Below are 50,744 nucleotides of genomic sequence, written 5' to 3' on the forward strand. Positions count from 1 at the left end.
ATCACGACCGGTTCCTTCACTTCGGGATACCAGGTCACGTGCTCCTCGCCCTCGAAGAAGCGGAACAGGGCACCACACGCTCCGTTGCACCAGGGGTGGCGGTTGGCGGATTGAGGACCGGATGAGATATCGGTCGCAGCGCCCATTACACTCAATAGTTGTCCATCCAGCCGCTTGACCGGTTCGGGTACCGCCAGTTTGTGTTCTTTCAGGTATGCCAGCAGGTCGAGCTCGTACCGGTAGGCCTCGGGATTGCGGACGTAGAATTCGTGGTCCGTGTAAATCCTGTAGACGTACCGCTGATCCTGCGAGGTAATGATAAAGTTCCGGTTGGCCCCGGGCTCCAGTTCGCGTACATCGACGGGTGGAGCCAGGCCATAGTGCTCCACCAGGTAAGCGGCGACGGCGGAACAGGACTGCTCCGAAGATCCAGCAGATGCGGAAGAATCGGAAGTATTGTTCATGATGGGTGCCAATATGAGTCTGCAAACTTGACCAGGGCAACAAGTTTAATTTCATTGCCTGAGCGACCCGATATCGTCGACCTGATGTCTGACCGGCAGCGGCTCGACACGATGAATTGCTTCAGGCTGAACGAGAAATGCCGGACACCGCATATCTATCTGAGGAATGTATGAATACTGCAGGATTCATGAATCGTGTGTTGATTTGCCTTCTCGGTGCAATGATAGTCGTTGCCGCGATTATAGCCTATCTGTTGTTTCGGCCGGATGTTGGGACGCGGATTTTCTTTGGAGTGGGCCCCTCATCGGTAGATATCAAGATTAAGAACGATTACGAGGTCCCCGCCGCGGACGAGAAAACCGAGGCCATCGTGGCGGCTGCAAGGTTATTTCTGGATTCACTGGACGAAAGTCAGAGACAAGCGGCGACATACCGGTTCACCGATAACGCGCAGCGCGCGAACTGGTCCAACCTGCCCGAGGGCATGGTTCCGCGTGGAGGTGTAATGCTTGGTGTGCTCACTGAAGCACAGCGGGCGAATCTGGATGGGCTTCTTAGCGAACTGCTGAGTGAAGCCGGTATGGAGAACATCACGCATCAACTGGCCGCGGAAGACCTGCTGGTCTCTGGAGACGTGCTCGGTGTCATGAAATACGGCAGCAGGTACTTCACCGCTGCATTTCTCGGTGAACCGTCCACTTCTGAGCCCTGGATGTTCCAGTTCGGCGGGCACCATCTCGCCATAAACGCCACGGTATTCGGACCGAACGTTTCCTTTTCACCTATGCTGACGGGCGGCCAACCGTTGCACCTGCACCTTGACGGTGACGATGTCTTCGTTACGCGAAGGGAAACTGCGGCGGCACAGGCGTTCTTGGAGAGCCTTTCGGACGAACAGAAGCGACAAGCTGTGCGTTCAGGCCGGCCCATCGACCTCCTGCTAGGCCCGGGAAAGTATGGCGTTACCATTGCGCCGGAAGGCATCAAGGGAAGCGATCTGACCACCATCCAGAAAACGTTGCTCCTGGATGTCATTGAGGCCCGTCTGGGTTTCATGAATAGTGACGATTATGCACAGAAAATGAAAGCCGTGGTGGCCGGTATCGAGGACACGTACTTTGGATGGTGGGGACGGCAGGATGTCCCGGGCGCCGTGTATTTCCGCGTAACCGGTCCGTCCATCGTACTCGAATATGCGGTTCAAAACGGCGAGGACACCGTAGATCACGTTCACAGCATGTATCGTGATATAGATAACGACTACGGTTCCGCTTGGATCGGGGCCGAGTGAATGTTGCTAGCGTGTTTAAACGTCTAGGCGTTCGAAGCGATCCGTCCGGTCTGCACGATCCATATCACTTACCTCGAAGGATCGATCCGTTCCCGAATCAATTCCAATAGTTCCTTAGCTTGCTCCAGCATGCCTTCAGTCATATTCTGTTTGACCAATTCCAGGTTGTGAACGGCGATACTGTCTCCACGCTCCGCTGCCAGACTGATCCAGGCATAGGCCTTGACGAGGTCCCTCATGGAACTGTCGCCATTGAAGTGGACGATTCCCATATTGGTCATGGCTTCAATCTTTCCCTGTACGGCGGCCATCATATACCACCTGACCGCCTCTCCGTCATCTTCCTGCACTCCTCTACCTTTGTCGTAGGAAAGCCCGAGATTGTACTGGGCCATTTCATGACCCTGGTCCGCAGCCAGGCGAAACCAACGTATTGCTTCAGTATGGTTTGTCGGCCTACCTTCACCGAAAGCGTACATTACTCCCAGATTGTACCGAGCGCTTGTATGGCCGGCCTCCGCAGCCATGCGATACCAACGATACGCTTCAATCCAATCCTGCTCCACGCCGTCTGCGAGATGGTACATGTATCCGAGTCTCTCCTGGGCATCATCGACACCCTGTTCGCCCGCCAGAGTGTACCACCGAACCGCCTCTTCATTGTCCTCGGGAACGCCGTCGCCGTGATCATACTTGTAGCCCAGGATGTACTGAGCCGATTTGTGACCTTGTTCACCGGCTTTGCGGTACCAGTGAACGGCTTCTTCGACGTCTCCAATAACGCTGACCTCATCATCATACAGAACGGCAAGGCTGAATTGTGCTTGCACGTGATCCTGCTCAGCCGCCTTGCGGTACCAAAGTGCTGCCTTAGTAGTGTCCTCCGGTACACCATCGCCACGGGCATACCGTGCAGCAAGATTGTACTGGGCTTCCACATAGCCTTGTTCGGCAGCTTTATAGTACCATTCAACCGCCTTGCCTGCATCCTTCGGTACACCATCACCCCGGGTATAACGTGCGGCCAGATAGAACTGGGCTTGTGCATTGCCCTGCTCGGCAGCTTTACGATACCAAAAGGCCGCCTGGGTGGCATCCTTTGTGACGCCCTCGCCCTGTGAATACATAATGCCCAGGTTAATCTGGGATGCGTCATGGTCCTGCTCGGCAGCCTTCCGGTACCAGTATACCGCTTTCTCATCATCTACAGGAACACCATCACCGGTATCGTAGATAAGACCGACGAAGTACTGCGCGGAATAATGTCCCAGTTCTGCAGCCTTGATGAACCAGATGAGTCCTTTTCCCGGGTCTGCCTCCACTCCGATCCCATACTTATACATGTATCCAAGTCTGACTTGAGCGTCCGCATCTTCCTGAACGGCGGCTTTTTGAAGCCAGCCAAATGCCTCGGAGGGATTCTCATCGACCCCGTCGCCATTCAGGTACATGGCGCCCAGTCTATACTGGGCTCTCACATGGTCCTGTTCCGCAGCACTTCGGTACCACTGCATGGCCCTGGCAACATCTTCTTCCACACCCCTGCCGCGGGCATACATAAACCCGAGCATGTACTGGGCTTTCGCGTGATCCTGCTCGGCAGCTTTCGAGTACCACTTGAACGCTTCCTCGTAATCCTGTTCCACATCCTTGCCGTCATAGTAGATCTCGCCCAGTTCATATTGCGCCTCGGCGTCACCAGCCACCGCCGCCTGGCGTGTTTCCTCCAGGCTGGCTTCGATTTGCCCCTGCACGTGCACCGGCACGAGAACCATAACCACGAGAGCGAGTATCATGGATCCTGCCAACAACCGAGTCCGAGTTAAGGTCTGCTCACCCATATCACAACTCCGATTTAGTCTTGATGTTTGACGCTCCGCTTGTTCGACGTTCAGTTTATTTGAAGCTACAGGTGTTCGATGCTCCGCCTGTTCAATCCGGGACGACTGTTAATCGTACCCGATATCAAGGCTGAGCATAGATTCGCTCTCGATACGTCTCGGCGAGCTTCTCCGCCTGCTCGATCTGGTTGGTGGACATGAACACCCTGAAAGCCTCGATGTTGCTATTGGCCAGACTGTCTCCCTTTGACGCGGCGACTCGAGTCCAGGCGTAGCCCAGGATTTCGTTCTCGGGTACTCCTTCTGCATAAAAATACATGTATCCCATGTTTATCTGGGCATTCACTATTCCCTGTTCGGCAGCCATTCTATACCACAGAAGCGCTTCCTCTTTATCTTTTTGAACGCCCTCACCGTTGTCATACATAACCCCGAGACTGTACTGAGCATCTCCATTGCCTTGTTCAGCAGCCTTGCGAAACCATGAAACCGCCTTTTCGTCGTTTTCCGGTACGCCTGTACCGGTATCGTACATCATACCTAGATTGTACTGAGAGCTCGAATGCCCCTGCCCTGCCGCTCTTGCGTACCAACGTGCGGCTTCAGTGTAATCCTGAGGAACGCCCATCCCGTTCTCATACATGTATCCGAGATTGTTCTGGGCGTACGGTTCGTCCTGGTCGGCAGCCTGCCGATACCACCTAACGGCTTCATTCAAATCTATGTTAACTCCATATCCATAATGATAAATGATCCCCAGGCCGAACTGCGCATCTGCATCGCCCTGGTCGGCAGCCTTGCCGAACCAGACCGCCGCCGTGGAATCGCTCTTTGCAACACCTTCACCAAACCTGTACATCACGGCAAGTTCGTACTGGGCGGACACGTAGTCCTGTTCTGCAGCACGTTGAATCCACTGTGCGGCCATCGATTTGTCCAATTCAACACCCTGTCCGTTCTGGTACAGAAGCCCCAGATTGTACTGTGACAGCGCGTTCTCCTGTTCCGCGGCCCTCCTGTACCATCTTGCCGCTTCGGCTAAGTCCTTTGGAACCCCCTCGCCGTTTTTGTACATCACGCCCAAATCATTCTGAGCATCCGCGTCCCCCTGCTCGGCGGCTTTGCGATACCAGTAAACGGCCTCATCTTTTTGTTCCGGAACCCCCTCCCCATAATCGTACATGACGCCGAGGCTGTATTGCGCATCGGCGTTTCCCTGCTCAGCGGATTTCCGATACCATTTCACTGCTTTCTCGTCGTCTACTGAAACACCGCGCCCTGTGTCATACATGGCGCCGATGGTGTACTGAGCGTCTGAGTCTTCCTGTTCGGCAGCGAGCCGATACCACTTAAACGCTTCGGATTCGTCCTTTGGAATCCCAGCACCACCGCGCTCATACATCAGTCCCAGATTGTACTGTGCGTTCAGGTTTCCTTGCTCGGCCGCACTCCGGTACCACTTGACGGCCTCGGCATCATTTTCCGCTACACCTGACCCTTCATCGTACATGAGACCCAGGTTATTCTGCGCGAGTTTATGTCCCTGTCCAGCGGCTTTGAGATACCATTCGACGGCAAGTGATTCATCCTGCTCAACATGCTGGCCATTCGCATAGAAGACACCCAGAGCGTACTGTGCATCAGCATTGTCCTGCACGGCAGCCATATGAATCCACCGGATACTCTCGGACGGATCCTCCTGAATGCCTTTACCATACAGGTACATGAGGCCCAGGTCGTACTGGGCGTCCGGATAGTCCTGACTTGCGGCCTTTGTATACCATTCCACTGCCTTCGCATCGTCTGTGGTTACACCTTCGCCAACATCGTACATGACACCAATCCTGTGCTGGGCTTTCGGGTGGCCCTGGTCCGCTGCTTTTCGATACCACTCCAGTGCCTTCGCATGATCTTCTGCCACGCCACTTCCGTGATAGTACATATCACCGAGGGAAGTTTGCGCCTCGGCATCGCCCTGATCGGCTTTCTGCAGGATTTCTTCGAAATCCGGAGATTCCTGGGCGGATATGTCGACAGTGCAGGTAACGCAGGCGGCACAGGTAATCAGCATCGAAAGTGCAAGGTAGAATTGCCATTTAATCATGTAGCGAACTCCGTAAATGACGAATTCCGTGCATTACGTTCTGGGCAGCGGGATGTTCAGGAAACTCGGAATGTTAATAGGTTTACCTGGTAATAAGTGGGGTGCTCTACGTTTCGGCAACTCGAATAGTACCGCATGCTGGATTTTCATTCGTGATTGGCGGGTTTATGAGGCAGGACTTTGCAAACAATCCGCCCGTTGGTGTATCTCAGTCACCGAAGCACCGAAGGAAATCACGACCGGTTTATGAGGGAGTATCCTTGACCGTGACAACAGGTTAAAGTTCATTGCTTGAACTGCATTAATATGGAACACTGTGTGTTACGCAGCATAACCACCGCCGCAGAGAGGAGTACCCATTGCCCAAGCGACCCAATATCGTCGTCCTGATGTCCGACCAGCAGCGGCTCGACACGGTGAGTTGCTACGGGCTGAACGAAGTGTGCCGGACGCCGCACATCGACGCCCTGGCCGCGCGGGGCGTGCGTTTCGACTGGGCGTTCACGCCGACGGCGATCTGCTCGCCGGCCCGCGCCTCCTTCTACACGGGCCTCTATCCGCACAATCATGGGGTGACGGCCAACGGCCTGTGCCTGAACGAGGGCGTACGCGGTATCAACCACTACCTGTCGGATGCAGGTTACCGCTGCGGGTACGCCGGCAAGTGGCACGTGGACCAGGAAACCGGTCCCACGGGCTACGGGTTCACCGGCAAGGATTTCATGGGCTACGGCTTCCCCGGTGGGAATCTGCTGCCCGGCCTGCAGTTCGGCGGCAGCCTGAGCAGCCACAATTATTACGCCGACTATCTCAAGGAGAAGGGTTTCGACCCGCCGCCCACGGTCTCGCACCGTTACGTCGGCACGAATCCCTCGAACCAGCGCCAGGAGATGTTCGCCCTGCACGAAGGGCCAGTCGAGTCGTGCATCGAGTACTTCGTCGCGGAGGAAGCCATCCGCGTGCTCGACGAGGTGGCCGGCGGCGAGGAACCCTTCTTCCTGTGGGCCAATTTCTGGGGTCCGCACAGCCCTTCGCTGGTCCCGGAGCCGTACTTCTCCATGTACGACCCGAAGTCCATTCCCGAGCATCCGGGGTACGCCGAGACCTTCGAGAAGAAGCCCTATCGCCAGAAGCTCATCGAAAACCTCTGGGGGCTGGGCGACTACGGCTGGGAAGGATTCCAGGAAATCGGCGCACGCTATTTCGGGCACTGCACACTCCTCGACGACATGGTGGGACGCGTCGTGGCGCACCTGGAGAAACTGGGCGAACTCGACAACACCATCATCGTATACACCGCCGACCACGGCGACTGCCTCGGCGCGCACAAGCTGATCGAGAAGGGCGAATTCATGTACGACGAGATCTACCGCATCCCCCTCGTCATTGCCCATCCCGGCTGTCATGCGCCCGGCACGGCCTGCGAGGAGTTCGTCTACCTCCACGAAATCATGCTCTCGTCCCTCGACGCTGCGGGTGTCGAAGTGCCCGCCGATCTCGATGGCCAATCCTTTCTCCCGGCCATCGAAGGACGCCCCTTTGCGAATGGACGCGAGGAAGTCTACTGCGTCTTCGACCGCCACTTCACCGTCGCCAATCAGCGCATGGTCCGCACCCGAACCCACCAGTTCACCTTTAATTCGGCCGATCCCGGCGAGCTGTACGATCTGCTGCGCGACCCCTACCAGCTCGACAACGTGTACGGGGAACCGGAATATGAAACTGTAAGACAGGATTTAATGGGTCGGATGGATCGCTACATGGAGAAAATGGGTGATCCACTGCACGGATGGTTCGGGCGAATCAAGGGGGCGTATTAGCCGGGGCCATGCATATTAACCCGGGCTATTTGGGAAGCGGGAACTGGAAACTAACCTTCGGCGATTCGCTCCGCCCACTCGCGGAGCGGTACGTCGTCCTTGTCTTCCGACATCCAATGCCGTGACGCGGGGTGGTAGTCCGGGTCCGGTCCCATCGGATCGCCCTTTGGTGAAAGGGCGCCCAGCAGCTGCCGCCGGACGGGCGAGCTTCTTTCGATGAGTCCGGGATCCTGCTCGTTGTAATCGGTCGGCCGAAGCCAGCGGTAGTGGTATCCCACGTGCATGATCTTGCGCGTCTTCCGCGAGAGGTTGGGGCCGACGCAGTGCCACACCGCGGTGCGCCACAACACGGCCGAGCCGATGGGCAGTTTGAGCTCGACCGCCCCATCCGGATCCGTCCCGTTATCGCGATTCCGTAGTTCGTCCATCCTGAGCCGGTGACTGCCCGGCACCAGCCACAGGTTGCCGCAGTTGGATTCGGTCATGTCGTAGAGCACGTAGAAGACCTTGATCTCCATGAACGGCAGGCGCCCATCGAGGGAAGGCCCCAGGAACAGGTCGTCGCTCGCCAGGTCGGGATGCCAGCCGACGTTGCGGTATCCCGCCTGGTGGTCTTCGCCCTTGCCGACGCCCGAAATGCGGTCCTTCAGGTCCTCGGGATAGGGCGGACGGTAGTCCAGGTGCGTAGTACGGATCTGGATGTTACAGCCGATTGCGTCCACCACCAGGGGCAGCATGCGCGGGTGGTCGATGAGATCGAGAAAGGCCTCGTGATGGGCTAAGGCGTTGCGCACGGCATAGGGGTCATCGGGGCCCAGGTCCTTCTCTGATCTTATCCGGTCGCCCACCTCGTCGATGGCCGCAAGCAACCGGTCGAGTTCGGTCTGGTCGAAGAATTCCTCGAGAACTATAAAGCCCTTCTCGTCAAAGTCTTGGGCCTGCTGGGGCGTCATTGCAAGGGGCATTTAGGTTTCCTCACCGGGACGGTGGCCGGTCGTGCGATGGAGTGTCTCCTCACCGCGCCAACCACGTGCTGATGGACGGCCTAGCTCACCGCGCCAGCCACGTGCTGAAACGCTCGTTCATCTCTTCGCCGTTGTCGCTCCACCATTCCCAGTCGTTGTGCAGGGCGCGCGCCACGTTCTCCAGGGCCGTGGGCATGTGCGGCCTCATGTCCACGCCCGTCTCGGCGTGGGTCGAGATCAGGGGCATGGCGGAACGGCGCGTCGGGCTGTAGGCGATGTACCGGGCGAGGCTGGCCATGGACTCCGCCCGGCTGGAGAATTCGAGAAACCGGCGCGCGGCATCGAGGTTGCGCGTGCCTTCGACAATGCCGTACCCGCTCGTATACAGAATCTGGCTGTCCCAGAGTATGATGAAGGGTTGTCCCTCAAGCTCCTGGGCGTTGAAAATACGTCCGTTGGCTGCCGTGGTCATCGTAACCTCGCCGTCGGCCAGCATCTGCGGGGGATGGGCAGCCGTCTCCCACCATACGATCTGTTCCTTGATCGTGTCCAGTTTGCGGAACGCACGGCGTACCCCTTCCTCGGTGTCCAGCGTGGTATACACATCCTCCCGCGGAACGCCGTCAGCCATTAGGGCAAACTCGAGATTGGCCACGGGCGAACGTTTCATTCCCCGTCTGCCCGGAAACTTTTCCAGATCGAAGAAGTCGGCTATTATGGTGGGTTTCAGGTCGCCAATTCGCGCGTCGTTGTACGCGATCATCCTCGAAAAAAACAACTTGGTTACGCCGCATTCGGTGATCGTACCCTCGACGAAATCATCCGCTGCGGACGCGCCGTCGGCGCCCTCGGGCAGGTCGTCGATACTGACAGGAACGAGCAGCCCTTCGTCGCAACCCCGGACGAGTTCGGGCATATTCAGATCGACTACATCCCAAAACACGTTGCCCATTTCCACCTGGGCACGGATCTGCGCCAATCCTCCGGTGTAGTCCTCCAGGTTGATGCCTATGCCTGTTTCCGCCTCGAACCGTTCGTGGTAGGCTATATCGCAGGCCCGGGCGTAAGAACCGCCGAAGCTGACGACGGTGATCGTCTGGTTTTGGGCGGATGCCTGGCCCGGTGGATATGCAGAGAGCCAGGCCAATACTACCAGGGCCGAAAGGACTATACGAATCATGGAGAAACTGCTCGGTATACGGTCTTCTCTCTTCACCTCGCCAGCCAGGTGCTGAAACGCTCGTTCATCTCTTCGCCGTTGTCGCTCCACCATTCCCAATCGTTGTGCAGGGCGCGCGCAGCGTTCTCTGGGGTCGTGGGCATGTGCGGTCTCATGTCCACACCCGTCTCGGCGTGGGTCGAGATCAGCGGCATGGCGGAACGGCGCGTCGGGCTGTAGGCGATGTACCGGGCGAGGCCGGCCATGGACTCCGCCGTGGCGGCGAAGTCGAAGAACCGGAGCGCGGCATCAAGGTTGCGCGTGCCTTCGACGATGCCGAACCCGCTCGTATCCAGGACCTGGCCGTCCCAGACGATGACGAATGGCTGATCCTCCAGCACCTGGGCGTTGAAGATGCGCCCGTTGTAGGCCGTGGTCATCACGACCTCGCCGTCGGCCAGCAACTGCGGCGGATGGGCCCCGGTCTCCCACCATATGATGTGTTTCTTGATGGTATCCAGCTTGCGGAAGGCCCGGGCGATGCCCTCCTCGGTGTCCAGCGTGGTGTACACCTTATCCAGCGGCACCCCGTCGGCCATCAGCGCGAATTCGAGATTGACCCGCGGAACCCGCCGCATGCCCCGGCGGCCCGGGAACTTTTCCAGGTCGAAGAAGTCGTCGACGGTCTTGGGCTTTACGTCTCCGATGCGTTTGTCGTTGTACGCGATAACCGTCGAAAAGAATAGGGTCGTCACGCCGCATTCCGAGATCGTACCCTCAACGAAGTCGTCCACGGCCTGCGTGCCATCAGCACCCGGAGAAAAATCGTCGATGTTGATTGGAACGAGCAGTCCTTCATCGCAACCCCTGACGATATCGGCCACATTCATGTCAACTACGTCCCAGTATACGTTTCCCACGTCCACCTGCGCGCGGATCTGCGCCAGCCCGCCGTTGTAATCCTCGAAAATGATCTTGATGCCCGTTTCCGCCTCGAACCGCTCATGGTAGCCCTTCTCACAGGCACGGGAGTAGGAGCCGCCGAAGCTGACGACGGTGATGGTTTGGTTTTGGGCTGATACAACTCCACTGTACCCCAAAATCAGTAAGAGCCCTGCTATCAATGAAGAAGACTTGACTATCATGACGTTTCGACCTGCATACTCCTATGTATCCTGTCGTTTTTAGTTAAAAACTAGTTGTTCAATAAACCAAGAATCTGCTCGAGTACGATATAGCACTTTGAATTGTGAGTTTGATGGATGAAAGCAAAAAACTATACTAGAAAGGTCTTCACATTTTACATCTTGATTGACATAATTCAAAAAAGGAATGATTACTGCAATCTAGATCATCTATAAACTGGAGTGTAAACTACAAGTAGGGTGCAATTACTTAAACCAATGTAGATCCGAATCAGAGACAACAATGAACTTGATTGTAAATATAGCCTGTGAAGATAACCTTCGTTTTATGAAAAAACTGCAGGACAGTTCCATCGATCTGATCGTAACTTCGCCTCCTTACAACATCAAGAAGGAATACGAAAAGCGCAGATCTCAAGACGTTTATATCGAAGAGCAGGCGGCATGTATATCTGAAGCAGTAAGATTACTTTCACCTACCGGCTCAATTTGTTGGCAAGTTGGTAATCACGTAGATTCCGCAGAGGTTTTCCCACTGGATATCTTATTGTATCCACTTTTTAAATCACACGGACTACAGTTGCGAAACAGGATAGTATGGACATTTGGTCATGGATTGCATTGCCAAAAGAGATTCTCAGGACGCCACGAATCGATATTATGGTTCACGAAGTCAGAACAATTTACATTCAATCTTGATGCTGTACGTATCCCCTCCAAATACCCGAACAAAAAACACTTCAAAGGACCGAATAAAGGGCAGTTATCCGGAAACCCTTTAGGAAAGAACCCCTCGGATGTTTGGGATATACCTAACGTTAAGTCCAATCATGTTGAAAAGACAGAACACCCTTGCCAGTTTCCAGTTGGTTTGGTTGAACGGTTGGTTCTTGCACTAACAAATCCAGGTGACAATGTACTTGATCCTTACCTTGGAGTTGGATCAACAGTGATTGCTGCATTAAAGCATGACAGACATGCCTTTGGCTGTGACAAAAATAAGCACTACTACAACATTGCCTGTGAACGTATTCGGATGTTTCGTGAAGGCGAATTACGCACTCGGCCAATGAATAAACCAGTTTACAGCCCGAAGGCGAAAGGCAAGTCATGAAACTTGCTTTCACTGATGAAACTCACCATAACGCTGGAATTGAATGGGAAAACCGCATGTTAATGGAATGGATCAAAGGGGTTTTCGAGTCGCCAATGATCAAAATCGAAAGACAGTGTTCGTCGAATATCCGACAGCATGTAGAAACTATATTCATCAACGACGGCTGGGCGCTTAATGTTGATGTAGCTCAGCACCACCGTTTGAAAGTGTTTGCGCAAAAGGATGATGTAGCGTTCCAATTACAAACTGGTAACATGAGTCGAGCACCATACGATCTACTCAAACTTCAGTACCTCTTTCAAAAAGAGAGAATCAAAGTTGCGGCAATAGGCCTACCGACACTAAACGCCTCAAAACTGATAGGCGACAATATAGCCAATGCAGATCGAATCGTAAGAGAGTTAAAGCTCTTTAACCAGGTTATAACAGTACCCATCCTTGTGTTAGCATTTGATTAAGTAGGAGGTACAAGGTGAGTTTCAGTATTGAGGTAAAACCACGATCTGAGCGCAAAGCACTTATTGAACAGCGTACCGAAAACTCGAGCGATTTAAGTGAGATTATTTACGACTTTAGAGGCGATTCAAAAACTCTTCCTGTGATCTCACTACCGATCGAAGTTCCAGTATATCGGATGGAGAACTGCCGAGCATTCAGTGCCCAACAGACAGAAATCGCAACAAAAAACTTGGAATCTGATTTTTTTGCCAAGGGTCAAGAACTGTCGGAGACTAATCAAATACAGCACCGCATACTTTTTAAGTTGGCTGATGAAGAAAGAGCTTCAGTTGCATCCATATTAAAAGTGTTGAAAAGTGAAGGGCAAAGAGAACCACTGCTAATCACAAATACCGGAGTAGTGGTCAATGGGAATCGTCGACTAGCAGCTATGCGAGAACTGTTCCGAGAAAACGATGGCTCAGTTGATGAGCGATTTCGTTATGTGAAGTGTTCAGTGTTACCGTCAGATACAACTGCCGATGAGATTGATGACATTGAAGCAGATCTCCAGGCGAGACCTCAAACTAAACTAGAATATGACTGGATTGGAGATGCTCGTCTTATTCGTCGTCAAATAAGCAAGGGAAGATCGTCCAAAGAAGTTGCAGACCGACTTCGTAGAAGTAAATCCGACATCGATAACACCCTACAGGCACTTGATGAGGCAGACCTCTATTTGAGTGAATGGATAGGGCGCCCTGGAAACTACGATCTTGTAAGTGCTGATGGTCAACAGATTTTCAGTGACATTCCCAAAAACATCAAGAATAAGAATACAGTGTTGCAGAATGCTAGTCGTGCAATAGCATGGTCACTTTTCGAAAACCGAGATAAAACTTCCGGTCGAGTATATAGGTTAAATGCCGCCTTTGGCAAGCTTGCTCCAAAAGTTCTAGACATGTTGGCAGAACAACTCGATCTCCAAAATGTGTCAGTAAATGGCGATATCAAAGGAGATGGGTTCGATATAGAAATAGATTCTGGCGAGCAAGATGATGATTACACGAATATCATTGAAGCATTGCGCAGTGAAGAAACAAAAAATGAAGCTGTCGAGACTCTCATAGAAGTGTGTGAGACTGCGATAGAGCTTGATAAAGAGCAAACCAATGAAAAAGCCGCGCTAAAAGCGTTGTCTCAGGCTAACGCAAAGTTGTCTGGAATCAACGTAGATTCAGCTGGAATAAACACATTGTCATCGATGCTCAGTCAGATTAAGACTATACGAAACGTAGTATCTAAAATCGAGGCTGGTATAAAGAAGAGACAAACTAGCGAAGCTGACACTGATGGTTCAATAACTGAAAGGTGAAGTAGTCTTCATGACAACACCAGTAGAAATCCATTACAGCCCAGAAAACACTGGGTGTTTTGTTGTGCCAATTGAGTACTTAAATTCGTCGATATGGGCCCGACTGAAACTAGCAATAAGGACGAAAAACCTTGAGCATAAGATAATAGGTGGACGCATAGTTTTATCGTGGTCCGACACATTAGGGGTCGTTAGGGAACTTGGTAGTCGCCAGATACAGAATACGCTGGATTTCAGATTCCATCCTCAAGGTGATGCAGTACCGAAGTTACAGGAATTTGTAATTCAATTAAAAAAAGAAAGAAAACAACGTAAAGAAATCACCCTAACTTTAACCGAAGATGAATTAGATAGTCGTCTAATGGAACTAGGATTCACAAAGCGTCGACTCAAACCCTTTCAACGCCGAGATCTCATACATTTGTTGTCATTGGAAAATGGAGCGAATTTCTCTGTACCGGGGGCAGGGAAGACAACAGTAACTTTTGCACTTCATATCCTTACGCGAAAACCAGGTCGACACCTACTCATTGTTGCCCCAAAAGCAGCAACACAAGTGTGGTTGGATATCGTCACAGATTGTATGGAAGAACATGCCCCGAATAATGGAAATGAATCTTTCACCGTTCTTGCCGGTACTGAAAGAGAAACATCCGAGACACTAAGGTCAGGTGCAACTCGCTTTATAATCTCCTATGATCTTATGGTTCGACAACAGGACGTGGTTACTTCGCATCTTTCTTCAACTCCTACGCATCTGATTCTAGATGAATCACATAGGATGAAAGCAGGTTGGCAATCACAAAGAGGATCGATTCTGCTTAACATTGCTTCGTTACCTGAGCGAAGAGACATCCTTACCGGTACACCTATGCCGCAGGACGCTCGAGACATCGAATCTCAACTTGATTTTCTTTGGCCAGGGCATGGTCTCGGACTAGAGATATTGCAGGGCAAGTCGCCTCGTGAAGTATTGGGTAATCTATATGTACGTACGACTAAATCGGAACTTGGTTTGCCATCAGTACGAAAACACTTCATCGACATTGACATGCAACCTGGTCAATTGGCACTATACTCGATTGTGCGTAACGAGTTTCTTCGGGACTATTCAAGAAAACTTAGTCAAGGATTTGCTAGTGCACAGTTCCTACGTGCACGTCGATCAGTTATGCGTTTGCTTCAGTTATCAGTTGATCCCATTCTCGCTCTTAATGCAATGGCAAGTGAAGACTTTGAAGTGGAATCTTCAATTGTGGATCAAGTTTTGGAAGAAGGAAATTCGGCTAAGATGATCGCAATAGCCGAGCATGTACGAAAACTTGCACTAAAGGGAGAGAAATCTGTAATCTGGACGATATTCACAAACACAATACATAATTTCGTAACTTCACTAGCGGATCTAAATCCTGTCTACATTCATGGTGGAGTTCCAGTAGGCGATGTAAATGATCTTGATTCTCGAGAAGCCCAGTTACGGAGATTTCATACCGATAGCGAGTGCTACGTATTGGTGGCAAACCCCGCAACAGCGGGTGAAGGAATAAGTCTTCACACTGTTTGTCATAATGCTCTCTATGCGGATAGAAGCTATGTGTCGACACACTATCTTCAATCAATAGATAGAATCCATCGGCTGGGATTAGAACCCGATCAGGACACTAATGTATATGTCTATCGATCAAAGGCTCCATCAGTAATCGGTAGTATTGATTTATCGGTTAGTAGACGTCTAATTGAGAAGATACATAACATGCAGCAGTTGCTGAACGACCCGGATTTACATGAGATTGCATTTGATGAAGAGCAAGCTGATGATCCCATCAGCTACGACGTCGAACTTAAAGATATCATTGACCTTATATCAGAACTTGAAGGCAGAGGTGGTGAGGTTCCTCCTGAGGAATAAATGAGTACAAGTATACCTACTGAACGCTTATTTAACTTATCATGCTTTGAAGGACTCCGTTTACTACGTAGTTATCATTCACAGTATCCTGAATGCAGTACGACGGAACTTATTCCAATTATCGAGAATATAGAAGCTGATGGCAGAAGTTTAGACTTGGATGCGTCAGCTTATCTCGGATCAATTGTTGGATCTAACTGTCCAAGCGATGGAATTCAATTCTATCAAGCATGTATTAAGGCAGTTATTGTAAGTCATCAACCGATCTGGTCAAAATCTATCAAACAAGGACGCACAAGGTTTATTGGATCTCTTAATCAAAATGAAAGAGACGTATTTGCAGCAGCTGGCTTGTTAAATGATCCTCCTTCTACAGAAGTGGTATTTTGGTGGGATGACTTATCTGGCCATGCACGATTAACCCAAAGTCAGGAAAAGATGGAACAAGCACGTGCAGCTGAGTTACTAACTCTAAATCTTGAAACAGATCGACTGATTAAACTTGGAATCGACAGGCAACCTGAATGGCCAGGCCTAGACAACAACTATGCAGGATATGATGTATTATCGTATGATTTGGTCAATCAACACGTGATAGTAAATCGTTTGATAGAAGTAAAATCCACAACTGTATCACCGCTTCGTTTTGTTGTTACAAGTAATGAATGGAGGCAAGCACAAAGGTCAGGTGATGCATACTGTTTTCATGTATGGGATATGGCAAGAGATACGCCATATCTGCATGTGCGATCAGTAAATGACGTTGCACAACATATACCAACTGACAACGGTAGAGGTAAATGGCGAGAGGCTGAAATCCCTGTAAGCACACCGGCGACGTGTTAATAGTTAAGCGCTCGGTGGTTTATTTGTATCATGTATTTTATGTGATTTGAGTCTGTAACATGTTTTGTGTAACTGGCAATAGCGTATATCTTGCTCACAAGGAAGAAGTGCTATGGCCAGAGACAAAAAACCGGCAAGCAAGATCGACCGTCTCCTCGACGAGTTGATGGAAGACGGGGGTGGACGCTGACGATCTGTTCGGCGAAGACGGCCTGCACAAGCGCATGAAGAAGCGCATGGCCGAGCGGATCCTGGAAAACGAGCTCACCGATCATCTCGGTTACGAGAAGTATGCCCCCGACTGCAGGAACCACGGCAACAGCCGCAACGGCAAGACCACCAAGACGCACAAGGACGAGACAGCGGCAGCATCCGGAACAAGGCGGTCTACCTGGCCTTGGGCGTCAACCTCAAGGGCGACAAGGAGTTCCTGGGCCTCTGGATCGAGCAGAACGAAGGGGCAAAGTTCTGGCTCAACGTCCTGACCGAACTGAAGAACCGCGGCGTTGCCGACATCTTCATCGCCTGCTGCGACGGCCTATCCGGCTTTCCGCAGGCCATAGTGACGGTCTATCCCAGGACCCAGGTGAAGCTGTGCATCGTCCACATGGTGAGAAGCAGCCTTACCTACGTCTCCTGGAAGGAGCGCAGGCAGGTGGCAAAGGACCTGAGGACGATCTTCCAGGCCGCTACGCTGGAGCAGGCCGAGACCGCGCTGGATCGCTTCGCCGAGCGCTGTGACAAGCAGTATCCCACGATCAGCCGGCAGTGGCGCAGGAACTGGGACCACGTGAGCCCGTTCTTCGCCTTCCCCCAGGAGACCAAAAGGTCATCTACACCACCAACGCCATCGTATCCATGAACCGGGGACTGCGCAAGATCATCAAGACCAGGGGTGCCTTCCCCACCAACGAAGCGGCCAAGAAACTGCTCTACCTGGCCCTGCTCAATCTGTCCCGCAGGTGGACACGGCCCCTTACCAACTGGACGGCCGCCATCAACCAGTTCATCATCATGTACGAGGACAGAGTGCCCATGCCATGAGAAAGTCAGTTACACAAAAACCGTGACAGACCCTAAAAAGGTAACTCATCGTCCTGTTCATCGTCGTTTGTATCTGTCAATTTATCGGTTTCACCTTCTTCTCTCGATTTTTCCTCCATGTTGTAGTCCTGAGTTCCTTCCTGCCAATCTTCTGCAATTTCGTCCCAGTTTATCTCCCGTTTTTCTCTACCCGTCCATATACTCCAAAACTCTGGATCGTCGGAACGCGGTTGTTGGTTCTTGGGCAGGTCGTTCATTTTCACTAGAACAGGTAATTCCGATGCCCAACCGAGTAGTACCGCATTCTGAGAGGGCAGAGAGGGTAACTCGCGAAGAAGCCCTCTCAGGTTGTCTGGGACAAGCCGGTGTACAATCTCTTGGTCACGATCGTTGTTTATTCGGTGGAGAAGAAAGGTATTGCACTGAGACAGCACAGTTGATGAAAGCTCCGACGGCCGCTGCGACGATAGAACCAATCCCAGTCCAAATTTCCTTCCTTCGCGTGCAATACGTTCGAAAACCTGACAGCAGACGGCTGCCACTTCCGTATTGTCAACATCATCCTTGTAACGTTTGATAAATGTATGTGCTTCCTCCATCACCAACACTGTAGGTAGTGCGACACTTTTCAATTTGACATATCGCTGATGTGCTTCGAAAACCATGCGTGCAATTACCGCCGTTACGACATGCACAATATCGGTTGGCACAAGAGACAGGTCAATTACAGACACACAGCCACCCTTGGCCTCATTGTCTCCGATATAGTCCGTAAGCCACTGAGGAAGTGTAATACCATCGGTATCTTCGATAATCGCTTGCATCTTAGGATCTGACATAAACGTACGGATGCGTGCAATCAGGAAGTCTAAATACTGTTGTACATTTTCTTGGTTCGACAGAATCTCAAGATGGTCCGCAAGGTCCGTACCACTGAATCGAAGTGGGACATCTTCGTTAGGCCCTTCATGGTATACGATACCCCCAAGTCGTTCGATGGACTCCCCGAAAGCTTCAATTACTCTCCTGATTTGATCTTCCGTGAAGGCGCGAAAATACTCAATAGTTTCCCCATCCTTTTGAAATGATCTGTGCGTTTCTTCTAATGCTTGCATGATCACATTTCTTATCTCTGCAATATGATAATCAGGGAATTCCGTGGCCCTTATCTCCAAGTCACTTGCAATGGCTTTTAAACGAAAGCCGAACTTACTTTCGTCCGTTTGGATCTCGCCCAAACGAAATGCGTCCCGTATAGAGATTAATCTGGACGAAAGATACCTGCGTAGTTCAAGTTTCTTTTGCTCATCATTAGATTCGACATCTCCAGAACGTCCGGATCTAACCTCCCGTAACGCTCGCCTGAGTAGTGGTCGCTGTGTCCTTGTACTTGCCTGCATGAAAGAGCACCATTCTGCGCTATTCCAAAACCACAAGGGTACTTTCAATGTGCTTTTGCTGACATCAGATCCTACTTTAAAAACTCGTGCTTTTATCGCAGAGCCTCCATCACCAAAGGCTCTCGAATACTCGCCGTTCGGATCTAGGACTATAAACCTAGCGTTGGGAGGTGACATTTGACACTGTTTAGGTTCCTTGACTTCAGAAAGGTCGACACGAGCCCTTTGAGCTTCTTCAATACTCCATCGAATAAGTCCTGCTACGGAACAGGATTTGCCACTACCGGTATTGCCTAGTACAGCCAAATGGCGACCAAACAAACGATTTGGATCGACGTAGACATTGGCATCTCCTGCTATGGGACTTGAACCGATCTTAACTTGTCCCTCCGTAGCAGATGTTATTATTGATCTTAGTTGGGGTTCCGTCGGCAGTAACACAACTGAACCAACTGTTGGTAGTGATTCTGCACCTCTATTGAAGACAAAAAGATCATCAACTGTCTTCTGCAGTGTACCTAGCGGATTAAGGCGCAGTCTGCGCAGAGGATAAGGCAAATCCACAAGGCCAAAGTCTTGCATCCCTCGACGCTTAGGGAAGGGCGAACGCTCAATTGTAATCCATTCAACCTGTCCAACTAGGAATCCGTCGTCTACTGAAACCAACAAATAGCCATTGACACGTGGGAATGGTTGAGGCGTACCAGTATTTAGAGCTACAGATTCTGGTGCATCGATTTCGATAGCGACTTTGATCTCGTCCGGGGACACGAATTCTACAGTGCCAATCCGAAGATTTCTAGACTGTTCCATTGGTAACTGAGTCATCAGGTTTGTGGATCCTTATATACCGATTATTCTACGGACGGATCGTGTGCACCTTCGCTCGATACCCCACGGTTCTTAAGTAGTTCTGCCATGCGGATGGTAGTTCGGTCGATCGATGGCTTTGGAAGGTAGTGATCCGCTAATACTTGGATGTCACCAAGATGGTCCCCGATCAACAGAGTAAACTGAGCGTGCCTACCCAGACTGTCGTAAAGACTCATGATTTTATTAAGAGGATCGTCGTACGAGATTACCACTAAATGTGCAGACGGGATTGTAAGCATGTCTCTTATCACTCGATTGATGTGATCGTCACCAAAGCTATACCCGTAACAGACCAGAGTGCTATTCGGCCGACAGATTGCCGCGGCAAAGTCACGAAATAACTCGACATATGGATAGAAAGTGGTCTCTTGGTCCTTTGAGGAATTTGGGTAGATCATGAGCCGGTTCATGTCTAAGGAATCAGACCCGTAGATGGTAAGATAGGGTGTTGCATCTTGCGCTCCGAACGGGAGCCCAATACGTTGAATTGCTCCATCATAGTCGATCCAGTCAACTGATCCATGAAGTTTCGTAAAGCGGGCCACACCTTCCAAATAGCGCGGTTCACCACGAATCCCGGGCGGGTTGTAGTGTAAATCAATGTTGAGGCGGGACGACCGAAACACTGGCGCCAGCGTTCCAACAAAACGGTCAATCATGCGTAATCCTGCCACATCCGCACCGGCTTCTAAGTACCGGTCGTAATTTGTTGTGAAAATATGCAATCTTTCACGTGTACCTGATCGACTAGCGAAACTCATCAGAAAACTCACGAGGTAATTGACTGCCTGTTCGCGCTTTTCAGGTGACGCAGTGGAGAGTCTATACTCCCCATCCAAAATCGAGGTAGTAAATGATGAAATCGCATTGTTCAGCCCTTCACGCAAGGCTGCAACTTGCTCACTACCAGACCGTCCGTCCAAGATGTCCGAAGGCGGAAAAATCTCCAGACCGCGAAGTAGATCGTTTGCTACGCGAATCAGATCTTCAAGATTTCCGTCCTTTCTCCCTGTAGCTTTTGCGAGTTTTTTTGCTGCTACTGATATCTCATTGTCGAATATTCCAAACTGGAGCGTTTGCATCCCTGGTAATTCCTCAGATCTAGCTATTCCATGAACAGCATGGGTAAGGCCTGATCCAACCAGCAAAGACAAATGCTCCGACTGAAAAAGTGCGGTTAGCCACGGCTCGATACGTGAACGAAGCTTCAGTATGTCAACGTGTTTACCAGATTCTGCCCATGAGCACTTCGCATCTTCTGGCAATACAAAAGGTGACTCAACCGAACTCTCATCACGAGATAATTGAACAATTGAGTGGTCATCACGGGTCTTGATAATCTGATAATTTCGCTTCTCAGTCATACCCTAACTCCCATCAGTTGTTCCAACAACCCTCTGTCAGAGATCGTATAAACTTTGGCTTATAGTAGTATTGCGTAAAAAGACTTCGTATCCGATCCGCTAGCGGGTTGGTACAAGTGTCGGCTACATTGGAAGAAACTTCCGTTGTAGAATAGATTCGACACCTCCTATACCTGGAACGAGATCTGTTCGGTGTCGTGCAGATCAGAATCTGACTAGAGAACCACCATAGCCGGTTTACCATCATTTTCGACTTCAACAGGCTTTGTTGTAGTTGGCGTAGGTCTCGGCGTTTATCTCCAGCAAGACCATCAGTTTTATAGTATCCTTTGGCATCCAAAGTACTACGACTTCCTCGTTTCTCTTTTGAAACTCCGTATCTATTTCAGCCTTAATCGTGAAAATCGTAACATATTAACCAATCGAAATATGACGAAACCTCTATGAAGCCACTCCTAATTCTTCGAACTCAGGTTCCTCATCGTACTCGCCTTCAGCTATACCTGCGTCGGTCAAAGCTGTGTTAAAGATGTCCCTTCCACTACCGAGATCTCGGCCCATGGCTTGGCCGATCAGGTCCAGCATCCTCTCGCCTCGGGTTACAAAAGCCTGTGCAAAATCGTCTACACGCAGGAGGGCCGGATCTATCCAATGAGATAAAAGCACATCATCCACACTGACGGGAGATAGATCCTTCTGAAGTGAAGTCAAATAAACTGAAGGAGCCTTTCGACCTATAATTCGATTTGTCACAGCGTCGATGGGCGTCTTGTTGATAACCGAGTTGTAAAGACGTGATGGCACTGCTGGAGTGCCATCGTCTTCACACCAGGCCACGGGAAAGATATGGTGTATGTCTATGTACCGATCAACAAACAACATAAACGTTAGAGGTTGGTTAGTGCGCCAATCGACTGCTCCATTCTTCATTTGAAGCGCGTAAAGGCCTTTGTACGCAGCACTATTACGTGTACGCAGTGTCAGAAGTCTTTCCGGGGTGAATGTTGCTTCAACCACGAGTCGAGGGCTAGGCCCTCCACGTATCCAACGCGCTACTTCCTCCAGATCCAGAGCGAACTGTGTCTCGACAGTGCCGCCATACGCTTCTCCGAACACCCCTGACCAGTACCATTGTTCGAGCTTTCGCTTCGCGTTGTATGGGTCTAGTTCTTTCTCCAACTCCACGAATAGAACTGCTAGCGGTACCAACTGTGTACCGTAGGGTACGTTACGCTTTCCGAACACAAACTGGGAAACAAGAAAGCTACCGGCATCGATAAATCCCTGCTCGACCTTGTCTGCCCAATTAAGGTAATCGTCCAGGTTCAGGCTGAGTATGTCACGTCTTCTACATCCGATCGCCGGGGCTTGGGGGCCGGTTTTACCCTGGGAAGTAGCAACTCTACGATCCTCTTGTGTCTTTAATAGCGCGACAGCCTGTAGAAACTGATTCCCGTCTACACCTTGAAGCACGCCGCCGAGTGAATTGTACAGACGCCTTTTCCTTTTCTCCCAGTCATCTCTGAGTGAGAAATGCTCCGCGTCCGCAGCAAATGACGCGGTAGCCAGTTCAAAAACATTAAGGGTCACTCCACCTGTATTGACCTTTTCGAATACTGCGCATACTGCTTCCTTGGGGGTTTCCTTACTCAGGCTAATCACCGGTAGTTGATACTTGGAAAACTGCGACACCACAGTCTGTGTGAAACTGTTGGCGATTTCAGGGGCGTCACAGCCTGGTGATGCCTCTTCTTTCCAGTAGTTTAGGTAGCCCATTATCCATTCTAAAGGATTCATTATCTGTTCTGTCGGTATTTTGTGTTCCTTGTATTCCAGTTCCAAAGTTGAAAGGTTGAGGACTTCCTCCCTTCCGAAATCCCTTGTTATCCTTTTATCCTCTGGTACGCTCATTACGAATCCATCAGGATCTGCGTCCGGTTCTGTCGCTACCTTCATGTCAATGTAATACCATCGCTTGATTCTTTTGTTGCGGGAGTCGTGAGTATCTACAGGACCGGGGTAGCGCAATGCCTGGTAGAGCGAAGTCAACCGTTGTTGTCCGTCAAGCAGATAGATGTCCGGAGACACAGCGGATTCTTCGTCCACGCCTTCAATTGGCCGCGCTTTCAAACGAATCTCACCGCCTGCCGACAAGGTCATTACTGCGCCAATTGGGAAACCTCGACAAATGCTGATCAGTAGCCCCTTTATTCTGTCATCGTCCCACACCCAACCCCGTTGAAAATCCGGAAGTTGGATGTCGCCCTTGTCCACTTGATTGAGTAAATTATCCAGAAGCACTGGATTGGTTTGAAACATGGTATTCTCCAAACTCGAAGAAGAATCCCTTTGAAGGGACTTGGTCGTCAATCGTATAGAAAACTATTCTCAGCATTAGAATGTTTTCTAACAGAATAGTTGAACAAGTTATTCAATGTGTAACAGCAATGCAAGATCGTCCGTTACCAAGCCTTGAATTAACTTCAACGAATCAATATGAGTTGCATGGAAAGAGGTAAGAAAGAGACCTAGGTAGATAAACCACACCAAGCTATACTTGACAATTTATGAAATTTGTATACCTTGTTGTAAAATAACTATGAAAAATGATGACAAGGTTTACAAATGACAATCTCCAGGATATTCGAACCGCCGACCAGAAGCTTCTTTCTTCTTGGACCGCGAGGTGTGGGCAAAAGCACGTATCTGCGAAGTGCGTTTCCCGATGCCCATGTCGTCGATCTGCTCTCAGAAGCTACCTACCACCGCCTGCTTGCGAATCCAGGACTGCTGGCCTCGGAGTTGCGTGCCGTACCTGAAGACCGCTGGGTCATTTTAGATGAAATACAGCGGCTGCCTTCCCTGCTGAACGAAGTGCATCGTTTCATTGAGGAACGGAAGCTGCGTTTCGTCCTGTGCGGGTCCAGCGTAAGAAAACTCAAGCGGGCTGGCGTGAATCTGCTGGCGGGTCGGGCATTGCGCCGCGCGATGCATCCCTTCGTACCCGATGAACTGGGGAAACGATTCGACCTTGAGGACGCAATGCGAAACGGGTTGTTGCCCATTGTCTGGGATTCGGAGGACCGGTCGGAGACGCTCTCCGCCTATACGCAGATGTATCTCAGGGAAGAGATTCAGTCCGAAGCACTGGTGCGCAACCTGCCCGGATTCGCGCGGTTTCTTCCCGTTGCCGCGCTTTTTCACGGTCAGGTGCTGAACGCCACCAACATAGCCAGCGAAGCACAGGTTTCACGGCCGACAGTGACCAATTACCTGGATATTCTCGAGGAGACGCTGCTGTGCTTCCGATTGCCGGCGTTCGAGGCAAGACTGCGTGTGAGGGAAAGGAAGCTGCCCAAATGGTTCTGGTGCGATCCGGGCATAGTGCGTGCCATGAAAAACCAGAAGGGACCGGCAGCACCGGAAGAACGTGGCGTCCTGTTCGAAGGGTTAGTCGCACAGTTGATCCGGTCGTACAAGGACTACCGTGACCTTTGCGACGAGTGGTACTACTGGGCGACGGCCATTCAGAATAGAACGGAAGTGGATTTCCTGCTTGAACGCGGAGGTGCGTTTGTGGCTGTCGAAGTAAAATCCGGCGGCACGTTCTCACGGTCCTGGTGCACAGGATTGAGAGCGGTGGCCGACCTGGACGGCCTTTGCCGGCGGATCATTGTCTACCCCGATGGACCGGAGCTACAGACCGAGGACGGTATCGAGGTCCTGCCTTTTTCGGTTTTCTCTAACATACTGGCTGATGACAATCTGTGGCCGTGATCCGACCAATGCCCTGACATCAATTTCCCGCTGAACGATCCTCTTTCGAGGTTCCTGCCCTTTTTGAGTCTCCTGCCTTTCCGTCTAATTTACCTCACACTTACCGCAGCAGTTCGCCCGGAATCCTGGACCCGAGGTATTCCGCCTCGGGGTCGCGCTCGGCGATGATCGCCGGCACCGGATCGGTCCAATAGGCCGGAACGGTGTCGGGGCGCCGGTGCCAGGCCAGCACCAGGGTGCGGCGCTCGTCGGTCAGGTTCCGATGCGCCGAGTGCAGTACGCGGGCATCGGCCAGCACCAGGTCGCCGGCCTTGACGCAGACCTCGACCTGATCCGGGTGGTCGCTGAACATGGTGGGATGATCTTCGGCAATGAATCGGGCGCCTTGCTCATGGGCCGGCACCAGCTGGTCGTGCAGCGGGATGCGCTTCAGGTGAGTGCCGGGGATGATCTTGAGACATCCGTTCTCTCGCGACGTATCGCTCAGGTAGTAGGACACGAAGATGATCTGCGGCCAGGGCGAGCAACTCATCGGATCGTTCCACTGCATCCAGTCCTGGTGCCAGTACAGGGCCGGTTCTCCGGGATCCTTGGTGAGGAGGATGATACCGCCGGTGCTGGCGAAGTCGCCCAGACCCATCTGTTCAAGGGCGCGCCGTGTGGCCGGCCAGTCGAGCAACTTCTGGATGGTCGGGTTATCAGTCCCCTGCGCGGTGACGTGCTGGCCCTGGTACCTGACGTCGGGTGGCGGCACCCAGTCTTCCATCATGCGCTCGGTTTCGATACGCAACTCCTGAAGGAAGGTGTCGCTGAGAATATCGTCGACCACGCAGAAGCCGTCGCGCATTAGTTGTTGGCGTTTTTCAATAGCTTGTTCGGGGGACATGGAATCCTCGTAAGAGTGTGGTGAAGCCAGGAACTTTCGGACTAACCCATCCAGGGATACGGTGAACAAGGTATCTACAAAGTATACACGAAACAAGATCGACTAGTGACCCAATCGTAGATTCCCACTTCCGGGTCCGCTTTTTACTCTCCAATTGCGCCCGCAATATAACCCTCGCCTATATCCGCTTTGTGAATCCACAGAACAGTCGCCTCAGTCACGCAAGCCTGCACAAAAAACCCAATTTTCGCACGATTGTTACCAGATTTGCTGTGATTTCTACGACTGATTCGTAAAGCAGCGTTGGTCGCGCACATCGATTCGACGCTCGAACGAGACCATTCACCTAAACTGCATGGGAGGAAATTGAACATGGAACTCGCTCAACTTCTCATTTCGCCGGGCATGTTGCTGGCAGCCTTCATCTTCTTTTGGAAGCAGAACAGAATCATCATCGACGAACTGAAGAGTGAGATCGTGCCGCTACGCAAGGAGATCACATCCATCCGGGAAGAAATGCACGATATGAACGGACGCCTCGGCCGCGTCGAAGGCTTGTTGATGACCCTGGACTTTGAAAAACTGCATAAGAAGTAGTCGATTCCCAACCGGCGCATGGGCCGGAACGAGAGTGTCGGACACGCCTGCCGAACCAGGTTACTCACAAATTGGAGGTAAGGCCATGGAACTCGCTCAACTTCTTGTCACACCAACCACCTTGTTGATGGCCTTCATCTTCTTTTGGAAGCAGGCCAAAACCGGCAGAGAAGAACTGAGACGTGAATTGAAATCGGACATTAAGGACTTGAAGTCAGATATGAAGGGAATGAAGGAGGAGTTAAAGGAAGAAATAGCTTCGGTTCGCAACGATGTCGCTTCCATCCGGGAAGAAATGCACGACATGAACGGACGGCTCGGTCGCGTCGAGGGTCTGCTGATGACCTCCGACGTTGTTCGATCGAGCAAAGAGTAACGACAGTAAAAAAGGTGTAAGTGTATGACAAACGGACATGTAATAACTGCCGGACTGCGCCCCCTATCGAAGAGGAGGAAGGATTGTGATGGAACTCGCCCAGCTTCTCCTGACACCCGTTACGCTGCTGTCGGCTTTCATCTTCTTTTGGAAACAGACCAAGGCCATAACCAACGAACTGAGAATGGAACTGAAGGCAGATATGAAGGAATTGAAGGAAGAGTTAAAGGAAGAGATTGGGTCCGTGCGCACGGAAGTTTCCTCCATGCGGGAGGAAATGCACGACATGAATGGAAGGCTCGGACGTGTCGAGGGCCTGCTGAAGATCACGGATTCCGGTTGATTTCCGGGATCGGTCTTAACCTTCCGCCAGCTTCTTCCGGAGCAACTCGTTCACCATCTTCGGATTCGCCTTGCCCTGGGTCGCGCGCATGACCTGGCCCATGAAGAAGCCGAGGAGCTTGGTCTTGCCGGCCCGGTATTCGGCCACGTCGTCGGGATGTTCGGTGAGGATGCCGGCGACGACGCCTTCGAGTTCGCCGGTATCCGAGATCTGCACGAGGCCCTGCTCCTCGATGACCTGGGCCGGCGCCTTGCCTGTTTCAGCCATGATGTCGAGGACGTCCTTGCCGATCTTGCCGCTGATCTTTTCTTCCTTGATCTGCCCGAGGAGCTGGGCCAGGTGATCGGGCGGTATACGGGCTTCGAGGGTCTCCTGGTCCATGTGGTTCTCGTGCTGGACGCGCAGCAGTTCGCTGAGCATCCAGTTGCTTACGGTGCGTGCTTCTTCGGCCGTTCCTCCCGCTGCTTCACCGGATGCTCCGACAGCCACTTCGCCGGCCGCATAAGTGACGCATGTCTCAAAGTAGTCGGCCCGGGTGCGGTTCTCCGTCAGTTGCCGCGCCATGTCCTGCGGCAGTCCGTATTCATCGACGAAGCGCCGCATGCGCACGTCGGGGAGTTCGGGCAGGTCTTCGCCGATCTCGTCCACCCAGGAACGGGCGATCTCGACGGTGACGAGGTCGGGATCGGGGAAGTAACGGTAGTCGTGGGCTTCCTCCTTCGACCGCATGGGGAAGGTCTCCCGTTTCTCCTCGTTCCACAACCGGGTCTGGCGCACGACGGTACCGCCGTCATCGAGCAATTCGGACTGCCTTTCGATTTCGAACTCGAGCGCCCGTTCCATGGAGCGCATGGAGTTCATGTTCTTGATCTCGACGAGTTCGCCCAGGGGATCGCCGGGCTTGCGGATGGACACGTTGGCGTCGCAGCGCAGGCTGCCCTCATCCATGTTGCCGTCGCAGACGCCGATGTACTGAAGGATTTGCCGCAAACGGGCGAGATAGGCCGAGGCTTCGCGGGGGCTGCGGATGTCCGGTTCGCTGACGATCTCCATGAGGGGCACGCCCGTTCGATTGAAATCGATGTAGCTCAGGTCGGGATCGTACCCGGGTTCGTTGTGGATGGACTTGCCAGCTTCTTCCTCCAGGTGGATCCGCCGGAGCCGGACGAAGCGGGGGCCGTCCTCGCCCTCGATCTCGATGCCGCCAGCCAGGGAGATGGGCTCGCCCGCCCGGTCGTACTGCGAGATCTGGTAGCCCTTGGGCAGGTCCGGGTAGAAGTAGTTCTTGCGGGCAAAGGCGCTGGTTTCGGCCACGCGGCCATCCACGGCCAGCGCCATGCGGATCGTGTATTCGACGGCGCGGCGGTTCAGGACGGGCAGGACGCCGGGCATGCCGAGACAGATGGGGCAGACGCGGGTATTCGGTTCGCCGCCGAAGGCCACCGGGCATCCACAGAAGATCTTCGAGTTGGTCAGAAGCTGGGCATGCACTTCCAGCCCGATCACGGATTCGTATTTCATGGCCGCGTCGCTCATTACTTCGTCGACTCCTCGAAGGCGTAGGCCGCCTGCAGAATCCGTTCCTCGCCAAAATGCGGCCCGATGATCTGCAGGCCGATGGGCATGCCGTCTGGGTCCGTTCCGCAGGGCAGGGAGATGGCCGGCACGCCGGCGAGGTTGATGGGCACGGTATATACGTCGGACAGGTACATCTGCAGCGGGTCGTCGATCTTCTCGCCGATGCGGAAGGCGGTGGTGGGCGTGGTGGGCGCCACCAAAAGATCGACCTTTTCAAAGGCCTGGTCGAAGTCGCCCTTGATGAGCGTTCGCGCGCGCTGGGCCTTGTCGTAGTAGGCGTCGTAGTAGCCGGCGCTGAGCACGTAGGTACCGAGCATGATCCGGCGTTTCACCTCGGGGCCGAACCCCCCGCTGCGGGTCGATCCGTACATGGTGTCCAGGCGGTCTTCGGGTGCGAGCGCAGGCGCGCCGACCCCGGCTCCGACTTCGGTTTCCGCCGCCGACGCGCCGCCTGATCCTCCAGCCGTCCCTTCAGCGGTCGACATGCCCCCATCCACACCCCGATACCCGTACTTCACCCCGTCATACCGGGCCAGGTTGGAGGAAGCTTCCGCGGTGACCAGGATGTAGTACGCGGCCACGGCGTATTCGGTGTGGGGCAGGTGGACGCTTTCCACGCGGGCGCCGAGGGATTCCATGCGTTCGATTGCCTGGGTTACGCTTTCCTTCACGGATGCGTCGAGACCCTCGGCAAGGTATTCATCGGGCACGCCGATGCGCACACCCTCGATGCCCTGCTTCAGGTCTGCCGTGTAGTCCGGCACCGCTTGCGATGCCGACGTGGTATCCATGGGGTCGTGGCCCGCGATGACGCCCAGTAGCTGCGCGCAGTCTTCCACGTTCCGCGCCATGGGACCGACCTGGTCGAAGGAGGAACCGTAGGCGATGATGCCGAAGCGGGAGACCCGTCCGTAGGTGGGCTTGAGTCCCACGACGCCGCAGAAGGCCGCGGGCTGGCGGATCGAACCGCCCGTGTCCTCACCCAGGGCGAGGACCGCCGTGCCTGCCGCCAGGGCCGCGGCGGAGCCTCCGCTCGATCCGCCCGGTACGCGGGACGTGTCAAGGGGGTTCCGGCAGACGTCGAACCCGGTGTTTTCGTTGGAAGACCCCATCCCGAACTGGTCCATGTTGGTCTTGCCGACGATCACGGCGTCCGCCGCGCGCAGCCGGGCGATGACCGTGGCGTCGTAGGGCGGCACGAATCCCTCGAGGATCCGGGAAGCACAGGTGGTTTCCAGGCCCTTCGTGCAGATGGCGTCCTTGATGGCAATGGGCACGCCGGCCAGCGGTCCGGTGGCTTCGCCGGCAGCGATACGCCGGTCCACGTCCCGCGCGTCTTCGATCACCGCCTCCCGGTCGACCGCGAGGTAGGCGTTTATGGTGGGATCCTTCTCTTCGATAAGGCGCAGGACTTCACTGGCCACCTCTTCCGCGGCGACCTCGCCCGACTGGATCCGCGGCGCCAGTTCGTAGGCCGCCATATCGATTAAATTCGCCACGCGTTACTCCAGATCTTCAGCTATTGATCCGCTGCTCGATGTATCCTACCCGGCCGACTCTTCATCGCGCGATCAGCAGGGTCACGCGGTGAGACTCCGTCCCCGGCAATTCCATCGGCGCCCCGTGCGCGTCCCGTTTCGAAAAAAGATGATGCATGACGAAGTCCTGGCGGCCGTCCCGGTTGAGGTCCGTCATCCAGGCGAATTCCTCGTCATTGGGTAGTTCGACCGCCGCCTTCTGTGGCTCGTCCGCAAACAGGCCTGGTCTGGACTCGCCGGTGTAGACATGCAGTTCCCGGTGGGTCCACTCGATCAGCAAGTCGGCGCGGCCGTTCCCCGTCACGTCCCCAATGAACTGGTTCTTGTTGAACGCGCGCGAGTACGGTTCGCGGTCCCTTCGCTTCGCGTGCTTCCCGCCCTGCAGCACGACGGCCAGGGGAACCCAACCCGGCTCCCGCGGACTCGGGGCACCATCCAGTTGGATGCGCCGCGAGGCCGTGGCGCGGTCCGGGATGCGTCCGTCGCGCACGTGGTAGAAATCGAGGTTCAACCAGACGTCATCACCCATGAATCCCTTGATCCGCTTGAAGAGGCTGCCTTCGAGGTACTTGTTCTCGATCGAGGTGACGACGAGGTCCCCTACGTCGTCCCCGTCGAGATCGCGGTGCTCCATAGCGAGCTGGACCTGGTTTTCGGTCTGAATCGTTACATCCGGACTGGACGCGAACTGGATAGTGCTGCCGGAACCGGGCGAGCCATCGGATCCACCCGCGCCACCAGATCCGCGCGAGCCATCGGATTCACCTGCGCCAACAGGTCCGCGCGAGCCACCAGTTCCGCCCGCGCCATCAACGCCGAGCGCGCCAAAATACACTTCGTAAGCGGACCGTTTGTCTTTGATCCGCGCTCCTTCGAGGACGTAGACCACCATGTCGGCGATGCTGTCGCCGTTCAGGTCATCGAACGAGTGAAGCGCCCGGCCCGTCATTTCCCCGACGGCAAGCGAGGTGACATCATCGGTATCGAAACGCACGTCGGTGGTGAAGGTCAACGGATCGGGGTCGAAGAGGCCCTGTTCGTCCTGTACATGCGCTTCGAAGTGGTTTCCGTTCCAGGACACCAGGTCGACGCGGCCGTCGCCGTTACCGTCGAATTCGTGGATCCGGCTCACGCTCCTGGGGTCGAACCGGTATCCGTCGGCGCCGAGGATCGGGTCGAAGTTGGGAGGAGGACCGGCTTCTATCGGATCGGCGAATGTACCGCCTTCCAATTGTACGTAAACCTGGAATCCACTGTCGCCGGGAACGACCAGGTCGATCCGGCCATCGCCGTTAGCGTCCCAGGTGACGTCCACGTGAGGTACCTCACCCTCGCGAGGTGCCTGGAAACCGGCCGCGGCGGGCGTTACAGCCGCGACGGGCGTTACAGCCGTGGCGGGCGTTACAGCCGTGACGGCCGTGGCGGTCGCGACAGACACGAGTTCGTATACCGTGTCCGAACCGGGATCCCACGCGTTGATCCGCCCGGGTTCGCCGGTTATCAGGTGATCGCGGCCACCGATACGGGCAACATCCACGAAGGTCACACCGGGACGCAACCGCGTATCCATCCTCAGGGCCCAGGTTCCCTCGGCCGAGGACGACGTGCGCGCTTCAGCCTTCCTCGGCTCACCTTCATTGGGTTCTGCTTCGTAAGCATAGATACGCAGGCGGCGACTACCATTTTCCTCGACCTTTATCACGGCCAAGTCCGCCACTTCTCCACCCAGCAGGTATCCCGTCAACACCGTCTGCCGAACCGCCGGGCCGATGTCGATTTCGTGCCGGTCGAATGCGTAACCGGCGGGCTGCGCGGCATCGGACACGGTTTCGGCGGGTTGCGCGGCAGCGTTTCCCTGGCCGGCATGACCATAGCTGCCCGCGGGAAACACCGCGACGGCCACAACCAGGATCAACAACCGTTCAAGACGCCTGTTCGAACGCCGCTGGTGGTTGTTAGTCGAGATCAGGAAACTTCGGAATGGATGGATAAGGCTGGAAAGTGGTTTCGTCATCTCGTCAGGGAGCTAGTACCAGCGATAGTAATAGGTGGCGAAACCGATCCCGAGGATGCTGATGACGTTCACCTTGACCGTGAAGCCGAAGGTGACGGAGAGTATGACGAGCGGCAGCGTGGCCGGCGGGAAGGTGTAGACGAAGGCTTCCAGGAAGAACTTCTCCACCATGCTTCCGGGCATGAAGTGCCCGAACAGGAGGCCGATCAACTCACCGACCACACCGCCGACGATGGCGCCTACCAGGATGTAGAACACCAGCAGACCCATCCCTTTACGCTGTGCCATGGACGGACTCCCTTACTCTTCCACGGATAGCGCCATGTCCTCGTCGTGACGGACCATGTGGACGCCCCAGGCCGCGATGCCTGAGAGGATATACAGCAGCACGATGGGGAAGATCGTGAGCTGCGGATTCCAGACCAGGGCCACCAGGGCCACGGCGATGGCGATCAGCTTCAGGATGGACCATTTGCTCTTGAAGGCGAGAGAAGGCAGGGTGCGATAGGACAGGGGGCTGATCATGAGAATGGACAGTACGAGCATGAATCCCATGAACGGACCTTCCAGGTGCAGTTCCTCCCACCGATCCCAGCAGAAGATGACGTAGGACGCCACGGCGATGGCCGCCACGGGAATCGGCAGTCCAATGAAGTTGTCCTTCTCCTGGTTGATCCGCTCGACGCGGCGCAGCGTCATCACGTTGAACCGGGCCAGGCGGATGGCGCCGCACATCAGAAAGAGCAGGCAGAGCACCCAGGTGATCTCGCCGAAGGGCTTCAGCGTATACACGAGAACTATTGGCGCGACCCCGAAGGAGATCACGTCCGCCAGGGAATCCAGTTCGATGCCGAACCGGGTCGCCCCCTGGCTGTAGCGCGCGACCTTGCCGTCGATGCTGTCCAGGAGGGCGGCGGCAATGATGAGCCATGGCGCGCGGCCGGGGTCGCCGGTCAGGGCGTTGAACCCGTCGATACAATAGAAGATGGCGGAAACCCCGCAGAAGATGCTGCCCAGCGTGAACACGTTCGGTAACGCGACGCGCACCCAGTTTTTCATTTAAGTACTCCCAGTATCGTTTCGCCGCCCCGGACCCGGTCTCCGTTCTTAACCCGGATTTCGGCGCCGGCCGGCACGATGACGTCTATTCTCGATCCGAAGCGTATCAGGCCGAACCGGTCGCCTATACGCACTTCGTCGCCCTCGTTGACGTTGCAGACGATCCGACGGGCTACGAAACCGACGATCTGCTTGATCAGGACCCGGCCCTTTTCTCCTTCGATGCCCAGGACCAGCTGGGCGTTGTCGCCCGAGGCCTCGTCCTTGAAGGCGAGCTTGAACTTCCCTTCGATCCGCCGGCGCAGTCTGACCACGCCGGTAATGGGAATCCGGTTGACGTGCACGTCCACGATGGACAGGAACACGCTGATCTGCGTGGCCGGTCCGCCGATGAAGGCGTCGTTCTCGATCTCCTCGACGGTCACCACCTTGCCGTCGCCGCCGGAAATCACCAGTCCGTCACCCGGGGGCACCTGCCTTGCCGGGTCACGGAAGAAGAACGCGACGAACAGAGCCAGGCCGCCGAACGCCGACGCCAGCACGATCCAGACCGCACCGGGGGCCAGGTAGCCGATCACCACGCTGACGGCCGCAAGCGCAGCCAGGGGGACGACCATGACCCAACCGTCACGTACCATTCATTTCCTCACAACTCGGCGATATGCAGGACCAGGGGCATGAGGCGGCCGTCCCGCTCGACCTCCAGTTCGATGGAATCGCCCACCAGGCTGCCGTACAGCGCTTCCCGTGCTTCGGGATAGCTGGCGATCACTTCCCCGTTGATCTTCCTGATCACGTCCATGACCAGGATGCCGGCCACGTCCGCCGGGCTGTCCGGATCGATCTCGTTCACCAGCACGCCCAGGCGGTTGTCGATGTTCAACTCCTGGGCTACGTATTCCGTGATATCGATCACCGACAGGCCTGTCCATCCCCGTCTCGTTCCGCCGTACTGGATCAACTCGTCCGCGACGCGCCGTACCCGTTCGATGGGGATGGCGAAACCCACGCCCTCTGAGCCGCCGCTTTCGGACAGGATGAACGTGTTGATGCCGATGACCTCGCCGAAGGCATTGACCAGCGGACCGCCGCTGTTGCCCGGGTTGATGGTCGCGTCGGTCTGGATCATGTCCCGGTAGACCGTCCTCGACCCCTGCTGCCGGCGGAAGTTCCGTCCCAGCGCGCTGACCACGCCGACGGCCACGGCCGGCTGGGCGTCCTCCACGGCAAGGCCCAGCGGATTGCCGATAGTGATGGCCCATTCGCCGGTCATGATGTCGTCGGAACGGCCCAGTGCCGCCACCGGGAGGTCTACGCCCTGCACGTGGAGCACGGCCAGATCCGACATGACGTCCACGCCCACCAGGGTGCAGGCCAGGCTTCGTCCGTCGGTCAGCACGGCCCGGATTCGCCGGGCCGTATAGTCACCGAGCTGAACCACGTGGGCGTTGGTGACGATGTAGCCCGCTTCGTCGATGATCACGCCCGACCCCGTGTTCGGCTCCTCGCGGGTGTATAGCCGCGGCACCACGAAATGGCCGAAGAAGGGGTCGTCGAACATCGAGGAGAATCCGCGCCGCCGCATCTGGAACGTTGCGACTATGCTCACGACGGCCGGTCCCGCCCGTTCCACCGCGGATACGATGGAAGTGCGGCGGGACGTGCTTATCGCTTCGTTGGCGGCGATAAGTCCCGCCGGCGAACGCCGGGATTCCGCGCGGGGATCCGCGATACCGCCGGCCCCCGGCGCCCCTGTAGTACCGCCAGGTCCGGCTGATCCGGGCTGGCCAACCGATTCCGGACTTTCCGATATTGACGATGGCGACGAGTTCGCGTTCCCGGCCGCTCCCCCACCCAGCGTGCTCAGTGCTTCGGGATAGGCCACGACCAGGAAGACGATACCCAACAGCGCACCAACGAAGGCCGCCAGGATGTACCAGACCGCCATCGGGGTCCGTCTGGCCGTCGCGTAGCCCGTATGGCGTTCTCCCATGTTCTGCATCGATCGGCACCGGGCATCCGCACCGCAACCTTGCAGATCTGAACAACGCTGATTTCAGTCGGAAATGCCTGGAATAGTCGTTCATCTGAAAGACCCGGAAACACCACGCTGCAATCGGGTTTCCGGCGCCTGAAACAGTTACCTCATTATATGCGCGGAGGGGTATATAGTCAATACCTTTTTCCGGGGATTGAAGTGTCGTAAACCGCGCCGAAGCCGGGCGAGATCTCACGTCGCGACCGGCGTGATGCACGGTATCCGAACCGGGCCGACAACGGGGAACGGACCGGGCAGCTGACGGTATCCGAACCGGGCCGACAACGGGGAACGGACCGGGCAGCTGACGGAACACGAACCGGGCCGCCAACGGGGAACGGACCGGGCAGCGGTCGGCATCCGAACCGGGCCGCCAACGGGGAACGGACCGCGGGGCGTACAATAAAAAAAAGCAAGTTAACAAGGATTTAACCTCGGGGAAACACTTGCGAAACAATGACCGTGTACATTAAGTTCGCTAGGTTGTTCCAGTGACTGCGTGTACGGAGAGGTACAAGTACGAAGAAGCACAAATCGACGCGGTGATCCGGAGGACCCGCCTGGTCCTTTCCGGGTTCGGTTTACCGGTCACCGATTCATCGTGTAATCAACAGGGAGGAGCTATACTCGTGACCCCAATTGACGTAATCGCATTTGCAAGGGACCAGGGCGCGGAAATGGTCGACTTCCGGTTCATCGACGTACCGGGAACCTGGCAGCATTTCTCCGCGCCGATCGAAACGTTGGAGGAAGACACTTTCGAAGAAGGTGTCGGGTTCGACGGTTCGAGCGTCCGGGGATTCCAGACCATCGACAAGAGCGACATGATCCTGATCCCGGACCCGCTGTCGGCCAAGATCGATCCCTTCATGGAGGCTAAGACGCTGATCCTGGTCTGCAACGTCAAGGATCCGGTGACGCTTGAAATGTATACACGCGACCCGCGGTACGTCGCCCAGAAGGCCGAGGCCTACATGCAGTCCGTGGGCATCGCCGACACGGCCTACTTCGGTCCGGAGGCCGAGTTCTACATCTTCGACGACGTGCGGTTCGCCCAGAAGCCGAACGCCAGCTTCCACCGGGTCGACGCCGGCGAGGGCTGGTGGAACACGGGACGCGCCGAGAGCCCCAACCTCGGCAACAAGATTCCCTACAAGCGCGGGTATTTCCCCGTGCCACCCAACGACACCCACCAGGACCTGCGCACGCGCATGGTGCTGACGCTCCGGAGCATGGGCATCGAGTCGGAAGTGCACCATCACGAGGTGGGCACGGCGGGGCAGGCCGAGATCGACATCCGCTTCAACACGCTGCTGCGCATGTCCGACGACCTGCTCATGTACAAGTACATCGTCAAGAACGTCGCCCGGCAGGCGGGCAAGACGGTGACCTTCATGCCGAAGCCGATCTTCGAGGACAACGGTTCAGGCATGCACGTGCACCAGAGCCTCTGGAAGGAAGGCAAGAACCTCTTCTTCGAGGCCGGCACGTACGCCGACCTGAGCGACATGGCCCGGCACTACATCGGCGGCCTGCTCCATCACTGCGCCTCCGTACTGGCCTTCGCCGCGCCGACGACGAACTCCTACCGGAGGCTCGTCCCGGGTTACGAAGCGCCGATCAACTTGATCTACTCGCAGCGCAACCGAAGCGCCTGCGTACGGATCCCCATGTATTCGAAGAGCGAGAAGGCCAAGCGGATCGAGTTCCGCACGCCGGATCCGGGCGCCAATCCCTATCTGGCCTTCACGGCCATGATGATGGCCGGCCTGGACGGTATCGAGAACCGGATCGAGCCGCCGGAGCCGATTGACCTCGACCTCTACGATCTCGAGCCGGAACAGGCCGCGGAAGTGGCCCACACGCCGCAGGACCTCGGCGAGGCGCTGGACGCCCTGGAGGACGATCACGACTACCTCCTCAAGGGTGACGTGTTCACGCCGGACCTGGTCGAGACCTATCTCGATTACAAGCGGGAGAACGAGCTGGACCAGATTCGCCTGCGTCCGCACCCGTGGGAGTTCGGTCTCTACTACGATATCTAGTTCGGATCGCAGGGCAGTAGCGTTTCATTGTAACGCGCGCCTCCTCCGTTTCGACGCGGGGAGGCGCGGTCTTTTTGAGGCAGACCAGGCAGGGGACTCCGGCGGACCGCACCCATGAACCGCGGCGAGCCAGGCAGGCCACGACCATGACGACCCTTTCATTTGACCGCAATACGCTTTCCTCGCCGTTGCCGGCCGCGGTAAACGACCACCTGCGCAACTCCGGATTCGAGCAGCCGGAAGACGCCTGGCGCATGTTGGGACAGATCGATGCGAGACTGTCCCCACTCGGCGCCCCGGAGAACCTCATGCCGGCGCTGGTCGAGGCGGCGGGCAACTCCCTGCAGCCAGACCGGGCCCTCATCAGCCTGCACGCGGTTATTACGCGAAGCGGCGATGAACAGATCCCGGCCCTGCTGGACCTGCTGGCCGTGCCGTCGGCGTCCCGGGACGCGCTGCTCACGATCCTTTCGGCCAGTCCGTACCTCACCACGACCCTCGTCCAGGACGCGGGGTTCCTGCTCGGAACTTTCGCCGGCGACGCGTGGCGCACGCTGCAGCCGGCGGAGGAACTGGACGCGGCATTGACGGGCATGCTCGACGGCGTGTCTACGCCCGACGAGGCCATGAAACCCCTGCGCACGTTCAAGCAGCAGGCCTACCTGCGGATCGCCGTGTGCGACCTGATGCGGCAGTCCGGAACGCCGGCGGTCCTGGAACGGCTCACGGACGTGGCCGACCTCTGCCTGCAGGCTGCCCACGATGTGTGCGGCGCGAAACTGCAGGCCCGTCACGGAAGGCCGATGCTCGAGGGATCGAAGCCGAGTGGTTTCGCCGTCATCGGCATGGGCAAACTCGGTGGCAGGGACCTGAACTTCAGCTCGGATATCGACCTGCTCTATGTCTACGACGTCACGAACGGGCGCACCGAGAAGGACGGGACCTCCACCTACGAGTACTACCCCAAGCTGGCCCGGGCCATCACCGACCTCATCAGCCGGCTCACGCCGGACGGGCAGGTGTTCCGCGTCGACCTGCGCCTGCGTCCGGAGGGGCGGGCCGGCGACATCGCCAACTCCATCGAAGGCTACCGCTGGCACTACGAGATCCAGGGTCAGGCCTGGCAGCGCCAGGCGCTCCTGAAGGCCCGGTTCTCGGCGGGGAGCAGCGAGGTGGGCCGGCGGTTCATTGACACGATCCAACCCTTCGTGTTCTACCCCGCCCTGGACCAGCCGTTGATCCTCGAGGATATCAACCACATGCGGGAGCGCATCGCAAAAGCATTGATCGAACGGGGCAGCGGCGACTACCACGTCAAGCTGGGAAAGGGCGGCATCCGGGAGATCGAGTTCATCGCCCAGGGATTTCAACTCGTATACGGCGGAATCCAGGGTTGGCCCTGGGAGCGTGGCACCCGCCGGATGCTGGCCGATCTCGCGGATAAGGGGTACCTGTCGGACTCCGAGGCGGCCGACCTGGACGAAGCCTATCTCTTTCTGCGGGACCTGGAGAACCGCATCCAGATGACCTCGGGCCACCAGACCCACGAGATCCCCAGGGAACACGGCGCACAGGCCGTCCTGGCCGGCATGATGGGACTGTCGGGGCCGACTCTCGAAGAGCGGCAGGCCGCGCCGGACAAGATGCTGGACGCCTACGGGAAGCACACCGCCCGCGTCCACCAGATCTACGACCGGGTCTTCTACTCGGCGATGTGACGGCACGAGTACGGTCGACCGGCCATTCCGAATAAACCCTACCAGAACGTCAGCATCGTTGGTGCTTATGGGTGAATGCCTATGAGCGAATCCAATCTCTCTTCACTGGTCGTCCGTGCCCAGACCGGCGACCGCGCAGCCTACGACGACATCGTCCTCCGGTTCCAGGACATGGCCGTGGGCTACGCCTCCGCCCTGCTGGGCGATTTCCACCTGGCCGAAGACGCCGCGCAAGAGGCCTTTGTCGGCGCCTGGACCGAACTGCCGCGCCTGCACGAACCAGCGTCATTCCCAGGATGGTTCAAGCGGATCGTCTTCATGCGCTGCAGCCGTGTATTGCGCAGGCGGCAGCCCGTCGCCATTGAACACTCGGCGGCGGAATCGCTGGTGGCGGCGGAATCTCTGGTGACGGCTGAGTCGCCTATGGTGGCGCAATCGCTGGCCACGGCCGACCCCGGCGAGGAACTGGAATCGCGTGATGAGAAAACCCGGGTCATGGCCGCCATAGGCCGGCTGCCCGACGAAGAGCGCATGTCGGTCCTGCTGTTTTACATTTCGACTTATTCGCACCGGGAAGTCGGATCGTTCCTGGGCCTGTCGGCGTCGACGGTCAACAACCGGCTGCGCTCGGCCCGCAAACGTCTACGAAGGGAGATGCTGAAAATGGCTGAACGAGCATTGCCGGGACAGGCACCCTCGCGCGACGAGCGCTTCGCGCAACGGGTCGCGTATCTGCTCCAGCCCGAGGACATGAAGACCGAGCGCTACCAGTACGGGATTGAAGCCGTGGACGGCCACCAGGCCTGGGCGCTCTTCTGCGCAAGCGGTGCCGGCGACCTGGCGCGCGTCAACGCGTTGCTCGACCGGGATCCCGGTCTGGTAAACGCCCAGTACTGGTACCAGTTCCCGATCCACATGGCGGTTCGCGAGGGCCATGCCGAGGTGGTCCAGCTGCTGCTGCAGGCCGGCGCCGACCCGGGACAGTCCCGTTATACCTATAATTCATGGGACAAGCTGCTCGCCACCGCCGAGGAGCGTGGCTACAGCGTCGTGAAGGCGCTGCTGGAAGCGGCGATGCGGGAGCGATTCGGTTACGAACCCGCCTTTATCGAATTGTTCGAGGCGATCAGTGGCCGTGACCGGGCCGGGGTAGAGACCGTTTTGGACGGCCATCCCGAATTGATCCACGCCGCCGACGCGCTGGGCAACGGTCCGCTGCACTGGGCGGCGCTGACGCGGCAAATCAACCTGGTGGATCTCTTTGTCGCACGCGGCGCCAACCTGGAAGCTCGCCGCGCCGACGGTCAGACTCCGCTGCTGGTCTCGCTCAACGGGGACTACTGGTTCCGTTCAAGTGATTTGCCCGAAGAAGCCCCGAAAGACACCTGGGTCATCACGCGGCACCTTCTCGCCTGCGGTGCGGAGTACGCCCTGAGTATCGCGTGTGCGGCTGGCGATGAGGACAGGGTCGATGCGGTTCTGGCTTCCGATCCGGTCCAGGCCCGCATGCTTGACGCCGGTAGGCGTAGTCCGCTTGCCTACGCTGCCGGCAGGGGACACACCCGGATCGTCCGGAAATTGCTGGATCTGGGGGCCGACCCCAACCTGCCGGAAGAAAACGCGCCACGCGGCGGGGCACTCTTCGGCGCCTGTACGGACAACCACCTGGAGACGGCCAAACTGCTGCTCGAACGAGGGGCCGATCCCAACGCCGAGGTTGACTCATCCGGCTCATGCTTGACCACGGTCGAGTACAATCACGGCGAGAAAGGCCATCGGATGCAGGCCCTGTTGCGCGAATACGGGGCTGTGACGCCACCCTATGCCATGATGGACGATTCGGAACTGGAACGGGCCTTGCGCGAGGGGGACGGCATCGTTGCGCATCCACAGTTTCTGCACGAACTCATGGGACGGAACAATGCCGAGCTCATCCGCGTCTTTTTGGACATCACGCCAAACGTGGGCGATCTATTCCGTCTGACGGACATCTGGGGCGGAAACTACCCTTCGGATCCCGATACGATCCGCGTCCTGGCCAGCCACGGCCTCGACCTGTGCCGCGCCAACTGGATCGGCCGGACCTTCCTGCACGGCTGCGCCGAAAAGGGCGATGTCGCGGCGGCCCGCGTCTTCCTGGAGTTGGGGGCCGACATCGATGCGATCGAGCTCGAATACGGGGGAACGCCCCTTGCGGCGGCCGCGCGCAGCGGGAAGGCCGATATGGTGCGTTTCCTGCTGGATCAGGGCGCCGACACGAACTTGCCGGCCGGGTCGGTCTGGGCTCAACCGCTCTACTGTGCCGAGAAGGAAGGTCACGGAGAGGTGGTGGGGATACTCAAGGCTCGTATGTAACATCGCCAGAACGTTTATTTGAATCGACTTAAACCAGAAACGCCCGGTACTGGGCTGAACGATTCCAGGACCGGGCGTTTTTCTGTATACAGACTGTGCTTGCGCGCTACCCCTTCACGCTTACGCCCAGGCCCGCTTTACGCTCGAAGTGACCCAGTTGCTCAGGTCTTCGAAGATGGTGTAGACCGTCGGCAGCAGGATGAGTGTCAGGATGCCGGAGGTGGTCAGGCCGCCCACCAGGGCCAGGCTCACCGGGCCCCACTGGTTGGCGCCACGGTCTTCCACGGGGCCGAAGAACTCGGGGAAGAAGAGGGGGGCCACCATGGGCAGCAGGCCGAAGATGGTCGTCAGCGACGTCATCAGGATCGGCCGCAGCCGGTGCCGGCCGCCCAGGAGCAGGGCCTCCGTACGGGTCATCCCCTCCCTGCGCAAATGGTTCACGTGGTCGATGAGCACAATGGCATTGTTGACCGCCAGCCCGGACAGCACGATGACGCCGAGGTACGAGTTCGTGTTCAGCGTCGTCCCCGACAGGTAGAACACGATGAAGGCCCCCACCAGTCCGCAGAGCACCGACAACAGGATCGTGAAGGGCTGGATGAAGGACTCCGATATGGCCGCCATGATCAGGTAGATGAGGACCACGGACAGCATAATGGCGAAGAGGAACTCGCTCTGGGACTCCCGCATCATGTTCCAGTTCCGGCCCATGCTCCACGAATAGCCCGGCGGCAGTTCCATGCTTTCCATCATCTCCGTCACCTGGGTGTTAATGGCACGTGTGCCCGGTCCCGTCGTGTTGCCGCCCACTTCCACCTGGGATTCCCGGTCCTTCCGCTCTATGGCGTCGGGCCCCTTCTGCTTGGTAAAACTGGCCAGGTTCCCCACGGGGATCATGCCGCCTTCGGCCCGCTCGAACGTCATATTCTGGAGCTTCTGCATGCTCGCGCGGTCCGCTTCCTCGAGTTGCAGCAGGATGTCCACCTCGCGGTCGTCGGCCTTGAACTTGCCCCGCGCTCGGCTGCTCAGTGCGGCCTGCACCGTACGGGCTGCCTGTCTCGGCGAGATCCCGTATGTCTGCGCCACGGCACGGTCGACCTGTACCTGGATCTCTTCGTCGCCCCGCTCCAGGCTCGTATCCACGTCCTTGAGACCCGGAATGACCTCCATCCGGTTCCGGATGTCCTCGGCGATATTGGAAAGCACCGCCATGTTGTCGCCCTTCAGCTCGACGTCCACACCCGATTGCCCGCCGCCGTAACGCCGCATGCGACCGGGTCTCCACTGTACGCCGGCGATTACAGGCAGCGCGCTGGTGATCCGGGTCTGCAGCTGCGTGGCCGACTCCTGCCGTTCCTCCGGCGGAGTCAGCACGATGCGGATATTGGCCCGGCGCAGGCTGCCGTAGGACGAGATGGACTCGATGTGGAAGTCCTCCTTGCGGTCCAGCAGGAGCGCCTCCACGTCCGTGAAGACGGTCTTGACGTCTTCGATGCTGTAACTACTCGGCAGATCCGCGGCGATCGCGATGTCCCGCGTCGGCGCCATGGGCTGGAACTCCGTCTCGATGTTCTGGTACAGCCAGTAGCTGCCGTAGAGGATCGCGGCGAAGGAAACCACCGTAACGAACCGGTGCTTGAGGTTCCAGGCGAGGACCGCCGTGTACAGCCCCGACAGCCTCGCGAAGAACGCCGAAGGCTTGCCCAGCGGCCGGTTGAACAGCCTGGAAGATACCAGCGGAATCAGCGTCAGCGCGATGAAGACCGCCGCCACCATGACGATGCAGAAGGTGACGACGAAGTCCTTCATGAAGAGCATGAACCGGCTGCCGCCGCCCAGGAAGACCAGGGGCATGAATACGCAGAGGGTCGTCGCAGTAGCCGCGATGATGGCCATGGTCACCTCGCGGGTGCCCACGACAGCCGCGATCCGCGCCGGCAGGTTGCCCTCCTGGCGATGGCGGTAAATGCTTTCGAGCACCACCACGGCGGCGTCAACGAGCATGCCTACCGCTAGCATCAGGCCCATGAGCGAGATCAGGTTGATGGAAACCGTGGACCCGGCGCCCTGGCGCAGCAGGTACATGAAAGTGAAGGTGCAGATGATCGAAATGGGGATCGCCAGGCTGATGATCAAGGTGCTGCGCACGTTCCGGAGGAAGAGGAACAGCACGATGACGGCGAGCATGCCGCCAAGCAGTCCCGTGTTCCGCAGGTCCGAAAGCCGGTCCGTTATGCTCTGCGACTGGTCGAAGAATACCCGCGTATCCAGGTCCGCGAACTGGGGCTGCGTCTGGAGTTCATCCAGCACGAGCTGGGTGCGCTGCGCCACGTCCACGATGTTGGCCGTGGACGTCTTGTACACCCGTATCGTGACCGCGTCGACCCCGTTCAGCCGCTGGAAACTGTTGTCTTCCGGATAGTCGAAAGTCACCTCCGCCACGTCGCGGAGCGACAGGGTCGTACCCGGTATGGGCAGGTTCGCCACCTCTTCGGCGGCCCGGTACTCGTTCACGGAGCGCACCGAGTACTTCTTTCCGCCCTCGGTGACGGTCCCGGCCGTCATGGTGACGTTGTTCTGCGTCAGGGTCTGGCTGAGATTGAACAGATCGAGGTTATGGGACTGCAGCTTCTCGCTGTCCACGTGCACGAGCAGCTGCTTGTCGATCATCCCGCTGATTTCCACGTTCGCCACGCCGTCCACGCGCTGGATGCGCGGCTGGATCACCTTGGTGACGATGTTGTAGAACTCGGCGGGGTCCCCGTTCCATGCGACGCTGAAGTTGTAGATGGGCATATCGTTCGGGTTCCAGCGCCGGATGCGGATGCGTTCCACGTCGGCCGGCAACTCGCCCCGGACCTGGTCGATCCGGTCCCGGACCTCCATGGCCGCCATGTTCATGTCCGTCCCGGTCTCGAACTCGATGCGGACCCGCGCGTTGTCGTCACTGGAATTGGACTCCATGCTCTTCATGTTGCTGAGCGTCCCGAAGGCGTCCTCCAGCGGCCGCGTGATCAGCCGTTCCACTTCCTCGGGCGACGAGGAGGGATACGGCACGCTGACGTTCAGGGACGGGAAGGACATGTCCGGCAGGAACATCAGCGGCAGTCTGGTATAGGAAATCATACCCAAGGTGACGACACTGACGATGATCATGATCGTCGTCACCGGTCGGTTAACGGAAAACTCGGCAATGCTCATGCCTCTACCACCTCCTGGGACACCGGTTGCCCGGCGGTTCTTGTAAACAGCCCGTACACGCTTGCCATAGCCGTTTCTATCGTCATGTAGATGAGCGGCACCAGGACCAGCGTCACCATCGTTCCGGCGATCAGGCCGCCGATCACGGTGATGGCCATGGGCGCGCGTAACTCGGCGCCTTCACCGACGCCGATGGCCATCGGCAGCAGGCCGAGGACCGTGGTGGCCGTCGTCATCATAATGGGCCAGAGGCGCGTCTGCGCCGCCTCGACGATGGCCTCCTGCAGTTCCGTGCCCCTCCGTCGCAGCTGGTTGATATAGTCCACCAGTACGATGGCGTTGTTCACCACGATCCCGGTGAGCATGATCACCCCGATCAATACGACGACGCTGATCGTCTGTCCCGTGAGCACCAGCGTCGCGACGACGCCGATGATCGAGAAGGGGAAAGTGAACATGATCACGAAGGGATGGAGCAGCGATTCGAACTGGGACGCCATGACCAGGTAGACGAGAAAGATCGAGAGCAGAATGGCGAACTGCAGGCTTGCGAACGCCACCTGCATTTCCTCGTTCTGCCCCTTGATGCCCACCACGAAATCGATGGGCAGCATGAAGCCGTCTATGATCCCCTGGATGTCTTCGGCCGCGTCACCGAGCGAACGGCCCGTAAGACCCGCGGATACGATGGCCACCCGCTGCTGGTTGACCCGCCGGATCTCGCTCGGGCCCTGGGCGACGCGGACTTCCGCCACGGCCGCCAGCGGCACGGGCACCGTGCCCTCCGGGTTCACCACCAGCCGCCGTATGGCGTCCAGGCTGAGCCGGGTCTCGTCCTCCGCCCACACGCGGATGTCGATCTTTCGGTCTCGGCGGGTGAGCTCCGTGGCCACGTTGCCCTGGACCTTGTTCTGCACGATCTGCGTGACCGTGCCCAGGTTGAGTCCCAGGTTGGCGAGCTTCCGGCGGTCGAAGAGGATCTGCACTTCCGGATTCCCGCCCTCCATGCTGGCTTTCACGTCGGTCAGGCCGGGTACCGTGGACATCTCCGCCGCGAGTTCCTCGGAAACTTCCGTGAGCCGGGTCAGGTTGTACCCGCTGACTTCCACTTCCACCGGGTTCTTGAAGCTGAAGAGCGCGGGACGGGCGAACTCGGGCGCTTCGATGCCCGGAATGGGCGAAAAGCTGTCCCGCAGGCGGTTCATGACGTCCTCTTCCGCCGCGCCGCGAAGGCCCGGTTCCAGCCGGATGTGCAACTGCCCGATGTTCTCCCGCTCCTCGCCCGCGTTGCCGCCGGACTGGCCCATGGTTCCCGCCAGTACGTACACCGTGCTTACTTCAGGGTAGTCCCGGGCAATCTCCGACATGTGATTCAATGCGTCCTCGGTAGCGGGCAGCGGCGTGCCCACGGGCAGCTTCACGTTGACGAAGAACTCGCCCTGGCTCATCTGGGGGATCAGCTCGATGCCGATCGTGGGGACGACATAGAGGGAACCGGCCAGCAGGGCGGTCCCGGCGAACAGCGTAAGCACGCGGTTGGCCAGGGCCCAGCGGAGGAAGGGCGGGTAGGCCCGGCGGATGATCGGGAAGATCCGGTCGAACACCCAGCCCGCGGGCCAGAGCGCGACGCGCACCAGTCCCCAGACCGAAAAGAGCACCCACCTGACGAGGTAGAATACGCCGGTTACGACGTAGCCCAGTCCGCGGGAGAATACGTTCCAGACGGTCCCGATCACGGACCGGACCTTGCCCATCGCCGTGGTCGGATCCTGTGCGGACGGGTCGTCCCCGCCGACCGGGAGCACTTCCCGGTCGCGATGCAGGATCGACGATATGACCGGGATCAGGGTGACGGCCACCAGGGTGGCCACGATGAGCGAGAAGGTGACGGCCAGCGCCAGGTCCCGGAACAGCTGTCCGGCGATGCCTTCCACGAAGACGATGGGCACGAACACGCACACCGTGGTCAGCGTCGCGGCCACGACGGCCTGTCCTACCTCGGACGCGCCGAGGCGCACCCGTTCCGCGACGGGCTGGTCGCCCCCTCGCCTCCGGTGCCGGTCGATGCCTTCCAGGACCACGATGGAGTTGTCCACCAGCATCCCGACCCCCAGGGCCAGGCCGCCGAGGGACATGATGTTCAGCGAGACGTCGAAGGCGTAGAGGAAGAAAAAGGTGGTGACCACCGAAATGGGGATGGACACGCCGATAATGAGACTGCTCGAACTGCGCAGGAACAGGTACAGGACCAGGATGGCCAGTATGCCGCCGTACATGGCCGTCTTGAGCACCTCGTCCACCGACTGCTGGATGAAGATCGACTGGTCGAAGACGACCTCCAGGTTCACCCCGGAGGTGAGTCCCGTCACGGTTTCCCGCACCGAATCCAGCCGGTCCTTGACCACGCGACCCACCTGGATGGTATTGGTCCCGGCTTCCTTGTAGATGGCGATCTCGATGCTCTCCCGGCCGTTGATGCGGGCGGAAAGCTTGCGTTCCTTGTGACTCTTCGTAACCGAGGCGACGTCGGAAAGCAGGATGGGCACGGTGTTGACCTGCCCGACGATGATGTCGCCGATCTCGTCCACGGCCTGGAACTCGTTCAGGATGCGCACCAGGTATTCCGTCTCGCCGTCCTTGATGGTGCCGCCCGCGAGATTGACGTTCTCCTGTTCGAGCCGGGTGGCCACCTGGGTGATGGGTATGCCGAGGCTGGCCAGCCTGGACTCGTCCAGCTCCACGTGGATTTCCTCTTCCAGGCCGCCGCTGATCTTGACGGCGGCGACGCCTTCGAGGGCTTCCAGCTCACGCTTGATCTCCTCTTCCGCCATGATCCGCAGGGCCGTGAGGCTCTCGTTGCCGGATAGGGCGATGCGCAGGATGGGGTCGAGGCTCGGGTCGAACCGGAGCAGGATGGGTTTCTCCGCCGCCTGGGGCAGGTTGAGCAGGTCGATCTTCTCCCGCACGTTCAGGCTGGCGAAATCCATGTTGGTGCCCCACTCGAACTCCAAAATGACGTCGGACCGCTCGGGGCGGGAAACGGAGCTGACGCGCACCACGCCGGTCACCACGCCCACCGCTTCCTCGATGGGCTCGGAGATGAGGTTCTCGATCTCGTTCGGCGCGGCGCCGACGTACTCGGTGCGTACCGTCAGGGTCGGGTACGTGATGTCCGGGAGCAGATTGATGGGCAGCCGCGAGAAGGCAATGGTGCCGAAGAGCAGCATCGCCGTCATCAGCATGATGATCGTTACGGGCCTGCCGATGGAGAAACCGATGATTTTCATGAATGGATTACCGTGTTACTTTCCCGAAATGTGAATTGGTACGCGTTGATTTTCGGTATGACGTAAAGCGTCTTCCGTGAAACGTCGCCAGGCCACTGCGACGAGCCCCCTCGGCGCTACCGCGGCGGGCGCCTCCGCACTACCGCGGCGGGCCCCCTCCGCGCTGCGCACGCATCTGGCGCATTTGCTGGATCAGGAAAGTCCGCTGCCTTTCCTCGTCCTCCGCGAAGCTCGGGTCTTCTTCCACCTGCTTGTCATAGGCCGCCTTGATGTCCGGGTTCTGGAACATCCGCTCCTTCATCTGATCAAGGTCCATGGCCATCATGCGTCCGCCCATGCCTCCTTGCCGGCCGCCGCCTTCTGTCGCCGATTGCGCGGCGGGCGTCTGGGTCGCTTCATCGGCCGAACGGCCCATATCCGTCGGTCGGTCGCCGGTTCCTTCCTGCGCCGCCGGTCGGCCACCTGTTCCGCCGTTCGAACCTTCGGGCCGGCCGCCCATGCCCGCCGGTCCACCGCCCATGCCTTCCGCGGCGGGCGGAATCTGTCCCGCGATTCGGACGGGCGCGCCGTTTCGGAGTCCCTCCTGGCCCACGGTGATGATGGAGTCGCCGTCGGACAGACCCGAAAGCACCTCCACGTAATCCCCTTCCGAGATACCGATTTCAAGGAGCCGCTTTTCGGCCGTGCCGTCCTGGAACAGAAAGGCGTAGGATCCCTCGGCCTCGGCCACCAGGGCCTTCTTCTCGACCTGCAGTACGTTCTCCTGTATCGCGATCACCAGGTTCACCGTGGTGAACATGCCCGGTCTCAGCGTGCCCATCCGATCCCGGATTTCCACCGTGACCTTGACCGTGCCGCTCTCGGGATCCACGATGGGACTGATCAGGGAGACCCGGCCCGTGTGAGTCTGGTCCGACCCTTCCACGTTGATGCGCACCGACTGTCCCGGCCGGACCTGTCCGATGTCCTTCTCGGGCACGTAAATACGGGCGAGCAGTGGATCGAGGTCCGCCGTACGGAATACCACGTCATTCGCGTTCACCAGGTTGCCCACCTCCATCAGCCGCTCCGTGACGATGCCGGAGAATGGACTGCGGATCGTGGCGTACTCCAGTTGAAGTTTCGCCGACTCGTACTGGGTTGCGGCAGCCTCGTACTGGAACTTGGTCTGTTCGAATTCCTGGCTGCTGAGCAGCTCCTGCTCCACCAGTTCCTGTGACCGATTGTAGTTCGATTCCAGGCTGTTCATGTTCACTTCCCGCTCCCTGAGCGTCAGTTCCAGGGCGTCGGTGTCGAGCTGGGCCAGCGGCTGCCCCTCGGTCACGCGGTCTCCCTCCTCGACCAGGATGGTCTCTACAAGCCCCTGCGTGCGCGAGACCACGTCCACGTGCCGCTCCGCCTCGAGCGACGTGTAGGTCAGCAGCGTCGCGGCGATGTTGCCGCGGCCCACGGTCTTCACCTCGACCGGTATGGATGCGCCGGTGCGCGCCATGGCGCCCATGCCGGGCCGGCCGCCGCGCTGACTCTGCGCCGCGTCTTCCGACTCCTCTTCACCGCCGCCGCAGGCGAGGGCGCCTGCCATCACCAGTACAACCGGCCAGTACGCCAGTTTACTTATCCCAAGCCGCTTGAACATGAACCACTCCTCCGATGGTAAGAACCTTGCAATCCGGTTTCAAAATCTTCACTGGCTGACCCGCGGGCTATTGCCGGACGCCCTGCAGGTTTTCCCGGGCGTTCCCGCGGCCAGCCCTGTTACCTTCGACGGTATCCGCTTCGGAACCGTTCCTTGATCATCGTAAAAAACTCCGTCTGCTGTTCCGGGGTCAGCACTTCTTTGTGTGCCACGATATAGTCGAAGACGATGGCTTCCCGCTCCGCCTGGAGCGAATCCATCTGCGCCTTGACCCGGTCGACCTCCCCGCGGTCGGCATCCGGTGCCATGAGCAGATCGTACAACTGGTTCCGTTTTTCACGGTAACCATCCCGATAGGGCGTCAGGCGATCTCCGAGCTCGGTCCGCATCTGCCTGACCTGCTCCACCTGGGCTTCGGTGAGGCCGAGTCTTTCGGTGATGGACATCCTTGCCTCGCGCCGGTCCTCCCTGCTGCGGCGCTCGTCGTCACCCCAGCGGTGGTATGCGCGCGTCGCCAGCGAAGCCAGGTTGATGACCGTCAGCAGGACCACGCCCCATATGATCAGCTTCTTCTTCATCTGCCCGAATCTATCCTCAATCGTCCGCGGTTTCGACCCAGTCCAACAGCAGGAATTCCTGTTCCACCGGCTCGGACGAGATTTCCTGCAGGTCATTGGCGAAGGAGTAAGCCACTACGCCGGTTTGCACGGGTAATGGTTCGATCCCCGCCGTATCTCCGTTGGTGCCGCTGCCGAGATAGGCCCCGATCAGGATGCCCGCGACCAGCGTAACGGCCATCAGTGCCGGCCGGGCGAGCCATGCGAGCCCTGTTCCCACCGTCGATCCGGTTTCGACGTGGTCCTCGCCCCGGAGCGCCGCTTCGAAACGCGTGCGCAGCCGCAGGGTGGGCCCGGTCACTTTCAGCAGGTCGTCCGAATGCCAGGCCTTCCGCAGCGCGTCGACCCGCTCGAGGTATTGCGGGTGGGTACGCAGGTATTCGTCGCACCGGGCCTTTTCGTCCGGCGGAAGATCTCCGTCAATATACCGAATGATCCGGTCTTCGAGGTACCGATGATTCATGATGTTCGCCCGCTGGTTCGTTCTGAGCGACTCGCCGCCCGAGCGCGACGTGGAATGGAC

At 57.1% G+C, this 50,744-nt stretch carries 36 protein-coding genes and 1 pseudogene; 15 read left to right on the forward strand and 22 right to left on the reverse strand.

What is annotated here, in order from left to right:
- Positions 1-464: hypothetical protein (locus tag OXH56_02020; GenBank protein MCY3554077.1), on the reverse strand; the 464-nt coding region annotated here is incomplete at its 3' end.
- Between the two features lie 170 nt (positions 465-634).
- Between OXH56_02020 and OXH56_02025 the strand changes: the two genes are divergently transcribed.
- Entirely contained in the window at positions 635-1,756 is a 1,122-nt protein-coding gene (locus OXH56_02025) for a DUF3500 domain-containing protein (GenBank protein ID MCY3554078.1), read from the forward strand.
- Positions 1,757-1,824: 68 nt separating this feature from the next.
- Here OXH56_02025 and OXH56_02030 read toward each other — a convergent pair whose 3' ends face one another.
- Complete coding sequence (locus OXH56_02030; protein ID MCY3554079.1) at positions 1,825-3,597, reverse strand: hypothetical protein; 1,773 nt, start codon at positions 3,595-3,597, stop codon at positions 1,825-1,827.
- A gap of 124 nt (positions 3,598-3,721) precedes the next feature.
- Positions 3,722-5,701, reverse strand: a complete 1,980-nt coding sequence (locus OXH56_02035; protein ID MCY3554080.1) for a tetratricopeptide repeat protein — start codon at positions 5,699-5,701, stop codon at positions 3,722-3,724.
- Positions 5,702-6,060: 359 nt separating this feature from the next.
- On the opposite strand from OXH56_02035, the gene OXH56_02040 reads away from it, so the two are divergent.
- Positions 6,061-7,521 (forward strand): sulfatase-like hydrolase/transferase, encoded by a 1,461-nt coding sequence (locus OXH56_02040; GenBank protein MCY3554081.1) that lies wholly within the window; start codon positions 6,061-6,063, stop codon positions 7,519-7,521.
- Between the two features lie 50 nt (positions 7,522-7,571).
- Here OXH56_02040 and OXH56_02045 read toward each other — a convergent pair whose 3' ends face one another.
- The 3 genes from OXH56_02045 to OXH56_02055 all read right to left on the reverse strand — a co-directional run bounded on the left by OXH56_02045 (position 7,572) and on the right by OXH56_02055 (position 10,745).
- Positions 7,572-8,486: a phytanoyl-CoA dioxygenase family protein gene (locus tag OXH56_02045; protein ID MCY3554082.1), complete on the reverse strand. Its 915-nt coding sequence runs from the start codon at positions 8,484-8,486 to the stop codon at positions 7,572-7,574.
- An 85-nt stretch (positions 8,487-8,571) separates the two neighbouring features.
- Entirely contained in the window at positions 8,572-9,666 is a 1,095-nt protein-coding gene (locus OXH56_02050) for an ABC transporter substrate-binding protein (protein ID MCY3554083.1), read from the reverse strand.
- 32 nt (positions 9,667-9,698) lie between these two features.
- Positions 9,699-10,745, reverse strand: a complete 1,047-nt coding sequence (locus OXH56_02055; GenBank protein ID MCY3554084.1) for an ABC transporter substrate-binding protein — start codon at positions 10,743-10,745, stop codon at positions 9,699-9,701.
- Positions 10,746-11,073: 328 nt separating this feature from the next.
- Here OXH56_02055 and OXH56_02060 point away from each other — a divergent pair, with 328 nt between their 5' ends.
- From OXH56_02060 to OXH56_02085, 6 genes and pseudogenes are all read left to right on the forward strand, one after another.
- A complete protein-coding gene (locus OXH56_02060; GenBank protein ID MCY3554085.1) occupies positions 11,074-11,904 on the forward strand; it encodes a site-specific DNA-methyltransferase in 831 nt (276 codons plus the stop codon).
- On the forward strand, positions 11,901-12,365 hold the full coding sequence (locus tag OXH56_02065; protein MCY3554086.1) for a restriction endonuclease: 465 nt from the start codon (positions 11,901-11,903) through the stop codon (positions 12,363-12,365). The genes OXH56_02060 and OXH56_02065 overlap by 4 nt, the downstream gene beginning before the upstream one ends.
- A 14-nt stretch (positions 12,366-12,379) precedes the next feature.
- A complete protein-coding gene (locus OXH56_02070; GenBank protein MCY3554087.1) occupies positions 12,380-13,720 on the forward strand; it encodes a hypothetical protein in 1,341 nt (446 codons plus the stop codon).
- A gap of 10 nt (positions 13,721-13,730) precedes the next feature.
- Positions 13,731-15,629, forward strand: coding sequence for a DEAD/DEAH box helicase (locus tag OXH56_02075; protein ID MCY3554088.1), 1,899 nt, complete (start codon positions 13,731-13,733; stop codon positions 15,627-15,629).
- Positions 15,630-16,475, forward strand: coding sequence for a DUF3883 domain-containing protein (locus tag OXH56_02080; protein ID MCY3554089.1), 846 nt, complete (start codon positions 15,630-15,632; stop codon positions 16,473-16,475).
- 112 nt (positions 16,476-16,587) lie between these two features.
- A pseudogene (locus OXH56_02085) lies at positions 16,588-17,519 on the forward strand (IS256 family transposase).
- A 32-nt stretch (positions 17,520-17,551) separates the two neighbouring features.
- On the opposite strand, the gene OXH56_02090 reads toward OXH56_02085, so the two are convergent.
- From OXH56_02090 to OXH56_02100, 3 genes are all read right to left on the reverse strand, one after another.
- A complete protein-coding gene (locus OXH56_02090; GenBank protein ID MCY3554090.1) occupies positions 17,552-19,747 on the reverse strand; it encodes an ATP-binding protein in 2,196 nt (731 codons plus the stop codon).
- 26 nt (positions 19,748-19,773) lie between these two features.
- Positions 19,774-21,156: an SIR2 family protein gene (locus OXH56_02095; protein MCY3554091.1), complete on the reverse strand. Its 1,383-nt coding sequence runs from the start codon at positions 21,154-21,156 to the stop codon at positions 19,774-19,776.
- Positions 21,157-21,597: 441 nt separating this feature from the next.
- A complete protein-coding gene (locus OXH56_02100; GenBank protein MCY3554092.1) occupies positions 21,598-23,475 on the reverse strand; it encodes a DUF262 domain-containing protein in 1,878 nt (625 codons plus the stop codon).
- 306 nt (positions 23,476-23,781) lie between these two features.
- On the opposite strand from OXH56_02100, the gene OXH56_02105 reads away from it, so the two are divergent.
- On the forward strand, positions 23,782-24,933 hold the full coding sequence (locus OXH56_02105; protein MCY3554093.1) for an ATP-binding protein: 1,152 nt from the start codon (positions 23,782-23,784) through the stop codon (positions 24,931-24,933).
- Between the two features lie 100 nt (positions 24,934-25,033).
- Here OXH56_02105 and OXH56_02110 read toward each other — a convergent pair whose 3' ends face one another.
- Positions 25,034-25,819 (reverse strand): phytanoyl-CoA dioxygenase family protein, encoded by a 786-nt coding sequence (locus OXH56_02110; GenBank protein MCY3554094.1) that lies wholly within the window; start codon positions 25,817-25,819, stop codon positions 25,034-25,036.
- Positions 25,820-26,191: 372 nt separating this feature from the next.
- Between OXH56_02110 and OXH56_02115 the strand changes: the two genes are divergently transcribed.
- From OXH56_02115 to OXH56_02125, 3 genes are all read left to right on the forward strand, one after another.
- Positions 26,192-26,416: a hypothetical protein gene (locus OXH56_02115; protein ID MCY3554095.1), complete on the forward strand. Its 225-nt coding sequence runs from the start codon at positions 26,192-26,194 to the stop codon at positions 26,414-26,416.
- Positions 26,417-26,501: 85 nt separating this feature from the next.
- Positions 26,502-26,792: a hypothetical protein gene (locus OXH56_02120; GenBank protein MCY3554096.1), complete on the forward strand. Its 291-nt coding sequence runs from the start codon at positions 26,502-26,504 to the stop codon at positions 26,790-26,792.
- Between the two features lie 88 nt (positions 26,793-26,880).
- Positions 26,881-27,135: a hypothetical protein gene (locus OXH56_02125; GenBank protein ID MCY3554097.1), complete on the forward strand. Its 255-nt coding sequence runs from the start codon at positions 26,881-26,883 to the stop codon at positions 27,133-27,135.
- A 15-nt stretch (positions 27,136-27,150) separates the two neighbouring features.
- Here the strand turns inward: OXH56_02125 and gatB are convergent, their stop codons facing one another.
- The 7 genes from gatB to OXH56_02160 all read right to left on the reverse strand — a co-directional run bounded on the left by gatB (position 27,151) and on the right by OXH56_02160 (position 35,326).
- Positions 27,151-28,656, reverse strand: coding sequence for an Asp-tRNA(Asn)/Glu-tRNA(Gln) amidotransferase subunit GatB (gene gatB / locus OXH56_02130; GenBank protein ID MCY3554098.1), 1,506 nt, complete (start codon positions 28,654-28,656; stop codon positions 27,151-27,153).
- 14 nt (positions 28,657-28,670) lie between these two features.
- Positions 28,671-30,194, reverse strand: coding sequence for an amidase family protein (locus OXH56_02135; protein ID MCY3554099.1), 1,524 nt, complete (start codon positions 30,192-30,194; stop codon positions 28,671-28,673).
- A 79-nt stretch (positions 30,195-30,273) separates the two neighbouring features.
- A complete protein-coding gene (locus tag OXH56_02140; GenBank protein MCY3554100.1) occupies positions 30,274-32,169 on the reverse strand; it encodes a VCBS repeat-containing protein in 1,896 nt (631 codons plus the stop codon).
- A 108-nt stretch (positions 32,170-32,277) separates the two neighbouring features.
- The gene (locus OXH56_02145) at positions 32,278-32,553 is read right to left on the reverse strand and encodes a DUF4321 domain-containing protein (GenBank protein ID MCY3554101.1); all 276 of its coding nucleotides are present in this window, start codon (positions 32,551-32,553) and stop codon (positions 32,278-32,280) included.
- A gap of 12 nt (positions 32,554-32,565) precedes the next feature.
- On the reverse strand, positions 32,566-33,324 hold the full coding sequence (pssA, locus tag OXH56_02150; protein MCY3554102.1) for a CDP-diacylglycerol--serine O-phosphatidyltransferase: 759 nt from the start codon (positions 33,322-33,324) through the stop codon (positions 32,566-32,568).
- Positions 33,321-33,962 (reverse strand): phosphatidylserine decarboxylase, encoded by a 642-nt coding sequence (locus OXH56_02155; protein ID MCY3554103.1) that lies wholly within the window; start codon positions 33,960-33,962, stop codon positions 33,321-33,323. The genes pssA and OXH56_02155 overlap by 4 nt, the downstream gene beginning before the upstream one ends.
- An 8-nt stretch (positions 33,963-33,970) precedes the next feature.
- Positions 33,971-35,326 (reverse strand): trypsin-like peptidase domain-containing protein, encoded by a 1,356-nt coding sequence (locus OXH56_02160; GenBank protein MCY3554104.1) that lies wholly within the window; start codon positions 35,324-35,326, stop codon positions 33,971-33,973.
- A 665-nt stretch (positions 35,327-35,991) separates the two neighbouring features.
- On the opposite strand from OXH56_02160, the gene glnA reads away from it, so the two are divergent.
- The 3 genes from glnA (at position 35,992) to OXH56_02175 (ending at position 41,480) form a co-directional block, all read left to right on the forward strand.
- Positions 35,992-37,407: a type I glutamate--ammonia ligase gene (gene glnA, locus OXH56_02165; protein ID MCY3554105.1), complete on the forward strand. Its 1,416-nt coding sequence runs from the start codon at positions 35,992-35,994 to the stop codon at positions 37,405-37,407.
- A gap of 146 nt (positions 37,408-37,553) precedes the next feature.
- A complete protein-coding gene (locus OXH56_02170) occupies positions 37,554-39,125 on the forward strand; it encodes a hypothetical protein (GenBank protein ID MCY3554106.1) in 1,572 nt (523 codons plus the stop codon).
- Between the two features lie 81 nt (positions 39,126-39,206).
- The gene (locus OXH56_02175; GenBank protein MCY3554107.1) at positions 39,207-41,480 is read left to right on the forward strand and encodes a sigma-70 family RNA polymerase sigma factor; all 2,274 of its coding nucleotides are present in this window, start codon (positions 39,207-39,209) and stop codon (positions 41,478-41,480) included.
- Between the two features lie 120 nt (positions 41,481-41,600).
- Here OXH56_02175 and OXH56_02180 read toward each other — a convergent pair whose 3' ends face one another.
- The 5 genes from OXH56_02180 to OXH56_02200 form a co-directional block, all read right to left on the reverse strand.
- Positions 41,601-44,681, reverse strand: coding sequence for an efflux RND transporter permease subunit (locus OXH56_02180; protein ID MCY3554108.1), 3,081 nt, complete (start codon positions 44,679-44,681; stop codon positions 41,601-41,603).
- Positions 44,678-47,968, reverse strand: a complete 3,291-nt coding sequence (locus tag OXH56_02185; protein MCY3554109.1) for an efflux RND transporter permease subunit — start codon at positions 47,966-47,968, stop codon at positions 44,678-44,680. Before OXH56_02185 ends, OXH56_02180 begins: the two co-directional genes overlap by 4 nt.
- A gap of 139 nt (positions 47,969-48,107) precedes the next feature.
- Positions 48,108-49,604 carry an efflux RND transporter periplasmic adaptor subunit gene (locus tag OXH56_02190; GenBank protein ID MCY3554110.1) on the reverse strand — a complete coding sequence of 499 codons (1,497 nt, stop codon included), beginning with the start codon at positions 49,602-49,604 and terminating at the stop codon, positions 48,108-48,110.
- A 119-nt stretch (positions 49,605-49,723) separates the two neighbouring features.
- On the reverse strand, positions 49,724-50,182 hold the full coding sequence (locus OXH56_02195) for a Spy/CpxP family protein refolding chaperone (GenBank protein MCY3554111.1): 459 nt from the start codon (positions 50,180-50,182) through the stop codon (positions 49,724-49,726).
- A 16-nt stretch (positions 50,183-50,198) separates the two neighbouring features.
- Positions 50,199-50,744, reverse strand: a 546-nt coding sequence (locus OXH56_02200; protein MCY3554112.1) for a hypothetical protein, incomplete at its 5' end; no start/stop codon positions are given.

Source organism: Gemmatimonadota bacterium, from assembly GCA_026702745.1.
Taxonomy (GTDB): Bacteria; JAAXHH01; JAAXHH01; order JAAXHH01; family JAAXHH01; genus JAAXHH01.

Excerpts from the sequence above, each read along its gene's own strand:
- OXH56_02025 (MCY3554078.1), top strand. The coding sequence starts at position 635 with ATGAATACTGCAGGATTCATGAATCGTGTGTTGATTTGCCTTCTCGGT.
- OXH56_02030 (MCY3554079.1), bottom strand. The coding sequence starts at position 3,597 with ATGGGTGAGCAGACCTTAACTCGGACTCGGTTGTTGGCAGGATCCATG.
- OXH56_02035 (MCY3554080.1), bottom strand. The coding sequence starts at position 5,701 with ATGATTAAATGGCAATTCTACCTTGCACTTTCGATGCTGATTACCTGT.
- OXH56_02045 (MCY3554082.1), bottom strand. The coding sequence starts at position 8,486 with ATGCCCCTTGCAATGACGCCCCAGCAGGCCCAAGACTTTGACGAGAAG.
- OXH56_02050 (MCY3554083.1), bottom strand. The coding sequence starts at position 9,666 with ATGATTCGTATAGTCCTTTCGGCCCTGGTAGTATTGGCCTGGCTCTCT.
- OXH56_02060 (MCY3554085.1), top strand. The coding sequence starts at position 11,074 with ATGAACTTGATTGTAAATATAGCCTGTGAAGATAACCTTCGTTTTATG.
- OXH56_02065 (MCY3554086.1), top strand. The coding sequence starts at position 11,901 with ATGAAACTTGCTTTCACTGATGAAACTCACCATAACGCTGGAATTGAA.
- OXH56_02075 (MCY3554088.1), top strand. The coding sequence starts at position 13,731 with ATGACAACACCAGTAGAAATCCATTACAGCCCAGAAAACACTGGGTGT.
- OXH56_02080 (MCY3554089.1), top strand. The coding sequence starts at position 15,630 with ATGAGTACAAGTATACCTACTGAACGCTTATTTAACTTATCATGCTTT.
- OXH56_02090 (MCY3554090.1), bottom strand. The coding sequence starts at position 19,747 with ATGACTCAGTTACCAATGGAACAGTCTAGAAATCTTCGGATTGGCACT.
- OXH56_02095 (MCY3554091.1), bottom strand. The coding sequence starts at position 21,156 with ATGACTGAGAAGCGAAATTATCAGATTATCAAGACCCGTGATGACCAC.
- OXH56_02100 (MCY3554092.1), bottom strand. The coding sequence starts at position 23,475 with ATGTTTCAAACCAATCCAGTGCTTCTGGATAATTTACTCAATCAAGTG.
- OXH56_02105 (MCY3554093.1), top strand. The coding sequence starts at position 23,782 with ATGACAATCTCCAGGATATTCGAACCGCCGACCAGAAGCTTCTTTCTT.
- OXH56_02110 (MCY3554094.1), bottom strand. The coding sequence starts at position 25,819 with ATGTCCCCCGAACAAGCTATTGAAAAACGCCAACAACTAATGCGCGAC.
- OXH56_02115 (MCY3554095.1), top strand. The coding sequence starts at position 26,192 with ATGGAACTCGCTCAACTTCTCATTTCGCCGGGCATGTTGCTGGCAGCC.
- OXH56_02120 (MCY3554096.1), top strand. The coding sequence starts at position 26,502 with ATGGAACTCGCTCAACTTCTTGTCACACCAACCACCTTGTTGATGGCC.
- OXH56_02125 (MCY3554097.1), top strand. The coding sequence starts at position 26,881 with ATGGAACTCGCCCAGCTTCTCCTGACACCCGTTACGCTGCTGTCGGCT.
- gatB (MCY3554098.1), bottom strand. The coding sequence starts at position 28,656 with ATGAAATACGAATCCGTGATCGGGCTGGAAGTGCATGCCCAGCTTCTG.
- OXH56_02135 (MCY3554099.1), bottom strand. The coding sequence starts at position 30,194 with ATGGCGGCCTACGAACTGGCGCCGCGGATCCAGTCGGGCGAGGTCGCC.
- OXH56_02145 (MCY3554101.1), bottom strand. The coding sequence starts at position 32,553 with ATGGCACAGCGTAAAGGGATGGGTCTGCTGGTGTTCTACATCCTGGTA.
- pssA (MCY3554102.1), bottom strand. The coding sequence starts at position 33,324 with ATGAAAAACTGGGTGCGCGTCGCGTTACCGAACGTGTTCACGCTGGGC.
- OXH56_02155 (MCY3554103.1), bottom strand. The coding sequence starts at position 33,962 with ATGGTACGTGACGGTTGGGTCATGGTCGTCCCCCTGGCTGCGCTTGCG.
- OXH56_02160 (MCY3554104.1), bottom strand. The coding sequence starts at position 35,326 with ATGCAGAACATGGGAGAACGCCATACGGGCTACGCGACGGCCAGACGG.
- OXH56_02170 (MCY3554106.1), top strand. The coding sequence starts at position 37,554 with ATGACGACCCTTTCATTTGACCGCAATACGCTTTCCTCGCCGTTGCCG.
- OXH56_02175 (MCY3554107.1), top strand. The coding sequence starts at position 39,207 with ATGAGCGAATCCAATCTCTCTTCACTGGTCGTCCGTGCCCAGACCGGC.
- OXH56_02180 (MCY3554108.1), bottom strand. The coding sequence starts at position 44,681 with ATGAGCATTGCCGAGTTTTCCGTTAACCGACCGGTGACGACGATCATG.
- OXH56_02185 (MCY3554109.1), bottom strand. The coding sequence starts at position 47,968 with ATGAAAATCATCGGTTTCTCCATCGGCAGGCCCGTAACGATCATCATG.
- OXH56_02190 (MCY3554110.1), bottom strand. The coding sequence starts at position 49,604 with ATGTTCAAGCGGCTTGGGATAAGTAAACTGGCGTACTGGCCGGTTGTA.
- OXH56_02195 (MCY3554111.1), bottom strand. The coding sequence starts at position 50,182 with ATGAAGAAGAAGCTGATCATATGGGGCGTGGTCCTGCTGACGGTCATC.